General features: G+C 62.0%; 50 protein-coding genes and 2 pseudogenes (2 of these 52 only partly in view). 48 read left to right on the forward strand and 4 right to left on the reverse strand.

The window, feature by feature from the left end; all coding sequences use genetic code 11:
• The 13 genes and pseudogenes from lpxB to THEVEDRAFT_RS09795 all read left to right on the forward strand — a co-directional run.
• A protein-coding gene (gene lpxB / locus THEVEDRAFT_RS02405; protein WP_006583134.1) for a lipid-A-disaccharide synthase crosses the window boundary here: on the forward strand, positions 1–2 show a 2-nt sliver of it. It extends 1,102 nt beyond the left edge of the window; only 2 of the gene's 1,104 nt are visible here; its start codon lies beyond the left edge, outside the window; its stop codon straddles the left edge of the window (only 2 of its three bases are visible, at positions 1–2).
• Positions 3–32: 30 nt separating this feature from the next.
• Positions 33–1,805 carry an ABC transporter ATP-binding protein gene (locus THEVEDRAFT_RS02410; RefSeq protein WP_006583135.1) on the forward strand — a complete coding sequence of 591 codons (1,773 nt, stop codon included), beginning with the start codon at positions 33–35 and terminating at the stop codon, positions 1,803–1,805.
• Positions 1,789–4,008 carry a tetraacyldisaccharide 4'-kinase gene (lpxK, locus tag THEVEDRAFT_RS02415; protein WP_006583136.1) on the forward strand — a complete coding sequence of 740 codons (2,220 nt, stop codon included), beginning with the start codon at positions 1,789–1,791 and terminating at the stop codon, positions 4,006–4,008. Before THEVEDRAFT_RS02410 ends, lpxK begins: the two co-directional genes overlap by 17 nt.
• 5 nt (positions 4,009–4,013) lie before the next feature.
• Complete coding sequence (gene kdsB, locus THEVEDRAFT_RS02420) at positions 4,014–4,748, forward strand: 3-deoxy-manno-octulosonate cytidylyltransferase (protein WP_006583137.1); 735 nt, start codon at positions 4,014–4,016, stop codon at positions 4,746–4,748.
• 2 nt (positions 4,749–4,750) lie between these two features.
• Positions 4,751–5,602, forward strand: a complete 852-nt coding sequence (gene kdsA, locus THEVEDRAFT_RS02425) for a 3-deoxy-8-phosphooctulonate synthase (protein WP_006583138.1) — start codon at positions 4,751–4,753, stop codon at positions 5,600–5,602.
• Positions 5,599–6,602, forward strand: a pseudogene (locus tag THEVEDRAFT_RS02430) (KpsF/GutQ family sugar-phosphate isomerase). The gene kdsA and the pseudogene THEVEDRAFT_RS02430 overlap by 4 nt, the downstream one beginning before the upstream one ends.
• A 23-nt stretch (positions 6,603–6,625) precedes the next feature.
• On the forward strand, positions 6,626–7,858 hold the full coding sequence (locus tag THEVEDRAFT_RS02435; RefSeq protein ID WP_245522703.1) for a 3-deoxy-D-manno-octulosonic acid transferase: 1,233 nt from the start codon (positions 6,626–6,628) through the stop codon (positions 7,856–7,858).
• Positions 7,859–7,905: 47 nt separating this feature from the next.
• Positions 7,906–9,060, forward strand: a complete 1,155-nt coding sequence (locus THEVEDRAFT_RS02440; RefSeq protein ID WP_006583141.1) for an iron-containing alcohol dehydrogenase — start codon at positions 7,906–7,908, stop codon at positions 9,058–9,060.
• Positions 9,061–9,063: 3 nt separating this feature from the next.
• Entirely contained in the window at positions 9,064–10,263 is a 1,200-nt protein-coding gene (locus THEVEDRAFT_RS02445) for a DegT/DnrJ/EryC1/StrS family aminotransferase (protein ID WP_006583142.1), read from the forward strand.
• Positions 10,264–10,439: 176 nt separating this feature from the next.
• A complete protein-coding gene (locus tag THEVEDRAFT_RS02450; protein WP_006583143.1) occupies positions 10,440–11,576 on the forward strand; it encodes a mitochondrial fission ELM1 family protein in 1,137 nt (378 codons plus the stop codon).
• Complete coding sequence (locus tag THEVEDRAFT_RS02455; RefSeq protein WP_006583144.1) at positions 11,576–12,919, forward strand: O-antigen ligase family protein; 1,344 nt, start codon at positions 11,576–11,578, stop codon at positions 12,917–12,919. The genes THEVEDRAFT_RS02450 and THEVEDRAFT_RS02455 overlap by 1 nt, the downstream gene beginning before the upstream one ends.
• Positions 12,920–12,948: 29 nt before the next feature.
• Entirely contained in the window at positions 12,949–13,971 is a 1,023-nt protein-coding gene (locus THEVEDRAFT_RS02460) for a sulfurtransferase (RefSeq protein ID WP_245522704.1), read from the forward strand.
• A 403-nt stretch (positions 13,972–14,374) separates the two neighbouring features.
• Positions 14,375–14,428: pseudogene (locus THEVEDRAFT_RS09795) on the forward strand (hypothetical protein); the annotation flags it as partial.
• 1,408 nt (positions 14,429–15,836) lie between these two features.
• On the opposite strand, the gene THEVEDRAFT_RS02465 reads toward THEVEDRAFT_RS09795, so the two are convergent.
• Positions 15,837–17,936 carry a glutamine synthetase III domain-containing protein gene (locus tag THEVEDRAFT_RS02465; protein WP_006583147.1) on the reverse strand — a complete coding sequence of 700 codons (2,100 nt, stop codon included), beginning with the start codon at positions 17,934–17,936 and terminating at the stop codon, positions 15,837–15,839.
• A gap of 198 nt (positions 17,937–18,134) precedes the next feature.
• Between THEVEDRAFT_RS02465 and THEVEDRAFT_RS02470 the strand changes: the two genes are divergently transcribed.
• The 16 genes from THEVEDRAFT_RS02470 (at position 18,135) to THEVEDRAFT_RS02545 (ending at position 35,811) form a co-directional block, all read left to right on the forward strand.
• A complete protein-coding gene (locus THEVEDRAFT_RS02470; protein WP_006583148.1) occupies positions 18,135–19,001 on the forward strand; it encodes a DUF72 domain-containing protein in 867 nt (288 codons plus the stop codon).
• Between the two features lie 200 nt (positions 19,002–19,201).
• Positions 19,202–19,567, forward strand: a complete 366-nt coding sequence (gene queD / locus THEVEDRAFT_RS02475) for a 6-carboxytetrahydropterin synthase QueD (RefSeq protein WP_006583149.1) — start codon at positions 19,202–19,204, stop codon at positions 19,565–19,567.
• Complete coding sequence (gene folE2, locus THEVEDRAFT_RS02480) at positions 19,564–20,343, forward strand: GTP cyclohydrolase FolE2 (protein WP_006583150.1); 780 nt, start codon at positions 19,564–19,566, stop codon at positions 20,341–20,343. The genes queD and folE2 overlap by 4 nt, the downstream gene beginning before the upstream one ends.
• Entirely contained in the window at positions 20,340–21,572 is a 1,233-nt protein-coding gene (locus tag THEVEDRAFT_RS02485; protein ID WP_006583151.1) for a class I SAM-dependent rRNA methyltransferase, read from the forward strand. The genes folE2 and THEVEDRAFT_RS02485 overlap by 4 nt, the downstream gene beginning before the upstream one ends.
• Positions 21,573–21,592: 20 nt before the next feature.
• A complete protein-coding gene (locus THEVEDRAFT_RS02490; protein ID WP_156787091.1) occupies positions 21,593–22,255 on the forward strand; it encodes an HAD family hydrolase in 663 nt (220 codons plus the stop codon).
• Between the two features lie 28 nt (positions 22,256–22,283).
• Positions 22,284–23,156, forward strand: coding sequence for an efflux RND transporter periplasmic adaptor subunit (locus tag THEVEDRAFT_RS02495; protein ID WP_006583153.1), 873 nt, complete (start codon positions 22,284–22,286; stop codon positions 23,154–23,156).
• Positions 23,150–23,872 (forward strand): YggS family pyridoxal phosphate-dependent enzyme, encoded by a 723-nt coding sequence (locus tag THEVEDRAFT_RS02500; RefSeq protein WP_006583154.1) that lies wholly within the window; start codon positions 23,150–23,152, stop codon positions 23,870–23,872. Before THEVEDRAFT_RS02495 ends, THEVEDRAFT_RS02500 begins: the two co-directional genes overlap by 7 nt.
• Positions 23,873–23,986: 114 nt before the next feature.
• Entirely contained in the window at positions 23,987–24,802 is an 816-nt protein-coding gene (locus tag THEVEDRAFT_RS09310) for a DivIVA domain-containing protein (RefSeq protein WP_006583155.1), read from the forward strand.
• A gap of 59 nt (positions 24,803–24,861) precedes the next feature.
• Complete coding sequence (locus tag THEVEDRAFT_RS02510) at positions 24,862–26,835, forward strand: ATP-dependent DNA helicase RecG (protein WP_245522705.1); 1,974 nt, start codon at positions 24,862–24,864, stop codon at positions 26,833–26,835.
• A 113-nt stretch (positions 26,836–26,948) separates the two neighbouring features.
• The gene (gene rny, locus THEVEDRAFT_RS02515) at positions 26,949–28,478 is read left to right on the forward strand and encodes a ribonuclease Y (RefSeq protein ID WP_006583157.1); all 1,530 of its coding nucleotides are present in this window, start codon (positions 26,949–26,951) and stop codon (positions 28,476–28,478) included.
• Positions 28,475–29,293, forward strand: coding sequence for a TIGR00282 family metallophosphoesterase (locus tag THEVEDRAFT_RS02520; RefSeq protein WP_006583158.1), 819 nt, complete (start codon positions 28,475–28,477; stop codon positions 29,291–29,293). Before rny ends, THEVEDRAFT_RS02520 begins: the two co-directional genes overlap by 4 nt.
• A gap of 352 nt (positions 29,294–29,645) precedes the next feature.
• A complete protein-coding gene (locus tag THEVEDRAFT_RS02525; protein WP_006583159.1) occupies positions 29,646–30,983 on the forward strand; it encodes a sodium-dependent transporter in 1,338 nt (445 codons plus the stop codon).
• A gap of 206 nt (positions 30,984–31,189) precedes the next feature.
• Positions 31,190–31,945 (forward strand): DUF3450 domain-containing protein, encoded by a 756-nt coding sequence (locus THEVEDRAFT_RS02530; protein WP_006583160.1) that lies wholly within the window; start codon positions 31,190–31,192, stop codon positions 31,943–31,945.
• Positions 31,946–32,178: 233 nt separating this feature from the next.
• Entirely contained in the window at positions 32,179–33,138 is a 960-nt protein-coding gene (gene pfkA, locus THEVEDRAFT_RS02535) for a 6-phosphofructokinase (RefSeq protein ID WP_006583161.1), read from the forward strand.
• A 4-nt stretch (positions 33,139–33,142) separates the two neighbouring features.
• A complete protein-coding gene (locus tag THEVEDRAFT_RS02540; protein WP_006583162.1) occupies positions 33,143–33,991 on the forward strand; it encodes a glutamate cyclase domain-containing protein in 849 nt (282 codons plus the stop codon).
• Positions 33,992–34,473: 482 nt separating this feature from the next.
• Entirely contained in the window at positions 34,474–35,811 is a 1,338-nt protein-coding gene (locus tag THEVEDRAFT_RS02545; RefSeq protein ID WP_006583163.1) for a sodium-dependent transporter, read from the forward strand.
• A gap of 192 nt (positions 35,812–36,003) precedes the next feature.
• Here THEVEDRAFT_RS02545 and THEVEDRAFT_RS02550 read toward each other — a convergent pair whose 3' ends face one another.
• A complete protein-coding gene (locus THEVEDRAFT_RS02550) occupies positions 36,004–36,513 on the reverse strand; it encodes an ECF transporter S component (protein WP_006583164.1) in 510 nt (169 codons plus the stop codon).
• Between the two features lie 152 nt (positions 36,514–36,665).
• Between THEVEDRAFT_RS02550 and THEVEDRAFT_RS02555 the strand changes: the two genes are divergently transcribed.
• From THEVEDRAFT_RS02555 to THEVEDRAFT_RS02605, 12 genes are all read left to right on the forward strand, one after another.
• On the forward strand, positions 36,666–37,112 hold the full coding sequence (locus tag THEVEDRAFT_RS02555) for a hypothetical protein (RefSeq protein WP_006583165.1): 447 nt from the start codon (positions 36,666–36,668) through the stop codon (positions 37,110–37,112).
• 181 nt (positions 37,113–37,293) lie between these two features.
• Complete coding sequence (fsa, locus tag THEVEDRAFT_RS02560) at positions 37,294–37,950, forward strand: fructose-6-phosphate aldolase (protein ID WP_040825153.1); 657 nt, start codon at positions 37,294–37,296, stop codon at positions 37,948–37,950.
• On the forward strand, positions 37,943–39,325 hold the full coding sequence (rho, locus tag THEVEDRAFT_RS02565; RefSeq protein WP_006583167.1) for a transcription termination factor Rho: 1,383 nt from the start codon (positions 37,943–37,945) through the stop codon (positions 39,323–39,325). Before fsa ends, rho begins: the two co-directional genes overlap by 8 nt.
• Before the next feature lie 23 nt (positions 39,326–39,348).
• Complete coding sequence (locus tag THEVEDRAFT_RS02570) at positions 39,349–40,470, forward strand: LysM peptidoglycan-binding domain-containing protein (RefSeq protein WP_245522706.1); 1,122 nt, start codon at positions 39,349–39,351, stop codon at positions 40,468–40,470.
• A complete protein-coding gene (locus tag THEVEDRAFT_RS09800) occupies positions 40,430–40,648 on the forward strand; it encodes a M23 family metallopeptidase (RefSeq protein ID WP_245522707.1) in 219 nt (72 codons plus the stop codon). Before THEVEDRAFT_RS02570 ends, THEVEDRAFT_RS09800 begins: the two co-directional genes overlap by 41 nt.
• A gap of 55 nt (positions 40,649–40,703) precedes the next feature.
• A complete protein-coding gene (locus THEVEDRAFT_RS02575) occupies positions 40,704–42,305 on the forward strand; it encodes a CTP synthase (RefSeq protein ID WP_006583169.1) in 1,602 nt (533 codons plus the stop codon).
• A gap of 92 nt (positions 42,306–42,397) precedes the next feature.
• Positions 42,398–43,399, forward strand: coding sequence for a hypothetical protein (locus tag THEVEDRAFT_RS02580; protein ID WP_040825640.1), 1,002 nt, complete (start codon positions 42,398–42,400; stop codon positions 43,397–43,399).
• Positions 43,396–43,842, forward strand: coding sequence for a hypothetical protein (locus THEVEDRAFT_RS02585; RefSeq protein ID WP_006583171.1), 447 nt, complete (start codon positions 43,396–43,398; stop codon positions 43,840–43,842). The genes THEVEDRAFT_RS02580 and THEVEDRAFT_RS02585 overlap by 4 nt, the downstream gene beginning before the upstream one ends.
• Positions 43,843–43,870: 28 nt before the next feature.
• A complete protein-coding gene (locus THEVEDRAFT_RS09135) occupies positions 43,871–45,097 on the forward strand; it encodes a hypothetical protein (protein ID WP_006583172.1) in 1,227 nt (408 codons plus the stop codon).
• Positions 45,087–45,632 carry a hypothetical protein gene (locus THEVEDRAFT_RS02595; protein ID WP_006583173.1) on the forward strand — a complete coding sequence of 182 codons (546 nt, stop codon included), beginning with the start codon at positions 45,087–45,089 and terminating at the stop codon, positions 45,630–45,632. Before THEVEDRAFT_RS09135 ends, THEVEDRAFT_RS02595 begins: the two co-directional genes overlap by 11 nt.
• A complete protein-coding gene (locus tag THEVEDRAFT_RS02600) occupies positions 45,633–47,417 on the forward strand; it encodes an LPS-assembly protein LptD (protein ID WP_006583174.1) in 1,785 nt (594 codons plus the stop codon).
• Between the two features lie 38 nt (positions 47,418–47,455).
• Positions 47,456–48,385: a D-alanine--D-alanine ligase family protein gene (locus tag THEVEDRAFT_RS02605; protein ID WP_006583175.1), complete on the forward strand. Its 930-nt coding sequence runs from the start codon at positions 47,456–47,458 to the stop codon at positions 48,383–48,385.
• Between the two features lie 260 nt (positions 48,386–48,645).
• On the opposite strand, the gene THEVEDRAFT_RS02610 is transcribed toward THEVEDRAFT_RS02605, so the two are convergent.
• Both THEVEDRAFT_RS02610 and greA read right to left on the reverse strand, forming a co-directional pair.
• Positions 48,646–49,920, reverse strand: coding sequence for an ArsB/NhaD family transporter (locus THEVEDRAFT_RS02610; protein ID WP_006583176.1), 1,275 nt, complete (start codon positions 49,918–49,920; stop codon positions 48,646–48,648).
• Positions 49,921–50,114: 194 nt separating this feature from the next.
• The gene (gene greA, locus THEVEDRAFT_RS02615; protein WP_006583177.1) at positions 50,115–50,609 is read right to left on the reverse strand and encodes a transcription elongation factor GreA; all 495 of its coding nucleotides are present in this window, start codon (positions 50,607–50,609) and stop codon (positions 50,115–50,117) included.
• Positions 50,610–51,321: 712 nt separating this feature from the next.
• Between greA and thrC the strand changes: the two genes are divergently transcribed.
• The 7 genes from thrC to murJ form a co-directional block, all read left to right on the forward strand.
• Positions 51,322–52,356, forward strand: a complete 1,035-nt coding sequence (thrC, locus tag THEVEDRAFT_RS02620) for a threonine synthase (protein WP_006583178.1) — start codon at positions 51,322–51,324, stop codon at positions 52,354–52,356.
• Positions 52,353–53,291, forward strand: a complete 939-nt coding sequence (thrB, locus tag THEVEDRAFT_RS02625; protein WP_006583179.1) for a homoserine kinase — start codon at positions 52,353–52,355, stop codon at positions 53,289–53,291. Before thrC ends, thrB begins: the two co-directional genes overlap by 4 nt.
• Positions 53,292–53,296: 5 nt before the next feature.
• Positions 53,297–54,535 (forward strand): aspartate kinase, encoded by a 1,239-nt coding sequence (locus THEVEDRAFT_RS02630; RefSeq protein WP_006583180.1) that lies wholly within the window; start codon positions 53,297–53,299, stop codon positions 54,533–54,535.
• The gene (locus tag THEVEDRAFT_RS02635) at positions 54,535–55,542 is read left to right on the forward strand and encodes an aspartate-semialdehyde dehydrogenase (RefSeq protein WP_006583181.1); all 1,008 of its coding nucleotides are present in this window, start codon (positions 54,535–54,537) and stop codon (positions 55,540–55,542) included. The genes THEVEDRAFT_RS02630 and THEVEDRAFT_RS02635 overlap by 1 nt, the downstream gene beginning before the upstream one ends.
• A gap of 121 nt (positions 55,543–55,663) precedes the next feature.
• Positions 55,664–56,518: an LptA/OstA family protein gene (locus THEVEDRAFT_RS02640; RefSeq protein ID WP_006583182.1), complete on the forward strand. Its 855-nt coding sequence runs from the start codon at positions 55,664–55,666 to the stop codon at positions 56,516–56,518.
• The gene (gene lptB, locus THEVEDRAFT_RS02645; RefSeq protein WP_006583183.1) at positions 56,515–57,255 is read left to right on the forward strand and encodes an LPS export ABC transporter ATP-binding protein; all 741 of its coding nucleotides are present in this window, start codon (positions 56,515–56,517) and stop codon (positions 57,253–57,255) included. Before THEVEDRAFT_RS02640 ends, lptB begins: the two co-directional genes overlap by 4 nt.
• Positions 57,249–57,671, forward strand: partial view of a murein biosynthesis integral membrane protein MurJ gene (murJ, locus tag THEVEDRAFT_RS02650; protein ID WP_006583184.1) — the 5' portion only. Its footprint extends 1,173 nt past the window's final position; only the first 423 of its 1,596 coding nucleotides appear in the window; it begins with the start codon at positions 57,249–57,251; its stop codon lies off the right edge, out of view. Before lptB ends, murJ begins: the two co-directional genes overlap by 7 nt.

The raw sequence follows: 57,671 nt of genomic DNA on the forward strand, positions 1-57,671 counted from the left end.
GAGCTTGGGTAGGTCATGCGGAGAGTGGGGACATGAGTAGGCTTTTAGGCCCGTTGGGCTTAGGGGGGTTGGGTTCTGGCGCGTATCGGAGGCTTCTTGGTTTCCTAAGCCCCTACCGGACCAGGCTTTTCTACGGGGTCCTCTGCATGGGGGCCGCGTCGGTGCTTGGGGTGCTCCCGCCGTGGCTCATAAAGAACCTGGTGGACCGGGTGCTGATAGCCCGGGACCAGGGGCTTTTGGGGGCCATAATAGCCGGCATAGTGGGCATATACGTGCTTAAGGGGCTTTTCTACTACGGTCAGACGTACCTCATGACCTGGGTGGGGCAGAGGGTTCTGTTTGACCTGAGGCTTGAGCTCTACAGGAAGGTGCAGCGCCTTCCTTTCGGATATCTTTACTCGAGGCGCAGCGGGGACATACTGTCCAGGATAACCGGGGACGTGGCGTTCCTTCAGGACCTGGTTTCGTCGGTTCTGGTGGACCTGGTGGTTCAGGGTGTGACCTTCGTGGCCATACTGTGTTTTCTTCTGTCCTTGAACTGGAGGCTGACGCTGGCCACCTTTGTGATACTCCCCCTGGCGGCCCTTGTGATTAGTTTCACCACATCTCGGCTTCGGGAGGTGGGGCATGCCATACAGGAGCGTCTTGCCCGGGTGTCCGCCTCCGCCCAGGAGGCGATCGCCTCCATGAAGGTGGTACGTGCCTTTGCCACCGAGGACATGGAGTACCGCCGTTTCGAGCGGGAGAACCGGTCTCACTTCGGGGCGCTGATGAAGGGTACCCAGGTTAGGGGTGTGCTGGAGGGAGTTGTGGAGTTGATCCTCATGGGGGCCATGGGGCTCATAATCTGGCTTGGGGGTCGGCAGGTCCTTTCTGGTCATATAACCGCGGGGCAGCTCATGGCTTTCCTCACGTACCTGGGGTTGATGGTGCAGCCCATAAGGGTTTTGAGCCGGGTGTTCGGTCGGGTTCAGCAGGCCCTTGCGGCGGCGGAGCGGGTTTTCGATGTGCTCGACCAGCCGGAGGAGGCCCCTGCGGCCCGCATGGCAAGGCCTCCCATAGTGGGTCGTGTGGATTTCGAGGATGTTTGGTTTCGGTATGACCCCTCATCCCCTTGGGTTTTAAGGGGGATAAGCTTCTCGGTCTCTCCGGGGGAGCGGGTGGCCTTGGTGGGTTCCACCGGGGCGGGGAAGTCCACCTTGGTGGACTTGATCCCCAGGTTTTTCGACCCCGTGAATGGGCGGGTGTTGGTGGACGGTACGGACGTTAAGGACATGGATCCCAGGCACTTGAGGCGTCACATAGGCATGGTGCTGCAGGATCCGGTGCTTATGAAGGGTAGTTTTGCCTTCAACATAGCCTATGGGCTTGAGGGGGTGGGTATGGAGGAGATCCGTCGGGCGGCGGAGTTTGCGGGGATAAGGGATTTCATAGAGTCCCTGCCCGATGGTTACGATACGGAGATAGGAGAGCGGGGGGTTACGTTGAGCGGCGGCCAGCGTCAGCGGGTGGCCATAGCGAGGGCGATAATAAGGAACCCCCGAATCCTGATATTGGACGAGGCGACCTCTTCCCTGGATGCCCAGGTGGAGCGGATGATCCAGGAGTCTTTGGAGCTGGTGATGGAGGGGCGCACCTGTTTCATCTTGGCCCACCGGCTGTCCACCGTGAGGCGGGCGGACCGGATAATGGTTTTGGAGGGGGGGCTCATAGTGGAGCAGGGGACTCACGAGGAGCTTCTTGCGCTCAAGGGCCGTTACGCGGCGCTCTTGGAGGCCCAGTTGGGCGATGGGGCTGGTAAGTAGTTACCTTAGGTACATATCCGGAAGGAGCCCTTTGAGTCCCTGGGCGCTTCTTTATCCTCTGCACCACCTGTCCAGGGGTCTTGTTTCGGGCCGCAACTGGCTTTACGACCACGGCATCCTTGCGGCCCAGGAGGGGCCCCTGCCGGTGATAAGCGTGGGGAACCTGACCCATGGGGGCACCAACAAGACCCCCATGGTGGAGCGGCTGGCTCGGCTGATATGTTCCTTGGGGCTCAAGCCTGGGGTGGTGAGCCGCGGTTACAGCGGTGGAACCGTGGAGCCCCTGGTGGTGGACAGGGAGACGTCTCGGGAGCTCTGTGGGGACGAGCCGCTGATGCTGGCCAGGAAGCTGCCCCAGGTTCCGGTGGTGGTATCTAGGGACAGGATAAGGGGTGTGGAGCTTCTGAAGGCCCTAGGCGCCCAGGTGGTGGTGGCGGACGACTGTTTCCAGCATCGTCAGCTGCAGCGGGATCTTGACGTGGTGCTCGTGGATGCCACTTGTCCCTTTGGGAACGGTCTTATGACCCCCGCGGGGATGCTGCGGGAGCCTTTGGACTCCTTGCGCAGGGCCGGGATAGTGGTGATAACCAAGTCGGACCTGGTGTCTCCGGGGGAGTTGGAGGAGCTTAAGGGGGTGTTGGAGGGCTATGCGGGGCCCCGCAGGGTCTTCCTGTCCCGGCTCAGCATGGATGGTTGGTCTGGGGAGGCTCCTTCGGGGCCGGCCTTTGCCTTCTGTGCCATAGGTAACCCCGGGAGCTTCAGGAGGTTTTTGACGTCCCTTGGGGTTGAGCTCGTGGGTTTCTCTTCCTTTCGGGATCATCATCGGTTCAGCCCGGAGGACATGAGGCGGGTTGAGGATGAGGCGCTGAAGTCCGGGGCGCGGTGTCTTGTCTGCACTGAGAAGGACATCTTGAATTTCCCGTCCTCCTATCGTTTCAGGCTGCCTGTTTCGGTCCCCATGGTATCGGTGGAGTTCCAGGATCGGCTTGGTTTTCTTCGGGCCATGAGCGAGGGCTTGCGTCCCAGGTTCACCGTGGCCTCCAACGGTCACGGGGAGGATTCCATGGGGGTGGTGCTTTGCAGGAAGCTGAAGGAGCGGTTGCCCGCAGCTTCGGTGGAGGCCTTCCCCTTGGTGGGGGGCGGCGATGAGTATCGGGCGGCGGGTTTCCCCGTGATGTCCCCTTCTTGCAGGATGCCCAGCGGCGGGATAGTCAAGTACAGTTTGAGGGCCCTACTGGGGGACATATTGAGCGGGCTGCCCTTGCAGGTCCTCCGGCAGTTGAGGGCCTGGAGGGATATGCCCCGGCGCACTTGTATTTGTGTTGGGGATGTTTATCTGTTCTTAAACGCCCTTTTGGGCACCGGTGTTAAGCCGGTGCTGGTAGCCACCGCCAAGACGGTTTACCTGTCCGGGCACTGGCGGCTGGAGGGGGCGCTTTTGAGGAGCCGGGCCCTTGCGGTGTGGACCCGGGACGAACCCACCAGGGAGGAGTTGGAGCTTCGCGGGGTGAGGGCGGTCTTTGACGGCAGCCCCATAATGGACCTGGTGGGGGATGTCCTGGTGGATCCTTGGGAGGGGGCCGTGGGGCGGCGGGTTTTGGTGCTTCCTGGGAGCAGGGAGTATGCCCTTAGGGACCTTCCGCTTTTGATAGGGGCGTGCCTTGAGCTCAGCCGCAGGATGGTCTGTTCGTTCCTTTGGGTTCCCTCGGTGACGTTGGACGTGGAGCCCTTTATGAGGGAGCATGGGGTTTTAGCCGGCAGGTGCTGGGGGGAGTTCGGCGGGAGCTCCGAGATCCGGGTGTTTCGCGGCCCCGTTGCCGACGCTGCCCGGGGGGCGGAGGTGCTTCTTGGGCTTGGGGGCACTGGGAACCAGATATGTGCGGGCCTTGGGGTGCCGGTTGTGTCCGTGGATGACCCGGGGAAGCGGGTCCAGAAGAAGCTCATCGGGGATGGGGAGGTTCTGGTACCCCGGGATCCCGCGAGGCTTGCGGACGAGCTTGAGGGGATACTATCCGATCCGGCGCTGAGGGAGAGGATGTCGAGGGCTGGCATGGAGAGGATGGGTTCCGGTGGTGCCTTGGATGGGGTGGTGGACTGGGTTTGCGGGGAGCTTGGGTGGGGTTTGCTGACCCAGCTTTGGGAGAGGTTGGAAGTTTTGGTCAATTCCGGGGGTAGTCCTGGGGATGCTTCGAAAGGGGGATAAATTATATGTCCAAGGCTCTTGCGGTCATACCGGCCAGGTACGGCAGTACCAGGCTTAAGGCGAAGGCCCTTCTTGAGATAGGGGGCATGACGCTGGTTGAGAGGGTGTTCCGTGGGGTGGCCCAGTCGTCGGTGGATCGGGTGATAGTGGCCACCGACCATGAGGAGATAGCCCGGGTGGTGAGGGAGGCGGGTGGTGAGGCGTGGATGACCCCCTCGGAGCTTCCCTCCGGAACGGACCGGGTGGCGTACGTGGCGAGCCGGCTTCCGGAGTACCCGGTGGTGTTGAACGTCCAGGGGGATGATCCGCTCGTGGGGCCCGACATGATAGGTTTGCTTTTGAGTGCCTTGGAGGAGGATCCCGAGGCGGGGCTTGCGGTGTTGGCCAAGAGGATAGAGAAGGAGGAGGAGCTGTCCTCTCCCAGCATCGTGAAGATGGTGTTTGATCGTAGGATGAGGGCTCTTTACTTCAGCAGGTCTTTGATACCGTATCCCAGGAACGACGGGGGAGTTTGGTACAAGCACATAGGGCCTTACGCTTACAGGCGGGACCTGCTTCTCAAGTTCGCTTCGTGGGAGGTCACGCCCCTTGAGAGGGTGGAGAGCCTGGAGATGCTGAGGGTGTTGGAGAACGGGTTCCCCATAAAGTGCGTGATAACCGAGAGGGACACCATCGAGATCGACACGGGGGACGACGTTAGGGCCTTGGAGGAGTATCTTCTCCGGCAAGGGAGGTCTTAGGTGTGATTGGTTTTGAGGAGTCCGGCGTTTCCTTTGGCCTTGGTCGTCTTGCGGTGATCGCGGGTCCCTGTGCTTTGGAGGGGCTGGACCACGCGTTGATGATCGCCGAGGCCTGCAAGAGGGTTTGTGACTCTCTGGGAGTGGGGTATGTGTTCAAGGGGTCATACGACAAGGCGAACCGTACGTCCGCGGACAGCTTTCGGGGTCCTGGGATGGAGGAGGGTCTCAGGATCCTTTCGGAGGTGCACCGTCGTCTTGGGGTGCCGGTTTTGACGGACGTGCACGAGACGTGGCAGGTCAAGAGCGTGGCGGAGGCGGTGCAGATAGTGCAGATCCCCGCGTTCCTCTGCCGTCAGACGGACCTGGTGGTTGCGGCGGCCTCGAGCGGCAGGGTTTTGAACGTGAAGAAGGCCCAGTTCTTGGCCCCCGAGGACATGGGGTCCGTGGTGGACAAGTGCCGCCGGGCGGGTAACGACAGGGTTATGCTGTGCGAGAGGGGCAGTGTTTTTGGGTACAGGCAGCTGGTGGTGGACTTCAGGTCCATGCCGATCATGAGGGAGATGGGCTGTCCTGTGGTTTTTGACGCCACTCACAGCGTCCAGTCCATGGGTGGGCTTGGGGGTAGGAGCGGCGGGGACAGGAGGTTTGTCCGTCCCCTTTTGAGGTGTGCCGCCTCCCTTGGGGTGGATGCCTTCTTCCTGGAGGTTCATCAGGACCCCGACAAGGCCCCCAGCGACGGCCCCAACATGGTTCCCTTGGAGCTTTTCGGTGGGTTGATGGCGGAGGTAAAGGGGATATGGGACCGGGCCATGGAGAGCGGTTTTGCGTCCCTTGATTGGGTGGAGATGCCATGATGTTGCCTTACGAGAGGGATATCTCCAGGGTGGGGGATCGGGAGCTTTTGGAGACGGGGCTCGAGGTGATGCGGGAGGAGGCGGCGGCGGTCTTGGCGGCGGCGGACCGGATGGGGGATGAGCTGGTTCGGGCTGCCAGGATGGTGGCCTCCTGCTCCGGCAGGGTTGTGGTGTGCGGCCTTGGCAAGTCGGGGCTCATCGGCCGCAAGATAGCCGCTACCCTTGCCTCCCTTGGGTGTCCCGCTTTTTTCCTGCACGCCGCGGAGGGTTCCCACGGGGACTTGGGGATGGTGTGCCGGGGGGATGTGGGGTTGTTCCTAAGCAACAGCGGCACCACCAGGGAGGTCTTGGAGATAGTGCCTTTCTTCAGGCGCATAGGATGTCCCGTGGTGGCCATGACCGGTCGTTTGGACTCCCCCCTTGCCCGTTCGGCGGACGTGGTTTTGGACTGTTCGGTTAGGCGTGAGGCGGATCCATTGGGCATAGCCCCCACCAGCAGCACCACCCTTCAGCTGGCGGTGGGAGACGCGTTGGCGGGGATGGTGACCCGGCTTTTGGGTTTGAAGGAGGAGGACTTTGCCCTCTTTCACCCCGGTGGTGCCCTAGGCAGGAGGCTGCTCTTGAGGTTGTCGGATGTGATGGCCCAGGGGGACCGGGTGCCCCGGGTGGCCTCCTCGGCCTTGGTGAAGGAGGCGCTGTTTGAGATGACCCACAAGGGCTACGGGGCGGTGGCGGTTGAGGGGCCTGAGGGGCTCTTGGAGGGCATATTCACCGATGGGGACCTGAGGCGGCTGATGGAGCGTCGTGGGGTTGACGCGCTGGAGCTGCCGTGGGGGATGTGATGACCTTGTCGCCCAAGGTGATGCCTCCCCACAAGCTTGCGGCGGAGGCCTTGAGGCTGATGGAGGAGATGGAGATATCGGTGGTGCTGGTGGCGGAAGAGGGGCGTCTTCTCGGCATAGTCCACCTGCACGACCTTTTGAAGGCGGGGGTGGCCTGAGGTTGGGGCCCTTTGCCCGTTGGTTGGTTAGTTTCATTGAGGGGTGTGCCTTTACCGTTGCCTCCCCTTGGTTGAAGGGGCGTTACGACCGGTGGGAGGAGAGGACTGGGGCTTTACCCTTCCCCGAGATTGTGGAGCCGGTGGTTTGGTTTCACGGGGTATCGGTTGGGGAGGTTCAGGCCGCCTGGCCGGTTGCGAAGGCCTTGAGGGACGCCGGTTACGATGGGGTCCTTGCGGTGAGTGCGGTGACCCGTACGGGTATGAGGACCGCCATGGATCTCATGGGGGGTCTTGCGGATCTGTTCCTTGCCTACCCTTGGGACAAGAGGGGATGGGTGAGGGGTTTCCTTGACAGGTTAAGGCCGTGGGTCTACGTGGCCTTTGAGACCGAGATGTGGCCCACCCTCATATGGGAGGCAAAGTCCCGTGGTGTCAAGCTGGTGCTGGCCAACGGCAGGGTATCCGATCGGTCCTTTAGGGGGATGATGAGGCTCAGGGGGTTGTATGGGGACCTTTTGGGGTGTTTTGATGCCGTATTTCCCCGGGGGTCTGTGGATGGGGAGAGGCTTCTTGCCCTTGGGGTGCCGGAGGGGGTTTTGAGGGAGGCGGGGGACGTGAAGGCCGACGGGGTATGGCTGCGCCGGTTGAACGCGGACCTTTCGGGCTACTCCTTCCGGGGGGATCTATTTGTGGCGGGGAGCACCCATCCCGGGGAGGAGGAGGAGGTTCTAAGGGCCTTTCTCCTTGCCCGGTCCGCGGGTTTTGGGGGTCTTAGGCTGGCGTTGGTGCCTAGGCATCCCGAGAGGGCGGGGGATTGTCTGCGTCTTTGCCGTGATCGGGGACTTCGGGCGGAGCTCTTCTCTGAGGATCCCAGTCTTTGCGGGGATTTTGAGGTTGTAGTGGTGGACCGGGTGGGGGTGTTGTTCTCCCTTTACGGGCTTGCGTCGGCGGCCTTTGTGGGGGGCAGTCTTGTCCCAAAGGGGGGGCAGAACGTGATGGAGCCCGCGGTTTGGGGGGTGCCGGTGATGTTCGGTCCCCACATGGAGGACTTTGTGGAGCAGCGGGATCGGTTGTTGGAGTCCCGGTTGGGCTTTGAGGTCCTCTCCGGCGACGAAATGGGGGAGCGTTTAATCGAACTTCTTGGGTTAAGGTGTAGAATCTCATCCTGTGGGGCCCTTTTTGGGTCTGGGGATGAGATGTCCGCCTCCCGGCGGGTGGCCTCGGAGGTCTTGGGGCTTCTTGAGGGGAGTTTTTAGGCCGGAGGGTTTGGATAGGTAAAAAACAGAATGGGGTGGTGTTTTACATGTTCAACGCCAACGTGGCGGGCAAGATGCGTTTTGGCGTGGGGGTATCCTCCACGGTGGGAGATGCGGTGAGGTCTTTGGGGGCTGAGAGGGCGGTTTTGGTGACCGATTCCACCATGGAGTCCTTGGGGGTGGCGGACAAGATATGTTCGTACCTTGAGGGGGCTGGGGTAGAGGCCTTTGTTTTCGCTGGGGTGGAGCCGGAGCCGTCGGTGGAGACCACCGATGCGGTGGCGGAGCTGGCCAGGGAGCACGACTGCCAGGCGGTTGTGGGTCTTGGGGGCGGCAGCTGTCTGGACGTGGCTAAGGCGGTGAGCGTGCTGATAACCAACGAGGGCAGTGCGGCCCGGTACCAGGGGTTGGGTTTGGTTAAGAACCCCGGGGTTCCCAAGGTGATGATCCCCACCACCGCTGGGACCGGTTCTGAGGTGACCTTTACGGCGGTGTTGATCCGCAAGAGCGACGGTTTCAAGGGGGGCATAAACGACGAGAAGCTGTTCCCCGATCTGAGCCTGTTGGATCCGGAGCTCACGGTGACCATGCCTCCGGCGGTCACCGCCAGCACCGGGATGGACGCGTTGGTTCACGCGTTGGAGGCTTTCAGCGGCCGCAGTGCCAGTCCCTTCAGCGACATGTTCGCCCGGGAGGCCATGAGGCTAATAGGCCGCAGCATAAGGACCGCCACTTGGAACGGCAGGGACATGGAGTCCAGGAGCGCCATGCTCTTGGCCTCCTATTACGCGGGGGTGGCTTTGGCCAACGCGGGGGTTGGGGCATGTCATTCCCTGGCGTACCCGTTGGGGGGCATGTTTGGGGTGGGTCATGGCTGCGCCAACGCCCTTTTGATGCCCTACGTGGCCCGTCACAACGCGGTGGCCTGCGTGGACAGGTATGCGGAGGCCTATGAGCTCTTGGGGGGTGTGGCGGAGGGCTGGCCCAAGAGGGAGGCGGCCTTTGCCCTGGCGGAGCTCTTGGAGGAGCTGGTGGGGGACCTGGGGCTTCCGTCCAGGATGTCGGAGCTCAAGGTGGGCATAGAGGAGCGGCACTTCGACGAGATGGCGGACCGGGCCATGGCGGTGGCTCGTCCCATGGAGAACAACCCGAGGTTTATGGACAAGAAGGCCTGCATGGCCATATACAAGGAGGCGTATTAGGAGATGCCGGGTTTTGAGCTTTTTGATCAGCGGGAGATCGATGCGGTGGCGGAGGTGCTTCGCCGCCGGATAGTGCACCGTTATTCCTTCCAGGGGGTTAGGGAGGGTATTTACAAGGTGGAGGAGTTCGAGGGGGCTTGTGCTGGGAAGTTCGGGTCCCAGTATGCCCTTGGGGTATCCTCGGGGAGTGCGGCCCTGTACGTGGCCCTGAAGGCCTGCGGGATAGGGCCCGGTGACGAGGTCATAACCACGCCCTTTACTTTCATAGCCAGTGTGGAGGCCATACTGGAGTGTGGCGCCGTGCCGGTGCTGGGGGAGATAGACGAGAGTTTGAACTTGGATCCCAACTGCGTGGAGGACCTGGTGACCGACCGGACCAGGGCGGTGATGCCGGTTCACATGTTCGGGGCCTCGGCGGACATGGACGCCTTCAAGAGGGTCTGTGAGGACTATGGCCTCATGCTCTTCGAGGACGCCTGCCAGGCCATGGGGGCCAGTTACAAGGGCCGTTACTGCGGTTCCATGGGGCTTTGGGGCACCTTCAGCCTGGACCCGTATAAGATAGTCACTGTGGGGGAGGGCGGAATGGTGCTCACCTCCGATGAGGAGCTTTACCACCGGATGGAGTATTACCACGACCACGGTCACGTGCACGACAAGTCCATAGACCGGGGGGCGGAGCGGAAGGCCTGTCTTGGGTTCAACTTCCGGATGAGCGAGATCCAGGGGGCTTTGGGCCTTGTGGGGTTGGAGAAGCTGGACACTGCCATAGGGATGCTCAGGGCCACCAGGGACAAGGTGCTGGGGGAGATCAAGGACTTAGGCCTTAAGACCCGTCAGCTGCCGGACCCGGAGGGTGAGCTGGCCACCCAGATAGTGTTCCTGCTGCCGGACCGGGAGGCCGCGAGGCGTTTCCAGGGGGCTGCCAAGGAGGCGGGCTTTGGATGCGGCATCCTGAGCGACAACACCTGGCACTACGCCAGGCACTGGGACACCTTGAGGGACGGGAAGGTTTACTCCCGGGTCCGTTGTCCCTATGATTGTCCCCATGCGGAGTACGTGCCCGCCTACAGGCCCGCGGAGTGGCCGGTGACCCACTCGATACTGGAGAGGGCCGCGGTGTTCGGGCTTGACATCCTTATGGACGACCGGCGGGTGGAGACCCTGATCGGTGCCATAAGGGCCGGGGCCAAGGCCATTTAACGTTTAAGCGTTTTGCCTTGGGGAAGCGGGTTTTTGATGCTCCCATAAGTTGAGGGCATGAGGCGGCTTGGTTCCCCCTGGGGGGCAGGGCCGCCATTCCGGTGTCAGAAGGGGTTTTGTGCTGATGGCCAGGGGTGTCAGGGTTTTGGTGCTCAGCGATGGTGTGGCGGGGCGATGTGAACCAGAGCCGGGGGGTCGCTTTGTGGTTTCGCCGGGCCCTGGGGGAGCGTGGGGTGCCGGTGGAGGTCCACGAGCGGGAGGTGCCGAGGCTTTCGGGGTTCTCCTCTGCCAGGGCCAGGGCTTCTTCGCTGTTCCTCAAGTCCGGGGGGCGGCGGAAGGCCCGGGATTGGTTGGCGTCCTTCGGCGGGGATCTCCCGGGTTTTGTTGAGGGGGGCAGTCTCGGCGGGGAGGGGTTTCTGATCCTCTCCGCGGGGAGCCGCTGTGCTCCTTACAACCTTGCCTTAGGTCTTTTGTTCGGGGCGGTCAGCGTGACCATAATGACCCCTTCGGTGTTGGGGCTTGATCCCTTTGACTACGCCATAGTGCCGGAGCACGACAACCCACCGAGGCGCAGCAACGTCTTCAGCACCCTTGGGGCTCCTAACTCGGTGGATCCTGGGGAGCTGGAGGCCCGCGGTGCGGCCCTGGCGGAGCTGTTCCCCCCTGTGTCTGAAAGGCGCTGGGCCCTTTTGGTGGGCGGTGATGACCGGAACTACCGGGTGAGCCCCAGGTGGGTACGGCGGGAGGTGGGGGTGCTCTTGAGGAGGGCCGAGGCGTTTGGGGCGGACCTTTACGTCACCACCTCCCGCAGGACCTCCAGGGAGGCGGAGGATGCCTTGGAGAGGCTCTTATGCGGGAGCGGGGCGGTGAGGATGTACCTTCCCGCCTCCCGGTGTTCCGAGAACCCGGTGCCGGGGATGTTAGGGCTTTGTACCCGGGTGTTCTGCACCGAGGACTCGGTGTCCATGGTGTCCGAGGCGGTCACCGCGGGGCACCGGGTGGTGCTCATGCGGGTGGATAGGGTGGGGGGCATGAGGTCCGGTTTGTCCCGGTTTTTGATGAGTGCCCATGAAGGCGGGGTGGTCCCGAGGGGGGTTTTGTTCGGTCCTGCCAGGTTTGACCAGCTCTTTGGGGCTCTGCGGCGCCAGGGGCTTTTGGAGGAGTGGGGGCTGCTCAAGCGGGAGATGCCCATGGTGGACGGGTTGGGCCGTGTGGTGGTGCCGGAGGATCCGAGGCGGGGGGCCAGCTTTAACGAGGCCCGTCGATCCGCCCTGTGGCTGGCGGAGAAGCTTTTAGAGAAGTGGGGGTTTTGATGGGCGGTTTGGGCGTGGATGGGGTTTGTTCGGGGAGGCCCGAGGGGGTCTTGGGCGTGCCTGGAGGTGGGCGGTACGGCCGCTGGTTTGACGCATCATTCCTTGGGGCCTTCCTTTTCACCGTCGCGGGGCCGGTTCCCCGTTATCTCTTCTTCGCCGCGGCGCTGGCGTTCTTCTTCAAGGCCCGGCTTTGGAGGTCCGTGGCGGGGGTGTGGGGGTTGGTGCCGTGGCCTTTTAGGTGGGGGCTTTGGACCCTCATTGTCTTCGGCCTTGTGTCGGAGCTGGCTGGATGCCGCGGCCTTGCGGAGGTCCTTAAGGGTTATTCCCTCGTCCTAGAGCCCTTTTTAGGAGGTCTTATGGGGTTTGCCTTCTTCCTTAGGAGGGGCAGCTTCCGGAGGTGGATGATCCTGTGGCCCTGGGTGCTGATGATCACCCTCCTTGCGGTGCTCTGTTGTACTGTGGGGCCCTTCGCGTCGAGGGAGATAGGGGGTGCTTTGTCCCACAAGGGGATGTGGTACGCAGCTCCATTGGCGGTGACTTTGGCACCCGTGGCTTTGTCCGTCTTTGCGCTTGCTCGTGGGTGGGGCAGGGCCCTGTGGTGGGGCGTGGTGTTCGTGCTCTGTGCCCTTTGCGCCCTGGTGGGCAGGAGCAGCGCGGGCATCATAGGTTTTGCGGTGGGGGTGTTGGTGGCGGCATCCTGCTTCCTAAGGCTTGGCAGGGGGGGGCGGGAATGCAGGAGGCTTGGGGGTCTTGCCCTTTTGGCCTTGCTGGTGGCCTCAGCGGTTTTGATCGGGTCTTCCACGGTAAGGGGTTATGTTATGGCCGAGGCGGCCCAGATCTGGTCTCTTAGGGATGCCCTAAGGACCGGTGATTTCGAAATGTTTACCACCTTCCGGAACCTGATATGGAGGATGGGGATGGACCTGTTCTCCCAGAGGCCCCTTGTGGGGTGGGGATGGGGCAGGCTTGACCGATGGGCCCCGTTGGTTAGGGATCCAGCCCTTCGGGAACGATGGGTTTCTGTATCCGGTGAGTGGCCTTCGCACCTTCACAACGACTTCATGGAGCTTTTGGTGTCCATGGGGGTGTTGGGTGGGGCGGTGTACTTGGGGTTGGCTTACGGGTTTTTGCGGATGTCCGCTGGGGTGGTGGTGATGTATCGTTTGAGGCATCCCTGTGCGGTGGGCCTTGCGGGGGCCATGTTGGGCGCTTTGGTCTGGGGCATGGCGGGGGGTGTCATAGCGGAGCGGAGCGTGTCCGGCATGTTCTATTGGACCCTGTGGGGGGCCCTCATGGGGCTTTACTGCCGGGGGTGCTTGGCGGGGCTTAGGTCTCGTGCTTAGGGTTAAAAACTGATTAGGGGTGATCTTGTTTGAGGAGTCGTGTTGTGTCGTGTCTTTCCGCGTTGGTGATTGTGTTCTCCGGGTCCGCGGCGTTTGCGGGGCCTTCCGCGCCGGTTTCCGGTGAGGTCGTGTCGGTTTCTAGGGATGTGGTGTCCAGCGATGTGGTGTCCGCCGCGGGGGTTGAGGTTTCCCACGGGTCCGAGGTTTTCAAGGGGGTTGAGTTTCTAAGGAGGGAGGATGTTTACGTCACTCCCTCGTGGCTCATGGCCAACATGGGTAGGGTGTTGGTCCTGGACACCAGGGCTCAGAGCCTTTACCTCAAGGGTCACATCCCCGGGGCGGTGAACGCCGATTGGACCTATTTTGTGAGTCTTAGAGGCCGTCCGGGGGACAAGGGGTGGGGCGTGAGGCTTCCGATGCCCCAGATGTCCCAGCGGCTTGGGGCCTTGGGAGTCGACGGCAAGAGGACCGTGGTGGTCTACGGCGACCTTGGGGGCTGGGGCCAGGAGGGCTGGGCCTTTTGGGTCATGCGGAGCTATGGGGTCAAGAACGTCAAGATCCTTGAGGGAGGCTACACCGGGTGGCTCAAGGCGGGGGGCCGGAGGGACATGGTGCCGCACCGGGGTGTTAACCGGGGTCTTCCGCAGCTGAGCGGCAAGGACGAGTCCCAGTGGAACGTGGATATAGACTGGCTGGTTAAGCATCGTTCGGAGGTTAAGGTCATAGACGTGCGCACCCAGCCGGAGTACGAGGGGGCCAAGTTCTTCCAGGAGAGGCGTGGGGGCAGGATACCTGGCGCCTTGCACCTTCCCTTTGACAGTCTGTTCGACGCCTCGGGGGCGCTTAAAGGGGCCGAGGAGATAGGGGCGTTGATGGAGTCCTTAGGGGTGGCCCCTTCGGACCAGGTGGTGGTGTACGACACCGCCGGCGTGAGGGGGGGGTACGCCTGCGTGGCCTTGAGGATGGCGGGGTATTACGCCAGGAACCTGGACGAGGGTTTTCACCGCTGGGCGGGCATTCAGGAGCTGGAGGTTTCAAGCGGTAGGCCCTAAATTTAATGGGCGGGGATTTCCTCCCCGCCCTTGTCTTTTCCTTGCCCATGGTGTATATTGCCGGGTGAGCACCATGACAAACAAGCTTGGAGCTTCGCTGTGACCCCTGAGGGCGGGAAAGGAGGTGCCGTGCCCCCAAGCCAAAAAGGGCGAGCGGAGTTTCGAGGGCGCGGGATTTTTAGGATGCGGCGGTGGGCCTTCAGTGCGGTGATCCGTGAGGGAACGAGGGTTCTTGCGGCTGTCCGCGGGGAGGTTTTCCGTTTGGTCCTTGGGTCCCGGGTCTAAAATACAGACTCAAGGGGGTAAAAATCAGATGAAGAAGAGCTTTGCGATTCTCGCTGCCGCTCTGTTGGTGGCCTTTGCGGCCCCGGCTTTCGCGGCGAATCCTTTCATGGACGTTCCCATGAACCACTGGGCTTACGACGCGGTGAGCCAACTGGCTTCCAAGGGCGTGATCTCCGGTTACCCCGATGGTTCCTTCAAGGGTGGCCAGCCCGCCACTCGTTACGAGATGGCTTCCATCGTGGCCCGGGCTCTTGCGAAGGTTGACCTTGACAAGGCCAGCAAGCAGGACGTGGAGATGCTGAAGAAGCTGGTGGTGGAGTTCAAGGACGAGCTGGACGCCCTGGGCGTTAAGGTCGACAAGCTCGACAGCCGGGTGGCGGTTCTTGAGAAGGACCTGGGCGGCTGGAGCCTCTCCGGTGAGCTTCGTTTTGACGCCAAGTTCGCCAACGAGGACTCCACGAAGTACGGCTTCGACGGCAAGAACGAGTTTAGCCTGAACCGTTACCGCATCTGGATCAAGAAGCGGATCAATGAGACCACCAACTTCACCGCCCGGCTTGGAATGAAGCATGACAGCCAGGGTTACGACAGCACCAAGTGGGACTACTACTACGTGACCACCAAGCTTCCCTACGACATCACCATGACCGTGGGTCTTCAGAACATCGACTGGGAGGATGAGCGGGGCCTCTACGTGGACAACGATGCCTTCGTGGGTGACTGGGATCTCAAGGGCTTCAGGTTCCAGAGGAGCTTCGGGATGGTGGACTTCGACTCCTTCGTGGCTCACCAGGACGACGACACCGCCTCTGTTGATGAGTACTTCATGTACGGCGCCAGGCTGGACTTCAACTTCAACGAGCAGTTCCGCCTGGGCCTCATGGGGGTCTGGAGGAGCTACGACTACGCGGAGGGCTCTAGGACCGCTAGCACCGATGTCGACAACACCTACGGGGCCGACATGGAGTTCAAGTTCACCCCCTCCGTGTCCCTGAAGGGCGCCTACTACAAGCAGAACCTGTGGAAGAAGACCACCGTTACCCTGGCCAACGACTCCCCGGTGGCCTACAAGGCGATCCTGGACGTGAAGCAGGACCTGCTCAAGTTCACCAGCCTGTGGCTCGAGTACGCAAAGATCGACGATTCCTTCGTGATGACCGGCGACAGGGAGTCCAGTGCCTACAGCAACTATGGCGCCGAGATCCTGGCGAACCGCGGCGCTAAGACCGGCAACGGCGATACCACCGTGTTCTTCGCCCGCGCCGAGCAGAAGTGGAACGACAAGTGGTCCACCTTCCAGCGCTACCTGACCGCCGATGTGTCCGTCACCAATGCGGACGACACCAAGAACTACACCTTCGGTGTGGCCTACCAGCTCAATCCGGCGGTCCGGTTCGAGCTCCTGTACGACAAGATCGACTACGGCACCTTCACCGGCACCACCCCCCCCACGCGGTTTCCGCTCCGAGGACGACAACCTGGTTCGGTTCCGGACCCACGTGGTGTTCTAAGCCTCTCTAAGTTACCCTGTGAAGGAGGAAAGGGCTTTCGCCCCTTCCTCCTTCTTCTTTTCTGCCCCCTTACCCCAGGGAGAGCAGCTGCCGGTACCTTGGGTACCCCCAAAGATCTTCTGGGCACATCTCCTCTCCCTTATCAACCGCCTCCCTCAAGGCCCCCATCACCTGCTGGCACTCCTCGGAGAAACGACACGCCTCGAACAGGTCCGACGTTCCGCCAAGCTCCTTGAGCTTCCCCGAGGCTACATCAAGAGCCTTAAGCCTCTCCGCCACGGCGGATCTAGCCTCCAACAGCAGCTTTACCCTCCTCTTGGTGTGGCAACCCCCGTCATCCAGGCCTAAGGAGCTTATGGCGCCAAGAAGCTCCGCCTCCTCCTTTGCCCCCCGGCCCAGGGCGGGTAACACCCCCTCCTGAACCATGGACCTCATGACGCTCATCTCTATCTCCGTCCACTTCACGTGCTGCTCAAGCCGGGTCTCGCAAAGTATTCGGCACTCCCCGTGTCCCATCACCCCAAGACGGCCCAGCAGGTCCGTGTTCTCTCTGGAGACCAGCCTTCCAAGCGCCTCCGTGGGCCCCTTGGCCACGAAAAGCCCCCTGCGCCTTGCCTCCTCCTCCCATTCCGGGCTGTAGCAGTTCCCGTTGAACATGACACCTCTGGATCGGCGCACCGCCTCCCGCACCGCCTCCAGCGCCGCCTCCCGGGGCTCCATTCCCGCCGCCATCCGGGACTCCATCCGGTCCCCTATCCATTCAAGCCCCATGGCCCATAGGGAGGCCAGCATGGTCAAGGGCCCTGCTATGGACTGGGACGACCCGGGGGAACGGAACTCCAGCTTGTTCCCAGTGAAGGCTATGGGGGCCGTCCTGTTCCGGTCCGTGTTGTCCGCCAGTATTGAGGGCAGCCTGCTGAGCCCAAGGTCCAGCTGGCGCTTCCCCTCCAGGGCCTCCAGCTCCTCGTCTATCCGATCCAAAACTCTCGTTATGACATCTCCAAGGTATATGCTCATTATCACCGGCGGCGCCTCGTTGCCCCCAAGGCGGTGGGAGTTCCCGGGACACGCCGTGGCGGCCCTCAAAAGCCCCCCGTGCTCCCAAAGGCCCAACACAAAACCCGCTAAGTAGGTGAGGAACTGCACGCTTCGCCTCGGGTTCGACGACGGCGACAACAGGTTCCGACCCTCGCTGTCCATGAGGGAGAAGTTCACGTGCTTGCCGCTGCCGTTCAAACCCGCAAAGGGCTTCTCGTGCAGAAGAAGCCTCAAGCCGTGCCGATGGGCAAGACGCCTCATGGTGAGCATCATCATCTGGTTCTGGTCGCACGCCAGGTTCGCCTCGCAGAACTGGGGCGCGAACTCGTACTGACAGGGGGCCACCTCGTTGTGCCGGGTCTTCACCGCTACCCCAAGCCGTAACAGCTCCTCCTCCACCTCCTCCATGTAGGACAACACCCGGTGGTGGATGGAGCCAAAGTAATGGTCCTCCATCTGCTGGCCCTTTGGCGGCTCCGCCCCGAAAAGGGTCCTTCCGCAGTGTAGTATGTCCGGCCTCCTCCGGGCCCTATCGGCGTCTATCAGGAAGAACTCCTGCTCCGCCCCGCAGGTCATCTTTATCCACCGCACCCCCCGGTTGCCGAAGAGCCTGGATATCCTCAAGGCCCGCTGCTCCAGGGCGCTCAAGGCCTTAAGAAGCGGCGTCTTCATGTCCAAGGGGGTGCCGTCAAAGGCTATGAACACCGAGGGCACGCATAACGTGCCCCCCCGGTCGGTCATCACCAAAAAAGCCGGGCTGGTGGGGTCCCAGGCGGTGTAACCCCGGGCCTCAAAGGTGCTCCGCACGCTGCCACAAGGGAAGCTGGAAGCGTCGGGCTCCCCCTGTATAAGCTCCCAGGCGGAGAAGGACTCCAAGGGCGTGCCGTCGCTGTCCACGGTGAGAAACGCCATGTGTTTCTCCGCGGTCATCTCGTTCCGGGGGTGAAACCAGTGGGCGTAATGGGTGGCCCCCTTGGACACCGCCCACTCCTTCATGGCAGACGCTATAACCCCCGCCAGCGCCTCGTCCATCCTGCCGTTGCCCTCCATTACCTCCAACAGCTGAGCGTAGACCTCTCGGGGCAACCTCTCCCTCATTGCCCTCCGGTCGAAGACGTTTTCCCCGAACATTGATGTGCTTGCTCTGCCCAAAATCCTCACCTCTTCCCGCCAAAATATGGCTATTTGTAGCACTTTGTCCAGTATTAAGCAAGCCGAAGAGCGGTTTTAATTGTTTGTGTTCGAAATGACCCCTCCATGAGGCAAGGTGAGTGGCCCGGTGGTAAGTGTGATAAAATCCTTAAGGAATCCGTGGGGGAGGTATCCTGGATGGAGCTCAGGGTGGGGCTTTGTTCCTTCAAGGGGCTTAACCGCCACCAGCGGACGCGGGTCCTCTTGGAGCCCTTCTCAGCCCTTGAGATGGGCTCGTCCTTCTATGCCCTGCCCTCGCCGGAGCAGGTGTTCCGCTGGGCCGCGGAGCTGCCCAAGGGATTCCTCCTTGGCGTCAAGGCCTTGGGGCTTTTTACCTTCCACCCGGTGCGCCCCTCATCCCTCCCCGGCTGGGCAAGGCCCCCCGGCGCTACGGAGGCGGTGATGCGCCACATGGTACACCCCAAGGTAAGGCGGGCCCTGTACCGCTGGTTCCTGGAGAGGCTCGAGCCCCTTAGGGAGACCGGGAAGCTGGGGTACCTGCTCTTTCAGTTCCACCCATCCTTCGAACCGTCCCAGGAGGCCTTGGCCTACCTGGCGGCGGTGAGGGACATGTCCCCCTCCTGGCCCCTGGCGGTGGAGGTCCGTAACGACCGGTGGCTTTCGGAGACCTGGTTCGCCCCCCTCACGGAGGCCCTCAGGGACCAGAACGCCGCGTTCGTGGGAACCGACTCCCCCGGGTCAAAGGATGAGATCCTGTGGCCCAGGACCGCCAGCTGGGGCGTCCTGGCCCGGTTCCACGGCAGGGGAGGCTCCCCAAGGTCTCGCCGAATTCCACCCCCGGACGTCCGGGGGGACTACCTCTACACCCCCCAAGACCTCCGACCCTGGCGGGAGCGGGCGCTGCTGCACGGCTCCCAGGGAGGGAGGGTCTTCCTCATGTTCAACAACTGCGTGGCCGATAAGGCCCTCAAGTCCGCATCCCTCATGGCCTCCCTCTTGGGCCTCAAGGACCCCGATTCCCGCCAGCAGGAGCTCGGCATTTGACCCCCTCCGGGGGGATGTTAAAATACAAATACCAAAAAGGAAGAGAAAGGGGTTTGCGGCCCCCACGCCCCTTCGCCGGGCGGATCCGTGCCGTCCCGGTCTCTGCGGTCCCCCAAGGGATCTGGGGGCGGAAGACGGGGAGGGCGGGGCGCCCGGACCGGTCTTAAAATTAAAGTTGCCTTCGGAAAGGAAGAAACCGAATGATCCTCAAACGTTCCTTCTCCTTCGACGCCGCCCATCACCTTCCCCGCTACAAGGGCCGCTGCGAGGCCCTGCACGGTCATACCTACCGGTTCACCGTGGCCCTTCAGGGCTCCCCGGATCACGAGGGCATGGTGATGGACTTCACGGAACTAAAAGCCCTGGTGAGGGAGCTGGTGGTGTCCAGGCTGGACCACACGTGTCTCAACGACCTCATCGAGCAGCCCACCGCGGAGAACATCGCCCGCTGGATATTCCAAACCCTGGCGGAGCCCCTGAAGGCCCCCGGCAGGAGCCTTGCCTGGGTGGAGGTTTTCGAGGGCCCCGAGAGCTCCGCGGTCTTCATGGCGGAGGACCTGCGGTGAGGGACCTGCAGTCCGAGGCGGACCCAAGGGGAGTCCCCATAGAGAGGGTGGGCATAAGGGGGCTCACCCGCCCCATGATGGTCATGTCAAAGGACGGCTCCCCGGTGCCCTCCGTAGGGACCTTCTCGGTTTTCACGGACCTGCCGATGAACCTGAGGGGCACCCACATGAGCCGCCTGGCGGAGCTGGCATCCTCCTGGGAGGGCCGGGTGCCGTGCCCCAGATCGGCGGAGGAGTTCCTAAGGTCTCTCATCGAGGCCCTCGACGCCCGAAGGGGAGGGATGAAGGTTAAGTTCCCCTACTTCGTGCCCAAGAGGTCCCCCGTGACGGACCTCCCGGGGGTCCTGCAGGTCCAGGCTTCGGTGAAGGCGGAGCTTGACGTTGAAGACCCCGCCGGAGGCCTTAGGTTCTTCCTTTCGGTCACAACCCCGGTGCTCACCCTGTGCCCCTGCTCCAAGGAGATATCCCGGTTCGGGGCCCACAACCAGCGGGCATCGGTTAGGATAAGGGTGCGGTCAATGGATATGATATGGATAGAGGAGCTGGTGGAGATGGCGGAGCGGAACGCCTCGTCCCCCCTATACCCCATACTGAAGCGCCGGGATGAACGGTTCGTGACCGAGAGCTCCTACGAGAGGCCCCGCTTCGTGGAGGATCTGGCGAGGGACTGTGCGTTGGAGCTTAAGAAACACCCCGCGGTGCGGGGTTTCAGCGTCAAGGTCACGAGCTTCGAGAGCATACACCGGCACGACGCGGTGGCGGAGGTGATAGGATGAAGGACCGCAAGGCCCAAGGGGCGGCGGGGAACACCATGCCCAAAAGGCCTAGGGTGTCCCTGAAGCCCCAGGGGCAGGAGGCTTTGAAGAAGGGCCATCCCTGGATATATAGGGGAGCCGTAGCGGACGTTGAGGCCCAAGGGGGGGACGCGGTGGACCTGGTGTACCGCGGCAAGGTGGTGGGGCTTGGGCTCTACGGGCCATCGGACATCGCGGTGAGGGTCCTTTCCTTCCGGGAGGAACCGGACCTACTGGGCCTTTTAGGACAGCGCCTCAAGAGCGCCCTTTCCTTAAGGCGCAGGACCATGAAGGGGCACCAGGCCCTGCGGCTCCTCCACGGGGAGTCCGACGGGCTCCCCGCGGCGGTGGCGGACCTGTACGGTTCCACGTTGGTGCTTCAGCTGTCCCACCTGGGATGGATGAGCCGGTTGGAGATGTTCGCCAAGGTCCTCTTGGAGAGGGCGGAGGAGCAAGGGTTCCCGGTTGAGAACCTGGTGTTGAAGAACACCGGGAAGCACCTGGCCAAGGAGGGCCTTGGGGAGGAGATCCGGCCCATCCTGGGGACGGTTCCCCGGGATCTGGTGGTCCAGTTCGGCCGGGTCCCCCAAAGGGTGGACGTGGAGGAGGGGCAGAAGACCGGCCTATACCTGGACACCCGCTTCTGGGCCTTCAGCCTCGCGAAACTCCCCCTTGATGGGGCCTCAGTGCTGGACGCCTTCTCGTACCAGGGGCACCTGTCCCTCCACTGCCTGCTCAATGGGGCCTCCAGGGCGGTGATGCTGGAGCAGTCCCAAGGGGCCATAGACCGGGCCCTTTGGGCCGCCGGCACGCTAGGGCTCTCCGGCAAGGTGGAGGCGGTTCACGGGAACGCCTTCGACGAGCTCAGGCGCCTGGAGGCCTCGAACGCCAAGTTCCGGGTGGTGGCGTTGGACCCGCCCCCCTTTGCCCCTTCGAAAAGGCAGCTGGAGGGGGCCCGAAGAGGCTATAAGGAGCTTCTGGTGAGGGCCATGAACCTGGTGGAACCCGGTGGGTTCGTCCTGTTCGGGTCCTGCAGCCACGCGGTGTCCCAGGGGGACCTCACCAGCCTGGCCTTTGAGGCCGCCTCCGACCGGGGGGCGGAGATAAGAATACTGGAGAGATTGTGTCAGCCCCCGGACCACCCGGTGAACCCGAGGGTCCCGCAGGGAGAGTACCTGAAGGGAATGATCATGGAGGTGGAGAAGCATTGAGCAGCCGGATTCCCCTCCCGATGCCGGACATCGTGGAGGCCGTCCTTTTCGACTTTGACATGACCTTGGTGGACTCAAGCCGCGCGGTCACCGAGTGCCTCAACCTCTTGGCCCGGGACGAGGGGCTTGACCCTATAACTTTGGATGACCTGATGGGCACCATAGGCCTGCCCTTTGAGGAGTCCCTTCGCCGCCTTTTCGGCCGGTTCGACCCCTCTTGGCCGGTTAAGTACCGGGAGCGGTACCGGCTGAAGGAGCACTCCATGATCCGTCCCATCCCGGGGGCCCTGGATGCCCTGAGGGAGCTTAGGTCCCTAGGGCTCAAGATCGGCGTGGTGTCGAACCGGAACATGCTCTCCCTGGCGGCGGAGAGGCTGGGGGTGGCGGAGCTGGTGGACCTCATGGTGGGGCTTGAGGCGGGGCTTCCCCCTAAGCCGGAGCCCCACATGTTAAACCATACCCTCGAGGAACTCGGGGTGAGCCCCCAAAGGGCGGTCTACGCGGGGGATACCCAGGCGGACGTGCTTTGTGCCCTCAAAGCCTCCGTTGCCCCCATAGGGGTGGCCACTGGTCCCCTCCGCAAGGAGGAGCTTAAAGCCCTTGGGGCTTCCGCGGCCCTCGAGTCCGTGGCGGAGATCCCGGCCCTCCTAAGGCCGATGGTGAAGGTTGCGCCAGCCCTCTAGACCCAAAGGCCCCGGCAGGGTCCTCTACTTGGGGGCCCTCATAGTCATATCGGTCCTGTGGGTCCTGGGCTACATGAGCTACGTGGACCACCACCGCCGGACCAACCCAAGGATAACCTGGGGGGTCCCATGGACCGAGTGGTACCTCCTGCCCTCCAAGGGGGCCTTAATATGGGAGGAGCGGCTCATCCGGTCCCCCTACGCCGGGCCCGTGACCTACCCAAGGGGTGAGGGCCCTATCAAGGTCCCTGCCGGGGCGGTGGTGGCCACCGTGAACGGAGTGCCGGTGAAGACGCCGGTTCAGGGGATCTTCACCGCCCGGCTGGACCAAATGGAGGGGAAGTGGCGGTACCAGTACCTTTGGGATAATCGGGACAATCTGCCGGCCCCGCCGCCTCCAAAACCGCCCAAACGGTCCGCCTCCCCCGGGGAGCCCATAGGCAAGGTGGTGGAGCAGCCCCAGGAGATCCGGTTCCTGGGGTACGTGGACATGGTGGGCACGGTTCCCCAGGCGTTAAAGGAGAGACGGCTCCCGGTCCGAAAGGACCGTTTCGACATGAACCTCTTCGGCGAGGTCCGGTTCTACGAGGTGATGGGCCCCAAGGCGCTGGTCTACATGGACCTGCCCTGGGTGACCGAGGATATAATAACCCAAAGGACGTTGAACATCCTGGTGGAGGCGGGGCGCTTCGACGGGGTGGCGGTGCCGGAGTCATCGGTGGTGCAACGGAACGGTTCCTACGGCGTCTACGTGGTGCGTGGAAACGTGGCCAGCTTCAGGCCCGTGGAGGGCCGGCCGGTGGGCTCCCAGCGCTTTCTGGTGACCAAGGGGCTTGCCATGGGGGAAGCGGTGATCGTGGACGGCCGATTGGCCAGGGAGGGAAGGGTGCAGCTGTGGTAAACGATTACTCTCATTTAAAGGATAACCTGAGGAGGGCCCTGGACGCCATAGGAGAGGCGGCGTCCCAAGCCCACAGGGACCCATCGGAGGTCCGGGTGGTGGCGGTGACTAAGAACCACCCCCCGGAGGCGGTGAGGGCGGCGTTCCAGGCGGGCATATCCCTCATAGGAGAGAACCGGGTTCAGGAGGCGTTGGCCAAGAGGGGTGAGCTCGAGGACCTTGACGTCACCTGGCTCATGATCGGGCACCTTCAGCGGAACAAGGTGCGAAAGGCGCTCGAGGTCTTTCATCAGGTTCACAGCCTGGACAGCATGGAGCTGGCGCTCGCCTTGAACCGGGTACTTTCCGAGGGGGCCGGGGAGGGGAGGAGGCCGCCCTTGCCGGTGCTCCTTGAGGTCAACGTGTCCGGCGAGGCCGCCAAGCACGGGGTCATGCCCCAGGGGGCGCTGCAGCTTGCGGAGACGGTGCTGGAGAGGTGTCCCATGCTGGACCTCAAGGGGCTTATGTGCGTGGGGCCCCTCACGGAGGACGAGAGGGAGATCCGCTCCGCCTTCGCCTCCCTGCGGGAGATCCGGGACCGTTTGGAGGAGAGGCTTCTAATAGAGCTCCCGGAGCTCTCCATGGGCATGAGCTCCGATTTTCACCTGGCGGTAATGGAGGGCAGCACCATGGTGAGACTTGGTACTTGCCTTTTTGGCCCCCGGGGGGTATTTTAAAATCTAGATTGTGTATATATAATATAAGGCCATAAACTCTTGTTCCCCCGCTAGACGGAGGATGAAGAGCTGTGATGGCGGCGGCAACGGCAGAAAGGGGAAGGAGGGATGAGTATGGGTAATTTGATAACGCCCTTGGATGTGGTGAACCAGTCCTTCAAGAGGGGTTTGAGGGGCTATGACGTGGAGGAGGTCGACGACTTCCTGGATCAGGTGGCGGAGAGCCTTCAGGCCTACATCCAGCGGAACAACGAGCTGGAGAGGGAGCTGGAGAACCTGAAGGAGCAGGCCGAGGAGTTCAAGAGCCTTAAGGAGTCTCTGAACGAGACGTTGCTGCTGGCCCAGAAGAGCGCGGAGGAGCGGGTGAAGACCGCCAACGAGCAGGCGGAGGAGAGGGTCAGGGCCGCCATGGAGCAGGCGGACGCCATACTCCGGGAGGCCAAGCTGAAGGCGGATCGCATAGTGGGTGACGCGGAGGTCGAGGCTGCGGCTCTCCGCCGGGAGCTTAACCGTCTTACCCAGATGAGATGCCAGTGCGTGGCGGAGTTCCGGGCCATGCTCTCTAAGTTCGACATGATGATCCGGGAGGAGGCCCCGGTGAGCGGGGAGCCCCAGGCCGGTACGGTCCAGCAGGGCTGGCAGACCCAGACGATCCAGCAGCCGGATCCGGTTCAGCAGTGGGAGGCCCAGACGGTCAAGGGAAACGACCCGACCCCCCAGACCCCTCCTCAGCCCCAGCAGCCGGAGCAGCAGATCAGGATAGAGACGCCCAAGCATGATGTCTACGATCCCCCTAAGGCGTTGGATCCCCAGGAGCTCGCCCAGTTGGTCTCGAGGAAGTCCTACTCCGGCTCCGGCAAGGGAGGGCCGAACCCCATATCCCTTTCCGTGGAGGAGCCTACCCTTAAGATCACCAGCGATCTTGGGTAGAACGATGGGGCATGGGTTCTTTGCTCCAACGGCTGCTTTATGATATCCCTGTAAGGGGCTTGGGACCTAAGCGGTCCAGGGCATTGAACGAGGGGGGCGTCCTCACCGTGAGGGACGCCCTCTTCCTTTTGCCACGCCGCTACGAGGACCTGCGCCGTCCCTTGGACCCCTGTGAGGCCCTGCCACGCCGCCGCTGCCTCGTCCGGGGCACCGTGGGCCCCCTCTCCATGACCAGGGGCCCCAAGGAGGGCATCCGGTTCAGCCTGGTATCCCCAAGGGGTTCCATATCCGTGTTCTGCTTCCATGTGAAGAGACTTCCCTTCCGCGAAGGGGACCAGGTCATGCTCCTAGGTCCCGTGGGGGAGTTCAACCAAAGGCCGGTGATGGTGAACCCCAAGCTGGTCCCCCCGGGTTCCCCGGAACTGGGGCGCATAGCGCCGGTCTACCCCTCATCCAAAGCCCTGCCCTCGTGGTTCTTAAAGGGCCTCATAAGAGAGCTGCTGGAGATTCTGGAGCGTTCCCCCATCGAGGATCCCCTGCCGGGTCCGGTCAGGGAGATGAGGTCCCTCATGGGGTTTAACCAGGCCCTTAGGGAGATCCACTGGCCCTCCTCGGAGGCCTCTTGGGCGGCCGCCCGGCGGCGTCTCGTGTATCACGAGCTCTTCTTCCTTCAGGCGGCCTTCGCGCTGAGAAGGCACAATAGATCACTGCGAGGTGGGCGGGGGACGTTGCAGACCAGCCCCCCGGCGGCGGGACGTTTCCCCCCTGACCCCGTGGGGTCCTACTCCCGGAACCTGCCGTTCAGACCCACTCCCTCGCAGGAGGATTGCATGGTCCGGATACTAAGGGCCTTCGAGTCCGGCCCCTTCGACCTGCTCCTTCAGGGGGACGTGGGGTCCGGCAAGACCGCGGTGGCCCTTTTCGCCGGCTACCTCTGCCTTATGAGGGGCCGCAGCGCCCTTTTCATATCCCCCACGGAGATACTGGCCAAACAGACCTTCAAGGTCGCCTCCTCGGTCCTTAAGGGTTTTGATGTGCACCTTGTGACCTCATCGGAGAGGACCCTTGAGGGGGATGGGCTTCCCCTCGACCGGCCTGCCCTTCTGGTGGGCACCACGGCGCTCCTTCACCTGAAGGGGCTTGAGTCCCTGGGGCATCGGTTGGTCATAGTGGACGAGCAGCAGCGCTTCGGGGTTGCCCAGCGGGCGGTATTGGCAAGGGGCGGGGACGTGAGCCTGTTGATGGTGAGCGCCACCCCGATACCTAGGACCATGGCCTTGGGGCTCTACGGGGACCTGGACGTGGTGACCCTTGAGAGCCCTCCCCCTGGTAGGGGGGAGGTGCGCACCGCGGCGCTTCCCGCGGAGGGCCTCATGGATGCCCTTCGTGCGGTGGAGAGGGACTTAAGGTCCGGGGGAAAGGCCTTTTGGGTATGTCCCGCGGTGAGCTGCGGCCCTGCCTCCGCGGAGGAGCGGTTCGGCTGGCTCAAAAGGCGCATCCCCTGGGCCAGTCCTGCAATGGTGCATGGCAGGATGAGCCCCGCGGAGAAGGACGCGGCGGTGACGTCCTTCCGGGAGGGGAGATCGTCCCTTTTGGTGGGCACCACGGTTTTGGAGGTGGGCATAGACGTTCCCGACGCCACGGTGATGGTGGTGGAGGGGGCGGACATGATGGGCTTAAGCCAGCTGCACCAGCTTCGGGGGAGGGTTGGCCGGGGTAACAGGGACGGCCTTTGCGTCCTCCTGTGTTCCTCCCGAGAGGTCCCCGAACGCATAAGGGCCCTTGAGCGGGTGCGGAGCGGGTTTGAGGTGGCGGAGCTGGACCTTCGGGAGAGGGGGAGCGGGACGTTTCACAGTACCGCCCAGCACGGGGACCCGGGGCTCAGGGTTGCGGACCTCCGGAGGGACCTTGGGCTCCTGGAGATGGCGAGGGAGGATGCCAGGGGTTGGGTCGTGCGTGGTGATGTGGAGGGGCTTTTGGAGGAGCTGGAGGGGTTGTTCCCCGGGTTCATCGGTCTTATTGACGGGGGCTGATTACCCCGTCCGCCCGTGTCGTTATATAATAGATGTCGATAAAGCCCGTGGGGGCTGAATTTTTAAATAAGCGTTATGGATTGGACCTTGACAACTGAACAGGGGGGAAGGAGATGTCGTTTTTGATGATGGCGGCCGGTGCCGCCATAGGCGCCGTGGTGGTCTTCGTCCTCATCCGCCAGCTGGACGCCAGGAGGAACAGGGATGCCATAAGCGAGGCGGAGAGGGTGCTCAAGGAGGCCGCCGCTTCCGCGGAGCGTTCAAAGCGGGAGATGCTCACCGAGGCCAAGGAGGAGATACTGCGTTTAAGGCAGGAGGTTGAGCGGGAGACCAAGGAGCGCCGGAGCGAGCTTCAGAGGGCGGAGCGCCGGCTTGAGCAGAAGGAGGAGAGCCTGGACCGTCGGCTTGAGGCCCTTTCCAGGAGGGAGGAGGAGCTTAAGGCCCGGCAGATGGAGATTGAAGAGCGCATGGAGCTCCTGACCGAGCGGGAGAATCAGATATCCGCCAAGCTGGAAGAGGTGGCGGGTTTGAGCCGTGAGGAGGCCCGGGATATACTTCTCCGCAAGGTGGAGCAGGAGGCGGCCCATGTGATAGGGCTTCGCCTCAAGGAGTTGGAGGAGAAGGCCCGCCGCGAGGCGGACAGGAAGGCCAGGGAGATAATCGCCACCGCCATACAGCGGTGCAGTGCGGATCACACGTCGGAGGTGGCGGTGAGCGTGGTGCCGCTCCCGTCCGACGAGATGAAGGGGAGGATTATAGGCCGGGAGGGGCGCAACATTCGGACGTTTGAGACCCTCACCGGTGTGGATCTCATAGTGGACGATACACCTGAGGCGGTGACCATAAGCTGCTTCGACCCGGTTCGCCGGGAGGTGGCCAGGCTGGCCCTGGAGCGGCTGGTGGCGGATGGCCGCATACATCCCGCCCGAATAGAGGAGATCATCGATAAGTCCCAGAGGGACGTGGAGGAGGAGATCGTGGAGGCCGGCGAGGGTGCCCTTTTGGAGACGGGCATCAAGGCCATGCACCCCGAGCTGGTCAAGGTGCTGGGGCAGCTGAAGTTCCGGTTCAGCTACGGCCAGAACGCCCTTCAGCACAGCCTTGAGGTGGCGTATCTGGCGGGCATCATGGCGTCGGAGCTTGGGCTCGACGAGTCCCTGGCCCGCAGGGCGGGGTTGCTCCACGACATAGGCAAGGCGGTGGATCATCAGGTTGAGGGGCCCCATGCCAAGATCGGAGCGGACCTGGCACGGCGCTACGGGGAGCTGCCGGAGGTGGTGAACGCCATAGGGTCCCATCATGAGGATGAGGAGCCCCAGACGATATACGCCATCCTGGTGGCCGCGGCGGACGCGGTGAGCGCCGCGAGGCCCGGGGCCCGGCGTGAGAGCCTGGATGCCTACGTGAAGCGCCTGGAGAAGCTGGAGTCCCTTGCCAAGGAGTTCTCCGGGGTGAGCAAGGCCTTCGCCATCCAGGCGGGTCGGGAGGTCCGGGTGGCGGTGCTGCCCCAGGTGACCGACGACGGGGCCATGCAGAAGCTGGCCTATGACATCGCCCGGAAGATCGAGCAGGAGATGAAGTACCCGGGTCAGATAAAGGTTACCCTCATAAGGGAGACCAGGGCGGTGGAGTACGCCAAATGAGCGTTGACGCCATGAGGGTCCTCTTCGTGGGGGACGTGATGGGCAAGCCGGGCCGAAGGGCCCTTGCCATGGCGCTCCCGGGGCTTCGGTGCTCCATGGGGCCCTTTGATTTCGTGGTGGTCAACGGGGAGAACGCCGCCGCGGGGTTCGGAATCACCAGGTCGGTGGCGGAGGAGCTCTTCAGGTCCGGGGTGGACGTGATAACCGGAGGCAACCACAGCTTCGACAAGAGGGAGGCCTTGGAGTTGATGGAGGAGGACCCTCGGATACTGCGTCCCGCCAACTATCCGCCGGGGGTGCCGGGACGGGGCAGCGGGGTTTTCGCCAAGGGGCCCATGAGGCTGGGGGTGGTGAACCTCCAGGGGAGGGCCATGCAGCATCCCATAGACTGTCCGTTTCGAAGGGCCCTTGAGGAGGTAGAAGCGCTGGGTGAACGGTGTGTCTTGGTGGACTTCCACGCGGAGGCCACCAGCGAGAAGAGGGCCCTGGGGCTCTTCCTCGACGGCCGGGTTTCGGCGGTCATAGGGACCCACACCCATGTGCAGACCGCCGATGAGGATCTCTTGCCGAGGGGGACCGCCTACATAACCGACGCGGGGATGACCGGCGGTTCCGGGGGCATAATAGGCATGACCTATCAGTCGGTGATCCCGAGGTTTCTCATGGGGACGCCGAGCAAGTTCGAGGTGTGCCAGGATGACCTTCGTTTCTGCGGGGTGGTGGTGGATATATGCCCCGAGACCGGGCTTGCCCTCCAGATAGAGCGGGTTATGATGAGGCTCCCCATCCCCTCGGGAGCGGAGGGTTCACCTTGAGGTAAGGGCTGGGCGTTTCGGAGCTTGAATGAAACAGGGGGTCCGCATGCCGGGAGTTTTGAACTTCCCGGGTGCGGGCCCCCTTTTATTTCTGGTTTTAATTTGCTTTTTACTATTTTTGTTTCCTTGGACTTTGACATGTAGATATCTAACTTGACAAAAGCGGGGACTTTGGTTTTATTTATTCCAACCCGATGGGTTAGACTTTTCTTGAAGGTTCTTGTTGATGTATTTTACGGGAAGGGGGTGGTTGTGGGGGGATACGAATTGATTATATAGGTTTTATTGGCAATTAGCATTTCTTTTTTTAGTAAGTTCCGTTGTTTTCATATGAAGAAGAGGGGTGATTTGGTTGTCTACCAACGATCGTGAGCAGTGGGGTAGCCGCTTGGGTTTCATCATGGCGGCGGCGGGTTCTGCGGTTGGTCTTGGTAACATCTGGAGGTTCCCGTACGTCACGGGGATGAATGGTGGGGGCGCCTTCGTTCTGATATACCTTCTCATAGTGTTCACCATAGGAGCTTCGGTCATGTTGGCGGAGATGGCCATAGGCCGGGGTGCGGGTCTCAACGCGGTGGGCTCCTTCAAGAAGCTGCGCGGCGGCGCGTGGCCGCTGGTGGGATGGATGGGCGTCATCGCGGGCTTCATAATCCTCTCCTTCTACGGCGTTGTGGCGGGTTGGACCATAGCCTACATGATCAAGTCCTTTACGGGCCTCATGGAGGTAGCCGCCCAGGGCAAGGCGGGGGATGCCTTCGGGGCCTTCGTTTCCAACCCCACCCAGGTGATCCTGTACCAGGCGATATTCATGCTGGGCACCATATGGATCGTCTTCAGGGGCATCGGTGAGGGGATTGAGAAGTACTGCAAGGTCATGATGCCCGCCCTGTTCCTTTTGCTATTGGTTCTGATCGTCCGGGCGGTCACCCTTGACGGGGCCATGAAGGGCCTTGAGTTCTACCTCAAGCCGGACTTCAGCAAGGTGACCGGCAAGACCATATTGGACGCCCTGGGGCAGGGCTTCTTCTCCCTTTCCTTGGGCATGGGCTGCATGATCACCTACGGCAGCTACCTGAGCAAGGATGAGGCCTTGCCATCCGCCGCCTTCACCGTCACCTTCCTCGATACCATGGTGGCCTTCCTCGCCGGTTTTGCCATATTCCCCGCGGTTTTCGCCTTCAACATGGAGCCCGCCGCGGGACCGGGACTTACCTTCATAACCCTGCCCTCGGTGTTCTCCAAGATGCCGATGGGTGCTTTCTTCTCCTTCGTGTTCTTCCTGCTGCTCTTCTTCGCCGCCATAACCTCGTCGGTGTCGCTCCTCGAGGTCTGCGTGGCCTACTTCAAGGACGAGCTGGGATGGGATCGGGCGAAGGCCTCCTGGATCCTGGGGCTTTTGATATTCCTCCTGGGCATTCCCTCCGCCCTGTCCCTCGGGGGCCACTTCCCCAAGGTTCTGGGCAAGGACTTCCTGGACCTCATGGACTACCTGTCCAGCAACGTGCTCCTTCCCTTGGGCGGCATATTCATATCCATCTTCGCCGGATGGATATGGCTGGACGGCGCCAGGGCGGAGGCCACCAGCAACGGCCGGGTGCAGTTCGCTTTCGAGACCGCTTGGGTCTGGATCTGCCGGGTGGTTGCTCCCCTTGCGGTGGCCATCATCTTCATAAAGGGGGTCAAGGGCTAGGGGAGGTCATTGCCCCTGGAGCTCCGGGATCGCGGGTTAAAGACCTAGGAAGTCGGGGGGCCTCGGCCCCCCTTTTTTCCTGCTGTCCCTGGGATTAACTTGCCGTTGGATGCCTGGGGGATTAATCTATCTAACCCCCTACCCCGGGTCTTGGAATGTGCTAATATCTTGCGAGGTACCAGATGACCATGGGAGGAGATGTTTAGATGCGCTTCAAGATCGTTAGGACTACCTTGTCGGCGGCGTTCCTCTTGCTCTTCGCCTTTGCAGCCTATGGATCCCAGTTCACCGACATCATGGCCCGTTGGAGCCGGTCGGTGAAGTACAAGAACGACATGGGCAACACCCTGGAGATAAGGGCCACCTACTACTCCGCCGAGTACGTGGAGGCCATGTTCCAGAACGAGGCGGACAAGAACATGTGGACCCGGGATGAGCTGGAGAACTTCAAGTACACCTTCCTCAAGAACGTTCGCATGGGGGAGACCATACCCATAAGGCTGGAGTTTGAGAACCTCGGCCCCTCCATGAGGATGGCCCCCTTCGACGAGCAGGTGAGCCTCGTGATAAACGGCAAGGAGTACAGGCCGGTGGAGTATGACCCCCGGTTCAACTTCAAGCTTCAGGGCAAGAGGGACGGCATGGTCTTCTTCCCCCGGTACGACGAGAAGACCCAGAAGGACCTGCTCAATGGTGTCAAGAGCGTGAGGTTGATCATAAAGGGCGGCATAAGCCCCATAACCGAGGGCAAGAAGATCGACTTCATCTGGGACGTGGACAAGGACAACCCCCAGCGCCTATTCCAGGGCAAGGCGGCGGCCAAGCTGGAGGTGGACCGGCTGATAAAGAGGCTGGAGACCTTGTCGAAGGAGAGGCGCCAGTTGGAGGAGCGGCTTGCGGCGGTCAACGGGGAGATCGAGTCGGTGAACAAGAGGATGGACGAGCTGTCCAAGGAGCAGTAAGCCCGGGAGCCCGCTGGTCTAGGGCAAGCTTCATGGGGTTGTGCCGGCAGATCTTGTTCTTAAAGAGTTAAAGGGCAGCGGGACGGCAGGTCCCTGACCCTTGGTCTTCCAGGTCCGCTCGTCCGCGGCGGGAGCGGGGCGGGGATCCGGTGCGTTTCATCCCGTGTGTCCCATGCCGTTGGGCCCCTTCCGGGGCCCTTCGGGGTTAGATGGAGAAGAGGGGAGATGGTGGTTTGAAGAGGATAGCGGTGCTTACCAGCGGCGGAGACTCGCCGGGTATGAACGCCGCCATAAGAGCGGTGACCAGGACGGCCATATACAAAGGCCTCGACGTGATAGGGTTCAGGCGGGGCTACGAAGGCCTCCTTGATGGGGATGGCATACCCCTAACGAAGAGTTCCGTGGGGGGAATAATCCTCAGGGGTGGTACCATACTCAGGACCGCCAGGAGTGAGCGTTTTCGCCGGCCCGAGGGGGTGAACGAGGCTTACGCCAGGCTAAAGGAGTATGACATAGACGCCCTGGTGGTCATAGGGGGGGATGGTTCGTTCAAGGGGGCCTGGAGGCTTCATGAGATGGGATTCCCCGTGGCGGGCATCCCTGGGACCATAGACAACGACATAGCCGGCACCGATTACACCATAGGGTTTGACACCGCCTGCAACACCGCCCTAGAGGCGGTCCAGAAGCTGAGGGATACCGCCTCAAGCCACGACCGGCTCTTTATAGTGGAGGTCATGGGGCGTTCCGCCGGGTTCCTGGCCCTCGAGGTGGGTGTGGCTTCCGGTGCGGAGTACGTGCTGGTGCCGGAGGTGCCCTTCAAGATAGAGGACCTCTGCGATAAGCTGCGCTACGCCCGCCAGAGGGGCAAGACCCACTCCATGATAATCCTGGCGGAGGGTGTGATGTCCGCGGGGGAGCTGGCGGAGCAGTTGAAGGACACCGGGGGCTACGAGGCCCGCATAACCGTTCTGGGTCACATCCAGCGGGGTGGTGCCCCTTCCTCCTTCGACGCGGTTCTCGCCTCCCGAATGGGGGCTGCGGCGGTGAACTCCCTGTTGGAGGGTCATAAGGGGTTCATGGTGGGATACGTGGACGGACGAATAGTGACTCCCCCCCTGTCCACCTCCTGGGAGGAGCGGAAGCCCCTGAACCGGGAGATGATGGAGCTGGTGGACTGTCTCAGCATATGATCCCATGGCTTCCGTAGGGGAGATCATAGCCTCTGACAGGGCGGGGAGGGGGGCGCCAAGGCTCTTCCACCCCGCTTGGCTTCACGGGGCCGCCAGGGCGTTGAGGGAGGCGGAGCGGGTGGCGGTGGTGACGGGTTTTTTGATCCCCGAGGCCATGGTCCCCGAGACCGACGGCCCCCCCGGCGGGGTGTGGCTGGCAAGGTGCCTCCTTGAGAGGGGTGCTTCCGTGAGGGTGTTAACCGACCGGGATTGCGTGGCCGGTGTGGCCGCGGCGGCCCAGGCGGCGGGGGTTCCTCATGCGGTGGTTCAGCCCTTTGAGCCCGGGGAGGCTGCGGTTTCCGACTTTGACCTCCTGTTGTACGTGGAGAGGATAGGCCGTTCCGGGGATGGCACCTACAGGAACATGAGGGGTCGGGACGTGACCACATGGGTGGCCCCGGTGGACGAGTTGGCCCTTGAGGCCCTAGGGACTCCCGATGGGCCTTGGGTGGCGGCGGTGGGTGACGGGGGCAACGAGGCCGGCATGGGGAGCCTCAGGGAGCCATTGTCCGCCATGCTCCCCCGTTTTGCTCCCTGTCTTTCCGTGGTGGGCTCTCACTTCCCCTTGCCGGTGGACGTGTCCAACTGGGGGGCTTATGCCCTGGCCGGTGAGGCCTTCGGCGGCGGTGCGCTCCCCGGGCCGGGGGAGGAGATGCTAATGCTGGAGGCCATGTTGGACGCCGGAGCCGTGGATGGCGCGGTCCTTAAACGTCAGCGCTCCGTGGACGGCTTCGGGGAGGAAGAGCTTGGGCGGGTTCTGGTGGAGCTCAAGACCTGTTTCCCCGGAGGGGTGTCCCGTGGGCCTTGGGTTTGACGCTGGTCTTCATGGCCTTTTATGGTTGTGTCAAGGGGTTTGATTCTTGCGGCGGGTCCTTCGTGGCCTGCCGCATTTTGTTTCGCCCTATTTAGGTCATCGGGCGCCTAGTCGTTTGGTCTTCTGGTCCCTCGTGATCGTTGCATCGTATTTTACCCCTCCTGTTCCTCTCCAGTCCTCCCGCGGGTTTTGAATTTGCGTTTATTGGCTGTCATGATAATTACTTAATTTGCAGTAGCATGGGATAAGGTGTCCACTGTTTTTGTTTTGCTGAAAAATTCCCGCTAACACTTGACAAATACGACCCATAATGGCTTTATATTCGATAAATTTTATCTGTTGTCTATCGTGTTCGCTAATTATTAAACTGGTGATTATGAGGGGGTGGTGTCTTGTAGGGCTTTTTATTTTTTTGTGTATAGTGGGTTTTTGGCATGTTTTTGTATGGGAAAATGAGTATATGTCTTTTTTTAAAAGGGGTGATGTCCGTGTCTGGCGGAAGGGAACAGTGGAGTAGCCGTCTTGGGTTCATCATGGCCGCTGCGGGGTCCGCGGTGGGGCTTGGCAACATATGGCGCTTCCCATACCTGGCGGGTATAAACGGGGGCGGCATATTCCTTCTGCTGTACCTCTTGATGGTGGCGGCAATAGGCATGCCGGTGATGCTGGCGGAGATGGCCATCGGGCGCGGAGGGGGGCTCAACGCGGTGGGCTCCTTCAGAAAGCTCAAGGGAGGCCTTTGGCCCATGGTGGGATGGGCCGGGGTGGTGGCTGGGTTCGTCATCCTATCCTTCTATGGGGTTGTGGCGGGGTGGACCGTGGCGTACATGGTTAAGTCCTTCGGCTCCCTGATGCCCCAGGCCCTCAAGGGGAACGCCGAAGGGGTCTTCAGGGCCTTCACGTGGGACTGGCGTCAACAGGTGGCCTACCAGGCGGCCTTCATGCTGGCCACCATATGGATAGTCTACAAGGGCATAGGAAACGGCATAGAGCGCTACTGCAAGGTCATGATGCCCCTTCTCTTCGTCATCCTCTCTGTGCTGATGGTTCGCTCCCTCACGTTGGACGGCGCAATGAAGGGGGTGGAGTTCTACCTCAAGCCCGACTTCTCCAAGATGAGCTCCAAAACGGTGCTGGATGCCCTTGGCCAGGCCTTCTTCTCCCTCTCCGTGGGCATGGGGTGCATGATAACCTACGGCAGCTACCTGGGGAACCGGGAGTCCCTGCCCTACTCGGTGACGGTGGTCACCTTGATGGACGTGGCGGTGGCCATACTCGTGGGGTTCGTCATCTTCCCCGCGGTGTTCGCCTTCGGAATGGAGCCCACCTCGGGCCCGGGGCTCATATTCATAACCCTCCCCGCGGTGTTCGCCAGGATGCCCATGGGATCCGCGTTCTCGTTCTTGTTCTTCCTGCTTCTCTTCTTCGCCGCCATAACCTCCTCGGTTTCGCTCCTCGAGGTCTGCGTGGCCTACTTCAAGGACGAGTTCCGCTGGGATCGGGCAAGGGCCTCCTGGATCTTGGGCTTTGCCACATTCCTCCTGGGCATCCCCTCCGCCCTTTCCCTGGGCGGCCACTTCCCCAAGGTCTTCGGTATGGACTTCATGGGAGCCATGGACTTCTTGGCCAGCAACGTCCTGCTCCCCCTTGGAGGGATCTTCATCTCCGTCTTCGCCGGCTGGAGCTGGTTTGACGGGGCCAGGGAAGAGGTGCGCCGTGGCGGGCGACTTCCAAGACCCCTGGAGGCCTTCTGGGTCTTCTCCTGCCGGGTGCTGGCCCCCATAGCGGTGACCTGGGTCTTCATCGGCAGCATCCGCTGAAGCCCCTCGAAGGCGTATCTCCCGAGGGGGCTGAGGGAAGCCGGGCAAGGCCGTGCATTATGGACGAGGTGGACCAGATGGAAGATGACCCACCCGCTTCGCAAGGCCGCCGGAGCCGCCGGATGTGGGCCTTGTGCCCAGTGGTGGGAGAGGGGGGCTAACCGCCCCCCCCTCTCGATTTAACATCTGGGGCTATTCCCGGGGGGCGCTCTTTTTAAACCGCTCCTTCAGCAGGTTCTTAAGGGGCCTTAGCACCGCGAGGGCCGCCACCATCCCCACCGATGTCTGCACCAGGTCCGTCATGGTCTCCACCGGGGCCGCCGCGGCGCCGTACATAACGTAAGCGCCGGCGGTGTAGCCGGTTATCATCACCAGCGCCCCCGCCCCCATGGCCCAGATCGGCTTGGTCCTGCGGGCCAGGTACCCGGTTACAAACCCCTCCAATCCCTTGATGACGAACGACAAGGGCGCCCACATGGGGTATCCCAGGATGAGATCCCCCGCGGAGGCCCCAAGCGCACCGGCGAGGAACCCCGTCCTGGGACCGAACAGGAGCGCCGATAGGTATACCCCACCCTCCCCCAGGTTGAAGTAAAGCCTGTAACCCGGCACCGGCACCGATACCATGGTGAGCACCGTCACCAAGGCGGCGCAAAGGGCCCCAAGGGCCAAGGTGTTTGGCAAAGTTTCGCTTTCCTTCATCTTCGGTGTTCCTCCCTTTGTTTTTTTGTGGTATCTTGTTCTGCATGGATTTTCCCACCGGTAAAGCCTCTTCGCCATGCACAACCCCGCCCTTGGCGGGAGCCCATCTGGCACGCCGGTCCATCCCATCCTTGGGAGGTACTGATGACAGGATGAGAGATCTGATTCGCAAGGTCCTCAGCAGGGATAAAAGCGTCCTGGCCCTCTACGCCGGGGCCTTCGTGCTCTTCCTGATGAGCCTTTGGGTGTTCGGGGCGGGATCCTTCGTGGACCGGCTTGAAGTTTTTGACGCGGTATCATGTGCAGACCTCTCGGACTCCATGGAGCCCCAAGAGGTCTCATCGGAGTTTCCTGGGGACGTAAGACAGGTATGCATCTTCTTCCGCTACCGTTCCCCCGGGGAGGAGCAGGTGGTCATAATATGGTCCCATCGGGGAAAGGTGATACAAAAGGAGATGCTCACCCTGCACAAGGGCGACGGCAGGAAGGCCTTCTACCTGTTGAAAGAGGATGGAAGCCCCCTGCCCCCGGGGGATTACGACGTGAGCGTCATATGGGGAATCCGGCGGCTTGGGTCCGTTAGGTTCAAGGTCCGCTGACCCCCAGTGCCCAGGGGGATGCCATGGCCTGGATGGGGCTTCCAGGCGTGCTGTGGGTTTTGTCTTGTGACCCCTAGGGGCTGCCCCTGGGACTTTTGAGCTTTGAACGATCAGGGGGTCGGGGAGTTCGTTGTTTTTTTGGATTCTATAATTTTAAAGGGATGAAAGGGAGGAGATTAAGCTGAGGTTCTTTCTTGATACCGCAAACCTGGAGGAGATAAGGTCCGCAATATCCATGGGGGTCATAAGCGGGGTTACCACCAACCCAACCCTGGTGGCCCGGGAGGGTGTGAGGGACTTTCACTCCCACGTGAAGAAGATAGCCCAGATGGTGGACGGTCCGGTCAGCGCGGAGGTGATCTCCCTCGAGGCGGAGGGTATGGTGGCGGAGGCCCGGGAGCTGGCGGCCCTGAGGGAAAACGTGGTCATAAAGATCCCCATGACCCAGGAGGGCATGAGGGCGGTTAAGGTGCTCTCCTCCGAGGGCATAAGGACCAACGTTACGCTGGTGTTCTCCCCCCAGCAGGCCCTTCTGGCCGCCGCGGCGGGGGCCTCCTACGTGAGCCCCTTCGTGGGCAGGTTGGACGACATCGGGGAGGACGGCATTGGTTTGGTGAGAGATGTGGCGGAGGTTTTCTCCATTCACAACATAGAGACCGAGATAATAGCCGCCAGCCTGAGGCACTCCAAGCACGTGTTCGACTCCGCCGTTGCGGGAGCCCACATTGCAACGGTTCCCTACAAGGTGTTGGCGGATCTCTTCAAGCATCCGTTGACCGATCAGGGGATACAGAGGTTCCTTAAGGACTGGCAGGAGCTGTCAAAGGACAATGGATGACGTGGTAATGGATTTGCGCCCCGCCGAGGAGGCCCCCGCAGAGGACAACAACAAGGAGAAGGGGGAGCTTAAGGAGACCAAGAGGACGGGGCGTTCGAGACGAGGCTCCCAGCAGTCCCAGGCCCCCAAGCTCTCGTTCACCAAGCTGAGCTCCATGGGGGTCACGGAGCTCAGGAGGCTTGCCAAGGAGGCGGGGGTGTCCGGTTTCTCCTCCATGAAGAAGGACGACCTGGTCCTTGCGGTCCTCAAGGCCCACTCGGAGAAGCAGGGACAGCGGCTCGGGGGAGGGACCCTGGAGTGCATGCCCGAAGGGTTCGGCTTCCTCAGGGGCCCGGGGCTTCTGCCCAGCGCCGGGGACATATACGTGTCCCCCTCTCAGATAAAGCGCTTCGGCCTTAGGAACGGCGACCTGGTGTGGGGTGTTGTGCGGCCCCCCAAGGATCAGGAGCACTATGAGGCCCTGGTCAGGGTGGAGACCGTGAACTATCAGGACCCGGACACCCTTCGGTCCCGTCCGGCCTTTGAGTCCTTGACCCCCATATTCCCGGATAGGCGCCTTAGGCTGGAGACCATCCCACAGGAGATATCCACCCGGCTCATAGACCTGTTCGCCCCCATAGGGAAGGGGCAGAGGGCCCTCATCGTGTCCCCTCCCAAGGCGGGGAAGACCACGCTGCTCAAGAAGATCGCCAACGCGGTGACCCATAACCACCCGGAGGTCACCCTAATGGTGCTGCTCATAGACGAGCGCCCCGAGGAGGTCACCGACATGGCCAGGTCCGTGAAGGGGGAGATCATAGCCTCCACCTTCGACAGGCCCTCGGACGAGCACATCCGGGTTGCCTCCTTGGCGCTTGAGAAGGCCAAGCGTCTGGTGGAGGCCAGGAGGGACGTGGTCCTCCTCCTGGACTCCATAACCCGGCTCGCCAGGGCCTCCAACCTGGTGGTGCCCCCTTCCGGAAGGACCCTTTCGGGGGGTATGGATCCAGCGGCCCTGTACTTTCCCAAGCGGTTCTTCGGGGCCGCCAGGAACATAGAGTCCGGGGGCAGCCTCACCATCATAGGCACCGCCCTGGTGGAGACCGGAAGCCGGATGGATGACGTGATATACGAGGAGTTCAAGGGGACCGGCAACATGGAGGTTCACCTGTCCAGGAAGATATCGGAGCAGCGGATATTCCCGGCGGTGGACATCACCAGGTCCGGCACCAGGAGGGAGGACCTCCTCATGAGCGAGGAGGATCTGCAGAAGCTGTGGGTGCTCCGGCGTCGGATAGCCAACATGGACGAGGCGGAGGTGCTCTCCCTGATCCTTGAGAAGTTGAAGAGCACCCCTACAAACAGGGACTTTCTGGCCACCGTGAAGATGGCCTAGGTCCCCGTAAGGGAGGAGATTTTATGTTTAAACCCCGAGGACGCGGGGGCCTTTGGGCCTTTGCTGCTGCGGCTTTCGCCGCCACCGCTGCGGTATCGATGGGGGCGGCAGAGAGGTCCGGGCTTCTCTGGGCGGACATAACCGGGCAGGACGGCATGGTGGCGCCGAGCGGGTCCGGGTTCCTGATGGTGGACGCGTCCGCCACCTCTGCGCAGCCTAAGAACCGGGAGATGACGGTTCCGGGCGGCAGGGTTTTCGGTGTAGGCCCCTTCGACGCCCCGAGCCTTTCCGACGACGGGCTGGTCATAATGGACGCGGACCAGCGCCCCAAGGACAAGGAAGAGATCGGTAAGGTCTGGCAGGAGGTCACGGTTCAGGAGGGGGAAAGCCTCTCGGTGATAGCCCAGAGGCACGGACTTAAGGTGAAGGACCTGGTTGCCGCCAACGACATAAAGGATCCTGATTCCATCCAAGAGGGGCAGGTCCTGTTCGTCCCCCTGGGGGCCGATAAGGTTCTCGAAACCCTAGCCCACGTGAAACACCTTCGCCGCATGGAGGAGGAGGCGGAGAAGAACCCTCCCAAGGTGGAGGTCCGCTACTACACCGTAAAGGAAGGGGATTCCCTGTGGTCCATAGCGAACTCCTTCGGGCTGGACGTTAACACCCTCTTCGGGGCCAACCGAAGCGCCGGGGAACTTATAAGGCCCGGCAGCTCCGTCAGGATCCCCAACCAGGACGGTATATTCGTCAAGGTCCGCCGGGGAGACACGGTCGCCCGGTTGGCGGACAAGTACGACGTCTACCCGGAGGCCATACGGTCCGCCAACGGCCTTGATCAATCCGCTACCCTGCGGGAGGGGGAGGAGATCTTCATCCCCGGCGCCAAGGTGGAGATAGACGAACAGGCCTCCCAGGCGGTGGAAAGGCGCGGTGCCTCAAGACGCATGATATGGCCCGTGACGGGAAGGATAAACAGCCCCTTCGGGTGGAGGTCCGATCCCTTTGGGGGGAGGAGGGGTTTCCACACCGGATTGGACATAAAACGCCCCCCATGGCAGAGAGATCCGGGCGGCCCTGTCCGGCCTGGTGGTCTACTCCGGCTGGATGAGCGGATACGGCAAGACCGTGGTGGTTCAGCACCCTAACGGCACCTCCACCCTTTATGCCCACTGCAGTGCCCTCTTGGTGTCCGAGGGCAGGAAGGTCTCTCAAGGGGATATAATAGCCCGGGTGGGAAGCACCGGCAGGTCCACCGGGGCGCACCTGCACTTCGAGGTGCGGGTAGGCGGGGTTCCGGTGAACCCATTGAAAACCCTCCGATAGCTCGGTCTGCCGGAGGTATGGAACTAAAAGAAAGTACGGGGGAGCGTGTATAGAGATGGCTAAGTTCGTTTTCGTCACCGGAGGCGTGGTGTCGTCCCTGGGCAAGGGGATAACCGCCGCCTCCCTGGGGGCCCTTCTCAAGCGCCGGGGGCTCAAGGTTTCCATCATAAAGCTTGATCCCTACATCAACGTCGATGCGGGCACCATGAACCCCTTCCAACACGGGGAGGTCTTCGTCACCGACGACGGAGCCGAGACCGACCTGGACCTGGGGCACTACGAGCGCTTCATAGATGAGTCCCTCTCGGGGGCCAACAACGTCACCACCGGTAAGATCTACTCGTCGGTGATAAAGAAGGAGCGGGAGGGGCTCTACCTGGGCGCCACGGTCCAGGTGATACCCCACATAACCAACGAGATCCAGGAGCGGGTCCTCAAGGTGGCGGAGGGCCGGGACGTGGTGATCGCCGAGATAGGCGGCACCGTGGGGGACATCGAGGGCCTGCCGTTCCTTGAGTCCATCCGCCAGTTCTCCGGCAGGGTGGGCCGGGAGAACGTGCTCTACTGTCACGTGACCCTGGTACCCTACATCGGCGCCGCGGGGGAGCTCAAGACCAAGCCCACCCAGCACAGCGTCAACGAGCTGCGGCGCATAGGGATCCAGCCGGACGTGATCGTCTGTCGGAGCCAGTACCCCTTGGACCGGGACATAAGGGACAAGATAGCCCTGTTCTGCAACGTGCCCAAGGACTCGGTGATTGAGGCACTGGACGCGGAGAGCATCTACCAGGTGCCTATCGAGCTCATGCGCCAGAACTTCGACCAGCTGGTGCTCCGGAAGCTGGGGCTCTCCGGCTTCTCCGACGTGGACCTCACCGATTGGGTTGAGTTCCTCAAGGCCTCCAAGGACCTCCATAGGGATGTGGAGATCGCCATGGTGGGCAAGTACACGGGGCTCAAGGACGCCTACCTGAGCGTCGTGGAAGCCCTTTCCCACGGTGGCACCGCCAACGGCGTCAAGGTAAACGTGCGCTCCGTGGAGGCGGAGGACGTGGAACAGCACGGGGCGGAGGCGGTCCTTGCGGGGGTGAGCGGCATCCTGGTGCCAGGGGGCTTCGGCTCCAGGGGGTTCGAGGGGAAGGTCCTGGCCGCCTCCTACGCCAGGACCCAGGGGATCCCTTACCTGGGGCTCTGCCTTGGGATGCACGTGGCGGCGGTTGAGTTCGCCCGGAACGTCCTGGGAATAGCGGCGGCCCACAGCTCCGAGATGGACCCCGGTACCCCTAACCCGGTCATACACCTCATGGAGGAGCAGAGGAACATCTCCCGTCTTGGGGGCACCATGAGGCTCGGGGCATACCCCTGCAGGTTGTCCCCCGGTACCAGGGCTAGGGAGGCCTACGGGACGGACCTGGTAATGGAGAGGCACCGGCACCGTTACGAGTTCAACAACGATTACCGCAAGCGCTTCGCCGAGGCGGGGATGACCGTGGCGGGACTCTACGAGGAGAAGGACCTGGTGGAGATACTGGAGCTCAAAGACCACCCCTGGTTCGTGGGGGTCCAGTTCCACCCGGAGTTCCTGTCCCGGCCGGTCAGGCCCCATCCCCTCTTCCGGGGGTTCGTGGCCTCTGCTATCAAGCGAGCACAGGTTTAGGTCCCAAGACCCCCTTTTAAAACTTGGGCTCCTTGTGAACGGCAATTTTGGAGATTTTGGAGGTGATCGGTTTGTCCAGGGAACTCATTAGGATGCCGCGTAATGTCCTTTCCGCCCTGCTTGTGGTGCTTTGCTTGTTGATCCTGCCGCTTAGTGCCTTGGCGGACGGGACCGGAGAGGTCCCCTCGGGGTTCACCCAGAGCCTTGAGAAGGTGGAGACCGTGCTGTACGGGGGTCCCCAGGCGGGTGGGCTTTTCGAGCGGCTCGCCAGGGCCGAGAAGGACCTTTTTGGGCGGGAGCTGCCGGGCAGCCTGGTTGAAAGGCAGAACGCGCTGGTGCAGTTCTTGGACCGGGGTACCCAGGGGCAGCCGGGCTTCCTCTTCAAGCTCTCGGTGGCGGAGTGGGCGCTGTTCAAGAAGGTGAGCCCCGAGCGTTTCGCCGCCTCGAGGATAGAATCCCTGGAACAGGTGCTGGAGGGATCCATCCAACAGGGTCCGCTTTCCATGCGGCTTGAGCGGATGATGACCAAGCTGCTGCCCGGGGGGTTGCAGTCCACCCTGGTGACGGTTCCGGCGGGGCGGGTCTTCAAGGTGAACCTGCTGCAGCCCCTGTCCGCCCGATACTCCAAGCCCGGGGACCGGGTCAAACTGGAGCTGGCGGAGGACCTGTCGGTAAACCAGGTTCTGGTGGCCCCCAAGGGCAGCCGGGTGATGGCGTCGGTGGAGAGCGTGGAAGGCCCTAGGAGCTTCGGACGTCCCTCAAACGTGAAGCTCTCCTTCCAGGGGCTCGAGTCTTTGGGGGCCGAGACCATCCCGGTGGTGATGGGAGAGGCCTCCAAGAAGGCCACGGAGCTTGACAAGAGCCTGGTGGGCGCCGCGGGGGCCAGCGTGGCGGGGCTTGCCCTGTTCGGCCCCCTGGGTATCGCGGGGGGCTTTCTGGTCCGGGGGGACGACAAGACCGTCCCCGCGGGAACCCAGTTCTACCTGGAGACCGCCGGGGAGGGGCAGGTGTTCGGCTACCCCATAGCCAAGGAACTGGCCCCGCTGCTTAACAGCGGTAACAACGCAAACTCGACCGGAGGTGTTGGTAATTGATCGGTAAGACCGTGAACAAGAAGAGGTTAGCCAAATGGCTCGTGTCGGGTGGGCTGGTCCTGGCCTTGGGGATACCCGCCTTTGCCATAGACCTTGGCAGCATAATAGGGGTTGTGGGCGGGGGGTTTCTAGTGTCCGCAGTGGCGGAGCCCCTTAACAAGTTCATAAACACCATAACCTTCAACAAGGGATTGGAGAACCAGTCCTCCACTAAGGTGGTCCCCATAGTCTCCATAGGGGACGGCACAAGGATAGGGGCGGCCCAGGTTTCCGGCCCTTCCGGGGCGGTCAACAGGACCAAGGCGGTGGCCCAGCTGGAGACCAGCTTCCAGGACAAGCTCAGGGTTAAGGTGCTGATACCCATAGACTCGGAGAACCCGCTGCAGCAGTTCCGCCGGGTCCAGGGGGTAGGGGTGTCCGCCATAATAGATCTTAGGCTCTAATCCCCCTTGGAAGCGGAGGCGTGACGTCTTGGCGGTGGAGAGATCGCTCCGGCAGGTCCTCGGCGTTTTGGGGGCTGCCGGAGCAGCCCTGTTCGTACTTACGGTCCTGGGATTTCCGGTAAGGCCCTGCTTCGCTGCCTCGCCGGAGGAGACGGTGGCCCTGCACCTTGACCGCTGGAGCGCCATAAGGTGGGGAAGCGACTGCGTGGTATGGCTGGTCCACTACCCGGAGGAGATGGTCCCCGCCTGGGTTAACCTGGAGTCCAAAAGGAGGGGGCTTTCTCCAAAGGACGCCTCTGCCTACGAAAGGTCCTTCCGGGAACAGCTTAGGATGAACACCTCAAGGCCCTTCCTCCTCACGATTCAGGTTTTCGGAAGCCCTCTGCGGCTTGCGCCCCTTAAGGACAAACTGTCCTTGAGTTCCAAAGGGCGGGTCTTCAAACCCTCCGCTTACGACCGCCGGCTGGACCAGCCCATATCGGGTTTGGTCCAGGGGTTGGTGTTCTTCCCAAGGGAGGCTGTGCCCCCCTACAGGATCGAGATCAAGGGAATCCTCCCCTCCCCGGTAGTCGTGGAGCTTCCATCCACGCCCTCCGGCGGGGCCGGCACTGGGGACCTCAAGGGAACCGCTTCCCCGGTGAAGCCCCAGGAGGCGTCAAGGGGATCCTCCAGGTCCTACAAGGGGGATGAGAAGGAAGGAGCCAAGGCGCCGGAGGTCAGGGTTCCCACGCCCAAACGGACGGAAAGGCCGGTGGCGGAAGCCCCCCAGGCGGCCCCCAAGCCCCGGAAGGAGGATCTTAACCCTAGACAGGAGCCTAAGCCCTCAAAGGGCCAAGGATCGGAAACGGTTCCGGTGCCTAAGGATGCCAAGGGGACGGAAGAATCGATTCAGTCCCATAGCGTCCCTCCGGAGCAACCTAAGGTCCAGCCCCCGAAGAAGGAGGAGCCCCAAAGGGATGACAGGAAGGCCATGGAGGAGGCCCTCAAGGCCTTCCTGGACGCCTGGCGTAGGGATGATTTAGAGGCGGCCTATGGGATGATGTCCTCCATGGCCCGTTCACAGGGGAAGGACCAGCTGATGTCGCGCCTTGGCTCCCATCCCTTCCGTTGGGCCCTGAAAGAGGGATACAGGGTATCCATAGAGGGAGACTCCGCCAGGGTTTCGGCCACCCAGAGGTTCCTCATGGTGAAGATGATCAAGACCGAGACCTTCCGCCTGGTCGAGGAAGGGGGGCGCTACAGGGTTGACTGGTAAGAGGAGACTGGTTTTATGGGTTCTCGGGGTAATCGGGGTTTCTACATTTCTTTTGTACATGGTGAGGGATCTTGGGCTTCAAAAAAGGGAGGCCCCCTCGGGCCTTAAGGCCCTTCCCGACGTGGAGGCGGAGGGGCTGTCGCTGGCGAGGACCGTCGGCGGCGTGGAGTGGAGGATGACCTCGAGGTCAGCGGTCAAGGCGGGGGGCACGATCAAGGCCAAGGGCCTTACGGTGCTCAAGGGCCCCCAGGGATCCCCTTCGGGTAAGCTTGAGGCGGAGGAGGGCTCTTACGACGAGGACCTGAACTCCGTGGAGCTCAAGGAACTTTGGGGTGTCTGGACCTTAGGGGGACGTAGGTATGAGCTCTCCGGGGATCGGGGGGTCTACAGCTTTCAAGAGGACGTCTGGCACTTCGATGGAGGAGTTCAGGTGCGCCGGGACCGCATGTCCGCCAGGGGGGACAGGGGCACGGTGGAGGGATCCCGCCGGGTGGTCCTCGAGGGGAACGTAGAGCTTCTCATGGAGGTGAGGTAGTTGTTCCATCGAAATCCGCATCCCCCCAAGGGGCATCTAGGACCTAAGCTGCGGTTCCTGTCGGGGGTTATCGTGCTGTTGATGGTTTCCCTTTTGGGCTTGCCGTCCCCCCTTGGGGCCGCTCAAGAGGTCCAGGAGGCTAGGCTTACGGCGGATCAGGTGGTCTATCAGGAGGATACCGGGGTTGCCACCGCCGCGGGCAATGCTCGTCTGACCCATGGAGACCTTAGGCTCTTCGCGGAGAACATAGTTTACGATGCTCAGGCGAGCCGGGTGGAGGCCTGGTCCCCCGGCGGAGAGGTGGTGGTGATGTCCAAGGGCAGGCGGCTCAACGGCCTTCGACTGGTCTACCGTTTGGATGACCGCCTCGGGGTGCTCACCTCGGCTCACGGTGAGGATCATGGGATCTTCATAAGGGGTGCCGACTTGGAGTTCATGCCATTGGATGAGGCGGTGTCCCGGGGGCTTGTTTCCCGAAGGGCGGCTCTGGGTATCCGCGGTAATAAGAACCCCGATGATACAAAAGATGCGGCGGTGTGGAAGGACGTGTCCGCCACCACATGTGAACTGCCCAACCCCCATTACGTTCTCAAGGCGAAACAGGTGGTGGTCATTCCCGGGAGGTCCACGGTTATAAGGAAGCCCCAGGTTTACCTGGGGGGGAGGCTCCTTTTCAGCTACCCCTTCGACTACGTGGTGAGGGACCGGAGGTCTAAGGGGGAGCGGCAGGACTCCTTTGTCCCCTTCGTCAAGTACGATTCAACCAAGGGGGTGGGGATGGGCATCTCCGGGCCCCTGGTGGGGGAGGGGCTGGACCTATCCATGGGTCTCATGGGTTGGACGAAGGTCTCCCCGGAGGGCTGGATGGAGTTAAACTATCAGCTTTCGGATTGGGGGGCGGTCTTCGGCCGGGTGGACCGGGTTTACGACACCACCATGGAGGAGACCCTCTGGCGCCCCAAGTGGGGTGTCCGATGGGCCCTTGGAGACTTCTCCGGTTCGGCGGTTTGGTCCCAGCGGGAGCTCCTTAAGGTTGAGAAGACCCTGGGACGCAATGATACTTACTTCCTCTACCGGGAGCCGGAGGTCTCCTTGTACGGTCCCTGGGTAAGGGCTGGAAGTGGGAATATGATGTGGCGGCTCGGGGCCCTTTACGGCCGATACGAGGAGAGCCTAAAGGACTTCGAGAGGAAGTCCCTCTCCGGTGAACTGGCATGGTCCGGACTTGGAGGGGGTGTAAAGCCTAGGTTTTACTTGTCCCAGCTGTACCACGCCTACAGCGGGGGGGATCATCAGAGCACTACCTACGGCGAGGTCGGCATGGATTGGCGGATCGGTGGGGTCGACATGTCCACCGTCTACGCCAGGCGCTGGGTATCCGGATCCTCCCCCATGGAGTGGGACCGCTACTCCGAGGCGGAGAACCTTTATCACACCGCTTCGTTCTACCTTGGGGACCCCAAGGGGGACTACAACTGGCGGGTTTCCTTGCAGGCGGGCTATGACCTAAGGGCCTCTTCCCTGGCCCGCATGGTTTACACCGTGTCGTACAAGCACCACTGCCTGGTGTGGGATCTGGTGCTTAAGGACAACCGTGCCGACGGGGACCGGTGGTTTGGGTTAAACCTTAGGCTCAAGGATGCTCCCATCAGGACATTTGAGGACAGTTCGTACTACGAGCCCATGGTGCAGCGGTTCGACGAGATCTACGAGTCTCCGTCCCCGGCATCGAAGGACGTGGGTGATGGGGACGGTGCATCTGGTGATGACCTGCCGGCAAGGTGAGGATTTAGGTTGCTCTTTGAAAGGACAGTGAGATCGGATTGAAGGTTTTGGTGGCTTATGGTGGGGACAGCCCCGAGAGGGAGGTATCCCTGCGCTCCGGGGAGGCGGTTGCCGGGGCCCTTCGTGGTCTTGGCTGGTCGGTGGAGGCTTTTGATGCCCCGTCCCCACTTGCGGTGGCCCGTAGGGCAGAGGAGACCGGGGTGGATATGGTGTTCGTGGCCCTTCACGGCGGGTGGGGAGAGGACGGTACCCTCCAGTGCTTGCTGGAGGCCCACGGGATCCCCTACACGGGGCCCAGGTGGGGGGCCTGCTGGGCCTGCATGGACAAGGATGTCACGAGGGCGGTGTTGGAGTCCCGGGGGGTTCTGGTGCCTCCAGGGGTCGTGGTCGACGATGGACGCTGCCCCGGGGACCTGCTTGGCGACGCCCTTGAGCGGTGGGGCAGGATAGTGGTTAAACCCTGCCGATGCGGCAGCACCGTGGGGATAGGCATCGTGGATAACCCCGGCGACCTTGGCGGGGCCCTCCAAGAGGCCGTGCGATACGACCGTAAGGTGGTGGCGGAGAGGTTCATAGCAGGACGGGAGCTCACAGTGGCGGTCTTCGATGGTGAGGATGGGGTCTTCGCCCTGCCTCCGGTGGAGATAAGGCCGGTTGGGGGCTTTTACGATTACAACAGCAAGTATACCCCCGGCATGACCGAGTACTTATGTCCTGCCCCGTTGACCCATGAGGAGCTTAAGGAGGTATCCGATGCGGCTGTGAGGGCCTATGTTGCCATGGGGTGTTCGGTATACTCCAGGGTGGATCTGAGGTTGGAGGAGGGAACGTGCCGGGCCTACGTGCTGGAGGTCAACACCGCGCCGGGCATGACCGCCACCAGCCTGGTGCCAAAGGCGGCAAAGGCCTTCGGATGGTCCTTCGAGGAGATGCTGCGCCGTATATGCGAGACATCCCTTAGGCTGTAGGGCCTGTGAGGCGGGTTTTCACTGGCCTTTAGGAGGGAGGAAGCGGACCGAGCCCCCCGGTAGGGTTCCGTCCGCTTCACATCTTTAGGAGGCCTTTTCAGGTGGTCTTCGAGGGTTTCCCAGGTTTTAAGGGGAGCCCTCACCCCTTTGCCCTCTTGGACTGCTCGCCGGGTTTGCCTTGTGGGGTAAACGCTGCGGGTGTGAACACAGTACTCGCCGGGGCACCGCAGCTTCAAGCTCGTTGGAAGCTTGGCGGACGTCTACCAGTAATAGCGGATCAGCACGTAAGCGGAGGAGATCAAAAGGGTCAGGGCTGACACCGGGATGCCGGCCTTTAAAAAGCCCGTGAACGTGATGTTGCATCCGCTCCGCTGGGCGATCCTGGCGGTGACTATGTTTGCCGATGCCCCAACCAGGGTGCTGTTCCCCCCAAGGCACGAGCCAAGTGCCAAAGACCACCAGAGGGGTGTTATGTTAGTCCCGGTGAAGTGGGCCAGGTCCCGGACCATTGGTATCATGGCCGCCGCGTAGGGCACGTTGTCCACCACTCCGGATATGACGCCGGATCCCCATATGATAACCATGGATACGACCCTTGGGTTATTGCCTAGCTGGTTGACCATTAGCCTGGCGCCCTTGGAGATTATGCCCAGGTGGTCCACGGTCCCCACCAGCATGAAGAGGGCGGAGAAGAAGACCAGGGTCACCCAGTCCACCTCGTGCATGATCAGCTCCTCCACGTCGACCTTGCAGGTGATAAGGGCCGCTGCGGCGCCGGTGAGGGCTATGGTGGCCGCCTCCAGGTGCAGCGCATGATGAAGGAGGAAGGCCCCCATGACCATGGCCAGTATCACAAGGACCCTGGGGGTTATTACCGGGTCCAGCCGTTGACGCCCCTGGTCGAAGTTTACGGAGCTCCTGGGGGAGTCCGACAGGTCCTTTCGGTAGATGATTATCACGGTCAGGATGGACGCCGCGAGGGATACGGCGCTCGGTATCGCCATGTTGGCTATGAAGTCGTTGAAACTGAGCTTTGCGGCGGAACCTATTAGGATGTTTGGAGGATCTCCTATGAGGGTGGCGGCGCCGCCTATGTTGGAGGCGAATATCATTGACAGGGCGAAGGGCATGGGGTTGAGGTCCAATACGTCACACACCGCCATCACAATGGGACCGGTTATCAGGACCGTGGTCACGTTGTCCAGGAACGATGACACCACCGCGGTTAGAACCGACAGCAGCACGATGAGCTTCAAAGGGCTTCCGGAGCTCAGCGATATGGCCTTAACCGCCGCGAGCTCTATTAGACCGGTCTTCTTGACCACCCCCACCAGGATCATCATCCCCATGAGGAGCCCTATGGTATTGAAGTCTATGAATGAAAAGGCCTGCTCCTGATCCACCAGGCGGAGCAACAGGACCGCGCAGATGCCTCCCATGGCGGCTGCAACCCGGTCCAGCTTTTCCGAAACGATGAGCCCGTAGGTGGCTGTAAACACCAGGAGCCCTATCCACTGCGGATTACCCATCTCCATCCGAACTCACCCCTTGATATTTTGGGTAACTGGATCACCGCACGAAGACGATTTTCGCGTCTTTCCCGAAGCCGCATTCCCCAAGGGCCGATGAGAAGATGAGAAAGAGTGAACAGCGTTGGTGTTTGATGATGATCAAGCAAAAAAGGACCCGCTTGGGGCCCTTCATCGGTCCTGATCTGGGCTATCGCCCATTACTCTATTGATATATCCTCTATCTTGAGATGTCTTGTCCCCTTGGGAACCCTTACCAGCACGTCCTCCCCTGCGGACTTGCCTATTATGGCCTTGCCCACCGGGCTCTGGGCGGATATCCTGTTGGCCTTTGGATCCGCCTCCTCGGACCCCACCAGCACGTAGGTGAAGGTTTGGTTCGTGTCCAGGTCCCTCAAAACCACCTTGGTGCCGAGGCTCACGATGCTGGTGTCTATGTCGGAGGCCTCCACCACCTTGGCCTTGCTCAGCTGGTACTCAAGCCACATGATGCGGCTCTCTAGCTTCTCCTGCTCCTCCTTGGCGGCGTGGTACTCCGCGTTCTCGCTCAAATCCCCGAAGGCCCTCGCTTCCTCCAGCTTGGAGGCTATCTCAGACCTGCCGTCTCCCCTTAGGGAGGCCAACTCCTGCTTTAGCTTCTCATAACCCTCACGGGTCATTATCACCTGATCCTCGCTGGAACGCTGAATGGCCATAAACCATACCTCCGAAGACTCTTCATGTTGTTTTTCCCCTAGGGACCTTCCTCGCCCTAAGGGCGATTCCGTATCCATCAGACGCTGAAATATACCATAAGCTGGTTCCTTTTAAAAGCCCTTGCAGGATAAATTGTCTCCTCCCGGGGCCCCTCTCCAATCTTAGCTTTATAACGCGGGGGGTCTACCGGTACCGTACCGCCTGCTCCTTGTGCTCCCTTTTCCCCTTACCCAGTGTGCCGGCGGATGGGCCCAGGAGTTTTCACCCCTGAGGTCATCTGGGGGTGCCTCAAGAGGGATGTTGTTCGTAAGGCCGTTGACAAGGAGGGCCGCATATTGTATAAAACCTCCCAATTTAAGGTCCTGTGGGCATATGGGATCCACAGATGAATAGCTAACGCCATGAAGGGAAGAGTACCAGCGTTCAACCGCCCCAGAGAGGGATCCTCATGGGCTGGGAGGGATCCTGCGGTTTCGTTGGGAAGACCGTCCCGGAGCGGGCGCCGAGAAAACTCCGCGGTGTTCGTGCCTGGTGTCATGGGTGCGGATTTCTTGGGGTGCAAGGCGCACGGATGCCCCACGAAAGAGGGCTTTGAGGGCCCCAGCCGACCTCGGCAGCTGCTGAGGGGCTTGGGGAACTGGAGTGGAACCGCGGCGGCCCCGTCTCCTGACGACGGGGCCGCCTTGCTCATACCTAGAGGGGGTGGCTTCTTTGGGAATCCTTAGTCGCTACGGCAGGTTTTTCCCCATTTCACCGGGGAGTCCCCGTCTTGACCTGGGGGAGGGGAACACGCCGCTGGTCCGGTTGGGTAGGTTGGAGGAGCTCTTGGAGGTTCAGCTGTGGGCCAAGGTGGAGGGGGCGAACCCCACCGGCTCCTTCAAGGACCGGGGGATGGTGTTGGCGGTGTCAAAGGCCATGGAGGAGGGGGCGAGGGGGGTTATATGCGCCTCCACCGGGAACACCTCCGCCTCCGCCGCCGCTTACGCCTCCGCCGGAGGGCTTTCCTGCTCGGTGCTGCTGCCAAGCGGTAAGGTTGCCAAAGGCAAGGTGGCCCAGGCGCTCATCTACGGCGCCAAGGTGGTGGCGGTGAAGGGCAGCTTCGACGACGCCCTAAAGCTGGTGCGGGAGATGGCCCCTCAGCTTGGGTTGAAGGTGGTCAACTCGGTGAACCCCATGAGGCTTAAGGGGCAGATGTCCGGTGCGTTCGAGATATGTGACCAGTTGAAAGATTCCCCGGACTGGTTGGCAATCCCGGTGGGCAACGCGGGCAACATAACCGCCTACTGGGCGGGTTTCATGCGGTACCTGAGGGAGGGGCTGATCCGCAAGGTTCCTGCGATGGTGGGCTTTCAGGCGGAGGGGGCGTCCCCCATGGTGAGCGGTACGTTTGTTGACAGCCCCAACACCGTGGCCACCGCCATAAGGATAGGTAAACCCGTCAACGCCTCAAAGGCTCGCTGGGCGGTCAAGATTAGCGGCGGCTTCTTCGAGGCGGTGTCCGATCGGGAGATACTTGAAGCCCAGATGAGGCTTGCCCGGTGCGGCATATTTGCCGAGCCCGCCTCCTGCGCCCCCCTGGCGGGGCTCTTCAAGCTCAAGTCCCAGGGTAGGCTTCCCAAGGGGATAAAGGTGGTAATGGTGCTCACCGGCAACGGCCTTAAGGACCTGGAGACCCCCTTGGGGATGGCGGGGGATCTGTTGGAGGTGGAGGCGGACCAAGACGCCATAAGGGAGGTGTTGGGATGAGGCGCCCGATCTTGTCCGTTAAGGCCCCGGCAACCAGCGCCAACCTTGGCTCCGGCTTCGACGCCATGGGGATGGCCCTTTCCCTGTACAACGTCTTTGACCTGATGGAGCTGCTCCCGGAGGGGGAGTTCAAGGTGGAGGTGATAGGTGAGGGGACGGGGTCCTGGGATCTATCGCTGTCCCAGGAGAACGGGGTGGTCAAAAGCTATCTTGCGGCCTGTGAGGCCATGGGTGTCCGCTGCCCAGGCCTTTGGCTCCGGTGTCACAACGCCATACCCTTGAGCCGCGGTCTTGGGAGCTCCGCCACCGCGGTGGTGGCGGGGGTGCTCCTGGCGGCGGAGGTGTCGGGGAGGAAGGCCTCCCAGGAGGACCTTTTGGAGTTGATGGTCCGCCTCGAGGGACATCCGGATAACGTGGTCCCATGCCTTCTAGGCGGTGTGGTGGTGAGCTGTTTCGGTGATCAGGGGCTCAAGTACTTGAAGCTCCCCCAGCCTCCTAGGGACCTAATGGCGGTGGTAGCGGTGCCGGACGTGATGGTCAACACCCGCGAGGCTCGAAGTGCGCTGCCCAAGACGGTAAGCTTCGAGGATGCGGTTTTCAACCTTGGAAGGGCGGCCCTCCTGGCCGCCGCCTGGTCCGTCGGAAGGTTTGACCTCTTGTCCTTTGGGATGGACGACCGGCTGCACCAACCCTACAGGTCCAAGCTTTTCCCAGGCGGCGAGGTGATAATGGATCGGGTTAAGTCCGTGCCGGGCTGTCTTGGGGTGGCCATAAGCGGCTCCGGACCAAGCGTCATCGCCCTGGCGAAGGGCTCTCCCAGCCTGGTGGCCCAGGCCATGTGCGGCACCTTCATGGAGCACGGGGTGAGGTCTAGGTTCTTCGTCCTTCACTGTCCGGTTTCCGGCGCCGAGGTTAGACGCCTTGCAGGGAGGTGATCCATGTGGTTGACGTGAGGTCCGATGCCCCTTTAACGGTCCTGAAGTTCGGTGGAAGCTCCGTGGCGGACCCGGATAGGATGAGGGAGGTGGCCCGCCGGATAAAGGGCGTTAAGGATCAGGGTTTCCGGGTGGCGGTGGTGGTGTCCGCCATGGGCAGCACCACCGACAGGCTTTTGTCCTTGGCCCGGGACGTCTCCCTCAGGTGCGATGGCCGGGAGCTGGATCAGCTTTTGGCCACCGGGGAGCAGCAGAGCGTGGCGCTCCTGGCCCTGGCCCTTCAGGGGGAGGGGGTTGGGGCGGTTTCGTTCACCGCCGCCCAGGCGGGGTTTAAGGCGGTGGGGTTTCCCACCGAGGGGCGCATATACCGAGTGGATGCGTCGGCGGTGGAAGAGGCCCTGGATAAGGGACTCGTGCCGGTGGTAACCGGCTTCCAGGCGGTGACCGACTCAGGGGACGTGATAACCCTTGGGAGGGGTGGGTCTGATCTATCCGCCGTGGCCCTGGCTGCGGCCCTCAGGGCTCAGAGCTGCCAGATATTGAAGGACGTGGCGGGAATAATGTCCGCGGACCCCAAGTTGGTTAAGGGGGCCGTGAAGCTTAAGGGCATAAGCTACGAGGAGTGCATGGAGATGTCCGCCCTGGGGGCCAAGGTGCTTCAGGCTCGGAGCGTGGAGATGGCCATGAGGTACCAGGTGCCCCTTTACGTGGGCTCCAGCTTCACCGATGAGGAGGGGACTTGGGTGATGACTAACCCGGTGAGCGAAGGTCTTGTCATAAAGGCGGTGGTTCACGATACCAAGGTGGCGAAGATAACAGTGATAGGGGTCCCGGACATGCCCGGTGTGGCTTTGAGGCTCTTCCGGAGCCTGGCGGATCGTGGGATCGGGGCGGAGATGATAATCCAGAACACCATGAGGGGAGGCCTCAACGACATAACCTTTCTGGTCAAGAAGACCTGTCTGGACGAGGCAATAGACATAACCAGGGGCTTCTGCGAGGAGGTTGAGGCCCAGGGGGTTGGCTTTGACTCCGAGATAGCCAGGGTGTCCGTGGTGGGAGCTGGGATAGCGAACCATCCGGAGCTTCCGGTCCGGATGTTCCAGGCCTTGGCGGAGGAGGGGATAAACATAGACATGATATCCTCCAACTCCCTCTCCCTCACCTGCGTGGTGCCCGCCAATCGCTGTGACGAGGCCGTAAGGGCCCTTCACGAGGTGTTTATAGAGGAGGCGTCTTTCTGATGAAGGTAGCGGTTCTTGGGGCCACCGGTCTTGTGGGTGGCCGGATGCTGGAGTGTCTTGAGAGGAGCTCCCTGCCGGTGGATCAGGTGCTCCCGTTGGGGTCCGAACGGTCCAGGGGAAGGGCCGTGATCTTCCGGGGGGAGGAGCTGGAGGTCCTTCCGGTGGAGGAACGCCACTTCGAGGGGGTGTCGCTGGCCCTGTTCTCCGCTGGATCCGGGCCCTCCAAGGCCTGGGCCCCCGTGGCGGCTTCCAAGGGGGCGGTGGTGGTGGACAACAGCTCCGCCTGGAGGATGGACCCCCAGGTGCCGCTGGTGGTGCCGGAGATAAACGCCGCGGACCTCGCCTGGCACAGGGGCATAGTGGCCAACCCCAACTGCGCCACTATTCAGGCCCTCATGGTCCTTTATCCCCTTCACAGGCGCTACGGCCTTTGTTACTTCTCCGCGGTCACCTATCAGTCCGTGTCCGGCACGGGCAGGGGGGCGGTGGAGGAGCTCAAGGGGGCGTCCGCGGCCTACCTGGCGGGGCAGCCCTGGGAGAGCTCCGTTTATCCCAGGGATATCGCCTTCAACCTGCTGCCTCACATAGGAAGCTTTGATGACCAGGGGATATCCGAAGAGGAGTGGAAGATGGTGAGGGAGTCTCGGAAGATACTTGGTATGCCTCACCTTAAGGTCAGCTCCGCCACCGTTCGGGTTCCCACCTTCAACTGCCATGGGGAGGCCATATCCGCCTCCTTCGAGGAGAAGCCGGACCCCCGTGAGGCCCGGGAGATCCTGGCGGGTTTCAAGGGGGTTGAGGTAATGGACGACCCCAAGGGGGCCGTTTATCCCACCCCTCATGACGGGGCCGGCCGGGGAGAGGTGCTGGTGGGGCGCATAAGGCCCGACACGGGGCTTGAGAACGGCCTTGCCATGTGGGTGGTGGCGGACAACCTCCTCAAGGGGGCGGCGCTGAACGCGGTCCAGATAGGGGAGGCCCTCTTCTCCGGCGGTGCGCGGGTTTAGCTTCTCCCTGTGAACAATGATGGTAGAATATGGGGCGTTCCTCTGGGGACGCCCTTTTAGCGTTCTTGGGGTTCTAGTTTTTAGGTTTGAAGCATAAATCCTCCGTGGGGGGTATAGGTGGATGAGACGTTTTTTGGCTTTTGCCGCTGGGTTGGCCCTTTTGTCGGTTGCGGCTTCCTCCAGCGCCCAGGACGGGGTGACCAGGCTTACCGCCCAGCGCTTGATCTATGACGGCAGCACCGAGCGTTTCAGGGCGGAAGGTGGTGTGAGGGTACAGCAGGACCAGCTGGAGGCCTCGGGCGACGTGGGGGAGGGCAGGGTGTCCGGGGAGGCCTTCTCCCTCAAGGGTAACGTGGTGGCCCTTTTCAAGAGGGAACGGGTGAAGGTCCTGTCCCAGACATTGGATGTCAGTTCCAAGGGCCGTGGCATCTACGAGGCCGTCGCCAGGGGAGGGGTCAGGGCCGTGAGGGGAGACGAGATCCTCACCTGCTCCACCGCCCGCTGGACCTCCGACGGCCTGAGGTACACCTTGGAGGGTTCCGTGAAGGGGACCTTTATGGGCAAGATGGTGGACGCGGATAGGGTTGAGAGAAACCTCTTCGAGTTCAGCGGATTTAACGTTCGAAGGTACCGGGACATGAAGGAGGGGTTTGAGTTGAGGGCCCCTTCGGTGAGGGGAAGGCTCGATCGTTCCGGGGCCGTTGAATCCGCGGAGGCCGCAGGGGGAGTTACCTGCATAGCCAAGGACAAGAACGGGGCCGACATGGTCATGACCGGGGACAGGGCATCCTACGATGGCGTCTCCGGGGCTGTGGAGGTGATCGGTTCCGCCAAGGTGGTTCAGCCGGGAGGAAGGACTTTAACGGCGGACAGGATAGTTTATCAGACCAGGGTGAGGCGCCTTGAGGCCTACGGTTCCACCCAGGTGACGTTCCCCGCTAAGGGGTCCAGGGACGGCGAGGAGGTAAAGCGGTGACCGTCGTTAATTCGTCCGGGTCCCTTGAGGTGGTGAACCTGGGGAAGAGCTACCGGGGTCGTAGGGTTGTGGACGGGGTGTCCTTTACGGTCCGGCGTGGTTGTGTCACCGGTCTTTTGGGTCCTAACGGGGCGGGGAAGAGCACCACCTTCTACATGACCGTGGGGCGCATAAGGCCCGATGAAGGGTCGGTGATCCTGAACGGGGAGGATGTGACGAGGCTTTCGATGCACCTCAGGGCCCGGCGGGGTCTTGGCTACCTGCCCCAGGAGGCCTCCGTGTTCAGGAACCTAACGGTGAGGCAGAACCTTGAGCTGGTCTATCAGGAGCTCGGCTGGGAGGAGCGGGACTATGCCCCCCAGGTGGACAGGCTCATAGAGGAGTTCGGCATAGGGGTCATAAGCGACACCAAGGGGTATGCCTTAAGCGGCGGGGAGAGGCGAAGGGTTGAGATAGCCCGCTGTGTGGCCCTTAAGCCCTCGTTCCTGCTGTTGGACGAGCCCTTCAGCGGCATAGATCCCATAGCGGTTTACGACATACAGCAGATGATAATAAGCCTCAAGGAGAAGGGTTTTGGGATACTGCTTACGGACCACAACGTGAGGGAGACCTTGTCAATAACGGATGTGACCTATCTTATCCACCAGGGGCGGGTGGTTATCCAGGGCACCCCCGAGGAGGTGGCGGAGAGTCCCGTGGCCCGCAAGTTCTACCTGGGGGAGGAGTTCCGATGGTGAGCCCGGACAGGACGGTGGGCGGAAGTTCCGGCGGGTCCCCCATGTCCCGGATGGTCCGCAATGCCCTTAGGATGACCGTGGGAACTCTGGCCAGCCGGGTCCTGGGGTTGGTTAGGGAGATGATAACCGCCGCGGTGTTCGGGGCCACGAGGCAGTTGGATTCCTTTTACGTGGCCTATACGTTGGCCAACCTGGCGAGGCAGTTGCTGGCGGAGGGGGCGCTTTCCGCCGCCTTCGTGCCGGTCTTCAGCAGGGTGCTTAAGGACCGGGGTAGGGAGGAGGCCGCCAGGCTGGCGCGGCAGGCCTCTGCGGTGCTGATGGCCGGTACCATGCTGGTGGTTTTGTTGGGCATGGCGGGGGCTGGTTTGCTTGTTAGGGTAATGGCCCCCGGCTTTTCCCCCGAGGACAGGTTGATC

Origin of the sequence: Thermanaerovibrio velox DSM 12556, from assembly GCF_000237825.1 — a bacterium.
Taxonomy (GTDB): Bacteria; Synergistota; Synergistia; order Synergistales; family Synergistaceae; genus Thermanaerovibrio; species Thermanaerovibrio velox.

What these genes read in the sequence shown, in the direction of transcription:
- THEVEDRAFT_RS02540 (WP_006583162.1), top strand. Translation starts at nt 33,143, where the DNA reads ATGGCTTCCGTAGGGGAGATCATAGCCTCTGACAGGGCGGGGAGGGGG.
- queD (WP_006583149.1), top strand. Translation starts at nt 19,202, where the DNA reads ATGATCCTCAAACGTTCCTTCTCCTTCGACGCCGCCCATCACCTTCCC.
- thrB (WP_006583179.1), top strand. Translation starts at nt 52,353, where the DNA reads ATGAGGCGCCCGATCTTGTCCGTTAAGGCCCCGGCAACCAGCGCCAAC.
- THEVEDRAFT_RS02580 (WP_040825640.1), top strand. Translation starts at nt 42,398, where the DNA reads ATGCCGCGTAATGTCCTTTCCGCCCTGCTTGTGGTGCTTTGCTTGTTG.
- THEVEDRAFT_RS09800 (WP_245522707.1), top strand. Translation starts at nt 40,430, where the DNA reads ATGAGCGGATACGGCAAGACCGTGGTGGTTCAGCACCCTAACGGCACC.
- THEVEDRAFT_RS02455 (WP_006583144.1), top strand. Translation starts at nt 11,576, where the DNA reads ATGGGCGGTTTGGGCGTGGATGGGGTTTGTTCGGGGAGGCCCGAGGGG.
- THEVEDRAFT_RS02545 (WP_006583163.1), top strand. Translation starts at nt 34,474, where the DNA reads ATGTCCGTGTCTGGCGGAAGGGAACAGTGGAGTAGCCGTCTTGGGTTC.
- THEVEDRAFT_RS02550 (WP_006583164.1), bottom strand. Translation starts at nt 36,513, where the DNA reads ATGAAGGAAAGCGAAACTTTGCCAAACACCTTGGCCCTTGGGGCCCTT.
- rny (WP_006583157.1), top strand. Translation starts at nt 26,949, where the DNA reads ATGTCGTTTTTGATGATGGCGGCCGGTGCCGCCATAGGCGCCGTGGTG.
- THEVEDRAFT_RS02640 (WP_006583182.1), top strand. Translation starts at nt 55,664, where the DNA reads ATGAGACGTTTTTTGGCTTTTGCCGCTGGGTTGGCCCTTTTGTCGGTT.
- THEVEDRAFT_RS02530 (WP_006583160.1), top strand. Translation starts at nt 31,190, where the DNA reads ATGCGCTTCAAGATCGTTAGGACTACCTTGTCGGCGGCGTTCCTCTTG.
- THEVEDRAFT_RS02610 (WP_006583176.1), bottom strand. Translation starts at nt 49,920, where the DNA reads ATGGAGATGGGTAATCCGCAGTGGATAGGGCTCCTGGTGTTTACAGCC.
- greA (WP_006583177.1), bottom strand. Translation starts at nt 50,609, where the DNA reads ATGGCCATTCAGCGTTCCAGCGAGGATCAGGTGATAATGACCCGTGAG.
- THEVEDRAFT_RS02470 (WP_006583148.1), top strand. Translation starts at nt 18,135, where the DNA reads ATGGAGCTCAGGGTGGGGCTTTGTTCCTTCAAGGGGCTTAACCGCCAC.
- THEVEDRAFT_RS02555 (WP_006583165.1), top strand. Translation starts at nt 36,666, where the DNA reads ATGAGAGATCTGATTCGCAAGGTCCTCAGCAGGGATAAAAGCGTCCTG.
- rho (WP_006583167.1), top strand. Translation starts at nt 37,943, where the DNA reads ATGGATGACGTGGTAATGGATTTGCGCCCCGCCGAGGAGGCCCCCGCA.
- THEVEDRAFT_RS02490 (WP_156787091.1), top strand. Translation starts at nt 21,593, where the DNA reads ATGCCGGACATCGTGGAGGCCGTCCTTTTCGACTTTGACATGACCTTG.
- THEVEDRAFT_RS02445 (WP_006583142.1), top strand. Translation starts at nt 9,064, where the DNA reads ATGCCGGGTTTTGAGCTTTTTGATCAGCGGGAGATCGATGCGGTGGCG.
- THEVEDRAFT_RS02410 (WP_006583135.1), top strand. Translation starts at nt 33, where the DNA reads ATGAGTAGGCTTTTAGGCCCGTTGGGCTTAGGGGGGTTGGGTTCTGGC.
- THEVEDRAFT_RS02520 (WP_006583158.1), top strand. Translation starts at nt 28,475, where the DNA reads ATGAGCGTTGACGCCATGAGGGTCCTCTTCGTGGGGGACGTGATGGGC.
- THEVEDRAFT_RS02575 (WP_006583169.1), top strand. Translation starts at nt 40,704, where the DNA reads ATGGCTAAGTTCGTTTTCGTCACCGGAGGCGTGGTGTCGTCCCTGGGC.
- kdsB (WP_006583137.1), top strand. Translation starts at nt 4,014, where the DNA reads ATGTCCAAGGCTCTTGCGGTCATACCGGCCAGGTACGGCAGTACCAGG.
- THEVEDRAFT_RS02570 (WP_245522706.1), top strand. Translation starts at nt 39,349, where the DNA reads ATGTTTAAACCCCGAGGACGCGGGGGCCTTTGGGCCTTTGCTGCTGCG.
- THEVEDRAFT_RS09310 (WP_006583155.1), top strand. Translation starts at nt 23,987, where the DNA reads ATGGGTAATTTGATAACGCCCTTGGATGTGGTGAACCAGTCCTTCAAG.
- THEVEDRAFT_RS02635 (WP_006583181.1), top strand. Translation starts at nt 54,535, where the DNA reads ATGAAGGTAGCGGTTCTTGGGGCCACCGGTCTTGTGGGTGGCCGGATG.
- THEVEDRAFT_RS02485 (WP_006583151.1), top strand. Translation starts at nt 20,340, where the DNA reads ATGAAGGACCGCAAGGCCCAAGGGGCGGCGGGGAACACCATGCCCAAA.
- lpxK (WP_006583136.1), top strand. Translation starts at nt 1,789, where the DNA reads ATGGGGCTGGTAAGTAGTTACCTTAGGTACATATCCGGAAGGAGCCCT.
- THEVEDRAFT_RS02440 (WP_006583141.1), top strand. Translation starts at nt 7,906, where the DNA reads ATGTTCAACGCCAACGTGGCGGGCAAGATGCGTTTTGGCGTGGGGGTA.
- THEVEDRAFT_RS02465 (WP_006583147.1), bottom strand. Translation starts at nt 17,936, where the DNA reads ATGTTCGGGGAAAACGTCTTCGACCGGAGGGCAATGAGGGAGAGGTTG.